Source organism: Polynucleobacter sp. 31A-FELB, assembly GCF_018882405.1.
GTDB lineage: Bacteria > Pseudomonadota > Gammaproteobacteria > Burkholderiales > Burkholderiaceae > Polynucleobacter.
Genome location: NZ_JACVOO010000001.1, coordinates 229,955 through 287,060, shown reverse-complemented (window position 1 = coordinate 287,060; position 57,106 = coordinate 229,955). Strand labels below are relative to the sequence as shown.

General features: G+C 47.2%; 58 protein-coding genes and 2 tRNA genes (2 of these 60 cut by a window edge). 47 read left to right on the top strand and 13 right to left on the bottom strand.

Annotated elements, in window-relative coordinates; all coding sequences use genetic code 11:
* Positions 1–246 carry the 5' portion of a ribonuclease PH gene (rph, locus tag ICN30_RS01425; protein ID WP_216229339.1) on the bottom strand. The gene continues 486 nt to the left of window position 1, outside the view, so 246 of the gene's 732 nt are visible here — the first part of the coding sequence; the start codon lies at positions 244–246; the stop codon falls past the left edge of the window.
* Between the two features lie 32 nt (positions 247–278).
* Here rph and ICN30_RS01420 point away from each other — a divergent pair, with 32 nt between their 5' ends.
* The 4 genes from ICN30_RS01420 to ICN30_RS01405 are packed head-to-tail and all read left to right on the top strand — an operon-like array spanning position 279 to position 4,499.
* The gene (locus ICN30_RS01420; RefSeq protein WP_216229340.1) at positions 279–1,217 is read left to right on the top strand and encodes a YicC/YloC family endoribonuclease; all 939 of its coding nucleotides are present in this window, start codon (positions 279–281) and stop codon (positions 1,215–1,217) included.
* Positions 1,218–1,238: 21 nt separating this feature from the next.
* Complete coding sequence (gene gmk / locus ICN30_RS01415) at positions 1,239–1,889, top strand: guanylate kinase (RefSeq protein WP_216224870.1); 651 nt, start codon at positions 1,239–1,241, stop codon at positions 1,887–1,889.
* Positions 1,890–1,934: 45 nt separating this feature from the next.
* Positions 1,935–2,138 (top strand): DNA-directed RNA polymerase subunit omega, encoded by a 204-nt coding sequence (gene rpoZ, locus ICN30_RS01410; RefSeq protein WP_011902918.1) that lies wholly within the window; start codon positions 1,935–1,937, stop codon positions 2,136–2,138.
* Between the two features lie 15 nt (positions 2,139–2,153).
* Entirely contained in the window at positions 2,154–4,499 is a 2,346-nt protein-coding gene (locus ICN30_RS01405) for a bifunctional (p)ppGpp synthetase/guanosine-3',5'-bis(diphosphate) 3'-pyrophosphohydrolase (RefSeq protein ID WP_370626570.1), read from the top strand.
* Between the two features lie 16 nt (positions 4,500–4,515).
* On the opposite strand, the gene greB is transcribed toward ICN30_RS01405, so the two are convergent.
* On the bottom strand, positions 4,516–5,016 hold the full coding sequence (gene greB, locus ICN30_RS01400; protein ID WP_216272732.1) for a transcription elongation factor GreB: 501 nt from the start codon (positions 5,014–5,016) through the stop codon (positions 4,516–4,518).
* 18 nt (positions 5,017–5,034) lie between these two features.
* Here greB and ICN30_RS01395 point away from each other — a divergent pair.
* From ICN30_RS01395 to ICN30_RS01365, 7 genes are all read left to right on the top strand, one after another.
* Positions 5,035–5,111 (top strand) — tRNA-Arg (locus tag ICN30_RS01395).
* An 89-nt stretch (positions 5,112–5,200) separates the two neighbouring features.
* The gene (locus tag ICN30_RS01390) at positions 5,201–6,373 is read left to right on the top strand and encodes an ABC transporter permease (RefSeq protein WP_216272730.1); all 1,173 of its coding nucleotides are present in this window, start codon (positions 5,201–5,203) and stop codon (positions 6,371–6,373) included.
* A complete protein-coding gene (locus ICN30_RS01385; protein ID WP_216229343.1) occupies positions 6,373–7,140 on the top strand; it encodes an ABC transporter ATP-binding protein in 768 nt (255 codons plus the stop codon). Before ICN30_RS01390 ends, ICN30_RS01385 begins: the two co-directional genes overlap by 1 nt.
* Positions 7,137–8,051 carry an MlaD family protein gene (locus ICN30_RS01380; protein WP_216229344.1) on the top strand — a complete coding sequence of 305 codons (915 nt, stop codon included), beginning with the start codon at positions 7,137–7,139 and terminating at the stop codon, positions 8,049–8,051. The genes ICN30_RS01385 and ICN30_RS01380 overlap by 4 nt, the downstream gene beginning before the upstream one ends.
* A complete protein-coding gene (locus tag ICN30_RS01375) occupies positions 8,048–8,713 on the top strand; it encodes a membrane integrity-associated transporter subunit PqiC (protein ID WP_255533027.1) in 666 nt (221 codons plus the stop codon). Before ICN30_RS01380 ends, ICN30_RS01375 begins: the two co-directional genes overlap by 4 nt.
* Before the next feature lie 51 nt (positions 8,714–8,764).
* Positions 8,765–9,550 (top strand): SDR family oxidoreductase, encoded by a 786-nt coding sequence (locus ICN30_RS01370; RefSeq protein WP_216272728.1) that lies wholly within the window; start codon positions 8,765–8,767, stop codon positions 9,548–9,550.
* Between the two features lie 5 nt (positions 9,551–9,555).
* Positions 9,556–12,033, top strand: coding sequence for an ABC transporter permease (locus ICN30_RS01365; RefSeq protein WP_370626569.1), 2,478 nt, complete (start codon positions 9,556–9,558; stop codon positions 12,031–12,033).
* Positions 12,034–12,052: 19 nt separating this feature from the next.
* On the opposite strand, the gene ICN30_RS01360 is transcribed toward ICN30_RS01365, so the two are convergent.
* From ICN30_RS01360 to ICN30_RS01345, 4 genes are read right to left on the bottom strand one after another with little or no spacing between them, the layout of a single operon-like run.
* Positions 12,053–12,592, bottom strand: coding sequence for an RDD family protein (locus ICN30_RS01360; RefSeq protein ID WP_370626568.1), 540 nt, complete (start codon positions 12,590–12,592; stop codon positions 12,053–12,055).
* A 13-nt stretch (positions 12,593–12,605) separates the two neighbouring features.
* Positions 12,606–13,238, bottom strand: coding sequence for a DUF3106 domain-containing protein (locus ICN30_RS01355; protein ID WP_216272726.1), 633 nt, complete (start codon positions 13,236–13,238; stop codon positions 12,606–12,608).
* 12 nt (positions 13,239–13,250) lie between these two features.
* Positions 13,251–13,715 (bottom strand): DUF3619 family protein, encoded by a 465-nt coding sequence (locus ICN30_RS01350; protein WP_216272724.1) that lies wholly within the window; start codon positions 13,713–13,715, stop codon positions 13,251–13,253.
* On the bottom strand, positions 13,712–14,281 hold the full coding sequence (locus ICN30_RS01345) for an RNA polymerase sigma factor (RefSeq protein ID WP_215326823.1): 570 nt from the start codon (positions 14,279–14,281) through the stop codon (positions 13,712–13,714). The genes ICN30_RS01350 and ICN30_RS01345 overlap by 4 nt, the downstream gene beginning before the upstream one ends.
* Before the next feature lie 194 nt (positions 14,282–14,475).
* Between ICN30_RS01345 and ICN30_RS01340 the strand changes: the two genes are divergently transcribed.
* The 6 genes from ICN30_RS01340 (at position 14,476) to ICN30_RS01315 (ending at position 21,195) form a co-directional block, all read left to right on the top strand.
* Entirely contained in the window at positions 14,476–16,263 is a 1,788-nt protein-coding gene (locus ICN30_RS01340; RefSeq protein ID WP_216272722.1) for an acetolactate synthase 3 catalytic subunit, read from the top strand.
* Complete coding sequence (ilvN, locus tag ICN30_RS01335) at positions 16,263–16,754, top strand: acetolactate synthase small subunit (RefSeq protein ID WP_015420909.1); 492 nt, start codon at positions 16,263–16,265, stop codon at positions 16,752–16,754. The genes ICN30_RS01340 and ilvN overlap by 1 nt, the downstream gene beginning before the upstream one ends.
* A 51-nt stretch (positions 16,755–16,805) precedes the next feature.
* Positions 16,806–17,822: a ketol-acid reductoisomerase gene (gene ilvC / locus ICN30_RS01330; RefSeq protein ID WP_216133084.1), complete on the top strand. Its 1,017-nt coding sequence runs from the start codon at positions 16,806–16,808 to the stop codon at positions 17,820–17,822.
* Positions 17,823–17,875: 53 nt separating this feature from the next.
* Positions 17,876–18,523, top strand: coding sequence for a phosphatidylserine decarboxylase (locus ICN30_RS01325; protein WP_215387640.1), 648 nt, complete (start codon positions 17,876–17,878; stop codon positions 18,521–18,523).
* A 28-nt stretch (positions 18,524–18,551) separates the two neighbouring features.
* Positions 18,552–19,415 (top strand): CDP-diacylglycerol--serine O-phosphatidyltransferase, encoded by an 864-nt coding sequence (pssA, locus tag ICN30_RS01320; protein ID WP_216272720.1) that lies wholly within the window; start codon positions 18,552–18,554, stop codon positions 19,413–19,415.
* Between the two features lie 232 nt (positions 19,416–19,647).
* Entirely contained in the window at positions 19,648–21,195 is a 1,548-nt protein-coding gene (locus tag ICN30_RS01315; protein WP_216272718.1) for a 2-isopropylmalate synthase, read from the top strand.
* A gap of 41 nt (positions 21,196–21,236) precedes the next feature.
* Here the strand turns inward: ICN30_RS01315 and ICN30_RS01310 are convergent, their stop codons facing one another.
* Complete coding sequence (locus tag ICN30_RS01310) at positions 21,237–21,839, bottom strand: YSC84-related protein (protein WP_216272716.1); 603 nt, start codon at positions 21,837–21,839, stop codon at positions 21,237–21,239.
* 210 nt (positions 21,840–22,049) lie between these two features.
* On the opposite strand from ICN30_RS01310, the gene rpsO reads away from it, so the two are divergent.
* The 26 genes from rpsO (at position 22,050) to ICN30_RS01180 (ending at position 45,986) form a co-directional block, all read left to right on the top strand.
* Positions 22,050–22,319, top strand: coding sequence for a 30S ribosomal protein S15 (gene rpsO, locus ICN30_RS01305; protein ID WP_015420915.1), 270 nt, complete (start codon positions 22,050–22,052; stop codon positions 22,317–22,319).
* Between the two features lie 271 nt (positions 22,320–22,590).
* On the top strand, positions 22,591–24,759 hold the full coding sequence (gene pnp / locus ICN30_RS01300) for a polyribonucleotide nucleotidyltransferase (RefSeq protein ID WP_216272714.1): 2,169 nt from the start codon (positions 22,591–22,593) through the stop codon (positions 24,757–24,759).
* A 25-nt stretch (positions 24,760–24,784) separates the two neighbouring features.
* Positions 24,785–25,783 carry an NAD(P)H-quinone oxidoreductase gene (locus ICN30_RS01295; RefSeq protein WP_216229353.1) on the top strand — a complete coding sequence of 333 codons (999 nt, stop codon included), beginning with the start codon at positions 24,785–24,787 and terminating at the stop codon, positions 25,781–25,783.
* 17 nt (positions 25,784–25,800) lie between these two features.
* The gene (tpiA, locus tag ICN30_RS01290) at positions 25,801–26,559 is read left to right on the top strand and encodes a triose-phosphate isomerase (protein ID WP_216272712.1); all 759 of its coding nucleotides are present in this window, start codon (positions 25,801–25,803) and stop codon (positions 26,557–26,559) included.
* 22 nt (positions 26,560–26,581) lie between these two features.
* A complete protein-coding gene (gene secG / locus ICN30_RS01285; protein ID WP_216229355.1) occupies positions 26,582–26,929 on the top strand; it encodes a preprotein translocase subunit SecG in 348 nt (115 codons plus the stop codon).
* Between the two features lie 85 nt (positions 26,930–27,014).
* Positions 27,015–27,099 (top strand) — tRNA-Leu (locus ICN30_RS01280).
* Between the two features lie 109 nt (positions 27,100–27,208).
* Positions 27,209–27,568, top strand: a complete 360-nt coding sequence (locus ICN30_RS01275; RefSeq protein ID WP_011902892.1) for an NADH-quinone oxidoreductase subunit A — start codon at positions 27,209–27,211, stop codon at positions 27,566–27,568.
* A gap of 5 nt (positions 27,569–27,573) precedes the next feature.
* Positions 27,574–28,056, top strand: a complete 483-nt coding sequence (locus tag ICN30_RS01270; RefSeq protein WP_011902891.1) for an NADH-quinone oxidoreductase subunit B family protein — start codon at positions 27,574–27,576, stop codon at positions 28,054–28,056.
* 3 nt (positions 28,057–28,059) lie between these two features.
* A complete protein-coding gene (locus ICN30_RS01265; RefSeq protein ID WP_216272710.1) occupies positions 28,060–28,659 on the top strand; it encodes an NADH-quinone oxidoreductase subunit C in 600 nt (199 codons plus the stop codon).
* Positions 28,660–28,662: 3 nt separating this feature from the next.
* Positions 28,663–29,916 carry an NADH-quinone oxidoreductase subunit D gene (locus ICN30_RS01260; RefSeq protein ID WP_216272709.1) on the top strand — a complete coding sequence of 418 codons (1,254 nt, stop codon included), beginning with the start codon at positions 28,663–28,665 and terminating at the stop codon, positions 29,914–29,916.
* Positions 29,917–29,939: 23 nt separating this feature from the next.
* On the top strand, positions 29,940–30,446 hold the full coding sequence (gene nuoE / locus ICN30_RS01255) for an NADH-quinone oxidoreductase subunit NuoE (protein WP_216272707.1): 507 nt from the start codon (positions 29,940–29,942) through the stop codon (positions 30,444–30,446).
* The gene (nuoF, locus tag ICN30_RS01250) at positions 30,443–31,741 is read left to right on the top strand and encodes an NADH-quinone oxidoreductase subunit NuoF (protein ID WP_216272705.1); all 1,299 of its coding nucleotides are present in this window, start codon (positions 30,443–30,445) and stop codon (positions 31,739–31,741) included. The genes nuoE and nuoF overlap by 4 nt, the downstream gene beginning before the upstream one ends.
* Before the next feature lie 31 nt (positions 31,742–31,772).
* Positions 31,773–34,097 carry an NADH-quinone oxidoreductase subunit NuoG gene (nuoG, locus tag ICN30_RS01245; RefSeq protein ID WP_216272703.1) on the top strand — a complete coding sequence of 775 codons (2,325 nt, stop codon included), beginning with the start codon at positions 31,773–31,775 and terminating at the stop codon, positions 34,095–34,097.
* 8 nt (positions 34,098–34,105) lie between these two features.
* Complete coding sequence (nuoH, locus tag ICN30_RS01240; RefSeq protein ID WP_216181911.1) at positions 34,106–35,179, top strand: NADH-quinone oxidoreductase subunit NuoH; 1,074 nt, start codon at positions 34,106–34,108, stop codon at positions 35,177–35,179.
* Between the two features lie 11 nt (positions 35,180–35,190).
* Positions 35,191–35,682 (top strand): NADH-quinone oxidoreductase subunit NuoI, encoded by a 492-nt coding sequence (gene nuoI / locus ICN30_RS01235; RefSeq protein ID WP_216229361.1) that lies wholly within the window; start codon positions 35,191–35,193, stop codon positions 35,680–35,682.
* A gap of 21 nt (positions 35,683–35,703) precedes the next feature.
* Positions 35,704–36,351 (top strand): NADH-quinone oxidoreductase subunit J, encoded by a 648-nt coding sequence (locus tag ICN30_RS01230; protein ID WP_216229362.1) that lies wholly within the window; start codon positions 35,704–35,706, stop codon positions 36,349–36,351.
* On the top strand, positions 36,348–36,656 hold the full coding sequence (gene nuoK, locus ICN30_RS01225; RefSeq protein WP_015420930.1) for an NADH-quinone oxidoreductase subunit NuoK: 309 nt from the start codon (positions 36,348–36,350) through the stop codon (positions 36,654–36,656). Before ICN30_RS01230 ends, nuoK begins: the two co-directional genes overlap by 4 nt.
* A 2-nt stretch (positions 36,657–36,658) precedes the next feature.
* Positions 36,659–38,719 carry an NADH-quinone oxidoreductase subunit L gene (gene nuoL / locus ICN30_RS01220; protein ID WP_216272701.1) on the top strand — a complete coding sequence of 687 codons (2,061 nt, stop codon included), beginning with the start codon at positions 36,659–36,661 and terminating at the stop codon, positions 38,717–38,719.
* Positions 38,720–38,743: 24 nt separating this feature from the next.
* Positions 38,744–40,210 (top strand): NADH-quinone oxidoreductase subunit M, encoded by a 1,467-nt coding sequence (locus ICN30_RS01215; protein WP_216272700.1) that lies wholly within the window; start codon positions 38,744–38,746, stop codon positions 40,208–40,210.
* A gap of 10 nt (positions 40,211–40,220) precedes the next feature.
* The gene (gene nuoN, locus ICN30_RS01210) at positions 40,221–41,726 is read left to right on the top strand and encodes an NADH-quinone oxidoreductase subunit NuoN (RefSeq protein WP_216272697.1); all 1,506 of its coding nucleotides are present in this window, start codon (positions 40,221–40,223) and stop codon (positions 41,724–41,726) included.
* Between the two features lie 104 nt (positions 41,727–41,830).
* Positions 41,831–42,433 (top strand): NUDIX domain-containing protein, encoded by a 603-nt coding sequence (locus ICN30_RS01205; protein ID WP_216272695.1) that lies wholly within the window; start codon positions 41,831–41,833, stop codon positions 42,431–42,433.
* A gap of 61 nt (positions 42,434–42,494) precedes the next feature.
* Entirely contained in the window at positions 42,495–43,022 is a 528-nt protein-coding gene (locus ICN30_RS01200; protein WP_216229367.1) for a DUF1178 family protein, read from the top strand.
* Positions 43,023–43,104: 82 nt separating this feature from the next.
* Entirely contained in the window at positions 43,105–43,857 is a 753-nt protein-coding gene (locus tag ICN30_RS01195; protein WP_216272693.1) for a transporter substrate-binding domain-containing protein, read from the top strand.
* A 44-nt stretch (positions 43,858–43,901) separates the two neighbouring features.
* Positions 43,902–44,555 (top strand): amino acid ABC transporter permease, encoded by a 654-nt coding sequence (locus tag ICN30_RS01190; protein WP_216272691.1) that lies wholly within the window; start codon positions 43,902–43,904, stop codon positions 44,553–44,555.
* Between the two features lie 34 nt (positions 44,556–44,589).
* A complete protein-coding gene (locus tag ICN30_RS01185; protein ID WP_216229370.1) occupies positions 44,590–45,321 on the top strand; it encodes an amino acid ABC transporter ATP-binding protein in 732 nt (243 codons plus the stop codon).
* A complete protein-coding gene (locus tag ICN30_RS01180) occupies positions 45,321–45,986 on the top strand; it encodes an amino acid ABC transporter permease (RefSeq protein WP_216272689.1) in 666 nt (221 codons plus the stop codon). The genes ICN30_RS01185 and ICN30_RS01180 overlap by 1 nt, the downstream gene beginning before the upstream one ends.
* A 75-nt stretch (positions 45,987–46,061) precedes the next feature.
* On the opposite strand, the gene ICN30_RS01175 is transcribed toward ICN30_RS01180, so the two are convergent.
* Positions 46,062–47,582 (bottom strand): CoA-acylating methylmalonate-semialdehyde dehydrogenase, encoded by a 1,521-nt coding sequence (locus ICN30_RS01175; RefSeq protein WP_216272687.1) that lies wholly within the window; start codon positions 47,580–47,582, stop codon positions 46,062–46,064.
* A 150-nt stretch (positions 47,583–47,732) separates the two neighbouring features.
* Here ICN30_RS01175 and ICN30_RS01170 point away from each other — a divergent pair, with 150 nt between their 5' ends.
* Together ICN30_RS01170 and ICN30_RS01165 are read left to right on the top strand one after the other, a co-directional pair.
* The gene (locus tag ICN30_RS01170) at positions 47,733–48,854 is read left to right on the top strand and encodes an NADH:flavin oxidoreductase/NADH oxidase (RefSeq protein WP_216272685.1); all 1,122 of its coding nucleotides are present in this window, start codon (positions 47,733–47,735) and stop codon (positions 48,852–48,854) included.
* A gap of 53 nt (positions 48,855–48,907) precedes the next feature.
* Complete coding sequence (locus ICN30_RS01165; RefSeq protein ID WP_216224800.1) at positions 48,908–49,567, top strand: SprT family zinc-dependent metalloprotease; 660 nt, start codon at positions 48,908–48,910, stop codon at positions 49,565–49,567.
* A 7-nt stretch (positions 49,568–49,574) separates the two neighbouring features.
* Here the strand turns inward: ICN30_RS01165 and dnaQ are convergent, their stop codons facing one another.
* The 5 genes from dnaQ to ICN30_RS01140 form a co-directional block, all read right to left on the bottom strand.
* Positions 49,575–50,285: a DNA polymerase III subunit epsilon gene (gene dnaQ, locus ICN30_RS01160; protein WP_216272683.1), complete on the bottom strand. Its 711-nt coding sequence runs from the start codon at positions 50,283–50,285 to the stop codon at positions 49,575–49,577.
* Positions 50,285–53,383, bottom strand: a complete 3,099-nt coding sequence (locus ICN30_RS01155; RefSeq protein WP_216272681.1) for an efflux RND transporter permease subunit — start codon at positions 53,381–53,383, stop codon at positions 50,285–50,287. The genes dnaQ and ICN30_RS01155 overlap by 1 nt, the downstream gene beginning before the upstream one ends.
* On the bottom strand, positions 53,380–54,690 hold the full coding sequence (locus ICN30_RS01150) for an efflux RND transporter periplasmic adaptor subunit (protein ID WP_216272679.1): 1,311 nt from the start codon (positions 54,688–54,690) through the stop codon (positions 53,380–53,382). Before ICN30_RS01150 ends, ICN30_RS01155 begins: the two co-directional genes overlap by 4 nt.
* 116 nt (positions 54,691–54,806) lie before the next feature.
* Positions 54,807–55,262: a ribonuclease HI gene (gene rnhA, locus ICN30_RS01145; RefSeq protein ID WP_216272677.1), complete on the bottom strand. Its 456-nt coding sequence runs from the start codon at positions 55,260–55,262 to the stop codon at positions 54,807–54,809.
* Between the two features lie 4 nt (positions 55,263–55,266).
* On the bottom strand, positions 55,267–56,052 hold the full coding sequence (locus ICN30_RS01140) for a class I SAM-dependent methyltransferase (RefSeq protein ID WP_255533026.1): 786 nt from the start codon (positions 56,050–56,052) through the stop codon (positions 55,267–55,269).
* Between the two features lie 36 nt (positions 56,053–56,088).
* On the opposite strand from ICN30_RS01140, the gene gloB reads away from it, so the two are divergent.
* Positions 56,089–56,895: a hydroxyacylglutathione hydrolase gene (gene gloB / locus ICN30_RS01135; protein ID WP_216272674.1), complete on the top strand. Its 807-nt coding sequence runs from the start codon at positions 56,089–56,091 to the stop codon at positions 56,893–56,895.
* A protein-coding gene (locus tag ICN30_RS01130; protein WP_216272673.1) for a transglycosylase SLT domain-containing protein crosses the window boundary here: on the top strand, positions 56,895–57,106 show its 5' portion. 1,198 nt of this gene lie beyond the right edge of the window; the window shows 212 of its 1,410 coding nt (coding positions 1–212); the start codon lies at positions 56,895–56,897; its stop codon lies off the right edge, out of view. The genes gloB and ICN30_RS01130 overlap by 1 nt, the downstream gene beginning before the upstream one ends.

The following is a 57,106-nucleotide window of genomic DNA, read 5'->3' as shown; positions in this document are numbered from 1 at the left end:
ACGATCGCTACGGGTATGGGTAGAGCGGGGGAGCATGCCGTATTCAGCGGTAACCCAACCTTCACCAGAGCCTTTTTTATGCGGAGGCACTTTTTCTAGAACGCTGGCTGTACAGAGCACCTTGGTGTCACCAAAGGCAATCAGGACTGAGCCTTCCGCATGCTTGGTAAAGGCACGGCTGATGCTCACAGGGCGTAATTGCGTAGGGGTGCGGCCACTAGGGCGGGTGATGTTGTGCTGAGTCATGGGGTGTGGTCCTAAAGATCTACAATGTCCATATGATATCGAGCATGACTGGTTATGGCAGCGCTTCTCGTCAAGTCTCCCTAGGAGCTGGCGTTGTAGCTGATCTGCAAGTGGAATGTCGGGCTGTTAATAGCCGCTTTCTGGATTTGGGCTTTCGTCTTCCGGACGAGTGTCGCGGGGCTGAGCCTGCCTTACGAGAGATGGCTACTCAAAGCCTTTCTCGGGGTAAGGTTGAGTTTCGGGCTGCCTGGCGTGTTAATTCGGGTGCCGCTGGGGCTGCAAAAGCTAACCCCCATGCCTTAGGTGCCTTGAACAAGGATCGCTTGGATGCCCTCTATACACTTCAAGAGCATGCTCAAGTAGCCTTTCCCAATGCTGAAGCATTGCGTATCGCTGATATTTTGCGCTGGCCCGGAATTGTTTCTGAGCCTAGAGGTGAAGAAGAGGGCTGGATTGCTGCGACCGTAGAAGCGGGCCGCGCTGCTTTGGCTGCGCTAATGGATAGTCGCCACACAGAAGGTAAAGCCTTGGTCACAGTACTCACCAATATCACTAGCAAGATGCGTGAGATTGTTAAGGTGATTGAGCCTAAGGTTCCTGTCTATGTAGCCCAGTATCAAGAGAAACTGACTGAGCGTCTGGCAGAAGCATTGGCTGCACAAGAACAAGGTAAAAGTAGTGGGTCTGGTACTGAGTTGATGGAGCGTATTCGTCAAGAAGTTGTTCTCTACGCAGTTCGCATCGATGTGGCGGAAGAGTTTGCTCGCCTCAAGACACATCTTCAGGTGGTAGATACTGCGCTTGCAGGCAAAGGGCCGGTAGGTAAGCGTTTAGATTTCTTGATGCAAGAGTTGAACCGTGAGGCCAATACCTTAAGCTCCAAATCCGTTTCAGAAGAATGCACGCAAGCTGCTTTAGAGCTCAAGCTCTTAATTGAGCAGATGCGTGAACAAGTGCAAAATTTAGAGTAACTGTTACTTACACAAATTATTATGGCCAGCCCCAAACCTAAAGCTAACTTATCTCCTGCCTACCAAGGCAGTATGTTGATGATCGTTGCCCCATCAGGCGCTGGCAAATCTTCTTTGGTGAACGCTTTACTGCAAGAAGATGCAGCACTCAAGCTCTCCCTTTCAACCACAACGCGTGCACCAAGGCCAGGTGAGGTAGATGGCAAAGACTATCGCTTTATCAAAAGAGAAGAATTTATAGTTGAACGCGATCAGGGTAATTTCTTGGAGCATGCAGAAGTGCACGGCAATTTTTACGGCACCTCCAAAGCCTGGATCGAAACCCAGATGAAAACCGGGCGCGATGTGATGCTCGAAATCGACTGGCAGGGTGCCCAGCAAATTCGTCAAATCATTCCGGAAGTGCAGTGGATCTTCATCTTCCCTCCTTCATTTGAGGCTCTAGAGGAGCGCTTGCGCAAACGAGGGCAGGATGATGAGGCAACCATTCAGAGAAGGTTAGCTGCAGCTCATTTAGAGCTCCAGCATGCCCATGAGGCAGATTTCATTGTCATCAACGACGATTTTGAGCAGGCCTTAATTGATTTACGCCATGTGGTGGCAGCCAGCCGCCTGCGCTCAGGGCCGATTATGGCTCGCAACCCTGCGCTTTTAAGGCGTCTTGGGGTCTAATCAGTTATCCTATAGGTATTGAAGCTAAATTTAAGTGAGTTCAGCATGGCCCGTATTACTGTAGAAGATTGTCTAAAAACTATCCCAAATCGTTTTGAGCTGGTATTGGCCGCGACTTATCGCGCACGTCAATTGGTTCAAGGTCACTCCCCACGTGTTGAGTCCAGAGATAAAGCAACTGTTGTTGCGTTGCGTGAAGTTGCTGCTGGTGTAACTGACCGTGACATGTTGACCAAAGTACCTTTGTAATACAGGGGTTCCGTTGTGGAGCTCCCCTTAGGCGACCCAAACACATCGGAATCCAAAGGCCAGGTCTCGCCTAAAGAGACTGTTAAGAGCGATAAGTCTTCCATCATCGCCACCTTGTTGGCTCAGTCGAGCCGACATTTATTTGGCCCTACCTCTGCGCCAACATTACCTTTAAAACATCAAGTTGTTTCTATTGATGGCCTCATTTCTAAATTGGGCTATCTCAAGCCTGATGAAGTGAATCTCATCAAGCAGGCTTTTCATTTTGCTGATGCTGCTCATCTCGGTCAGTATCGTCATAGTGGCGAGCCTTATATTACCCATCCCGTAGCGGTAGCTGAACTCTGTGCCACTTGGCGCTTAGATGCCTCCTCCATCATGGCAGCCTTACTGCACGATGTGATTGAAGACACAGGTTGCACTCAAGCTGACCTAGTCGGCAAGTTTGGCAGCAAAGTAGCTGAGCTGGTTGAGGGATTAACTAAGCTCGATAAGTTGGAATTCCAGAGCCATGCTGAGGCGCAGGCTGAAAGCTTCCGCAAGATGTTTATGGCGATGGCGCGAGATGTGCGCGTCATTTTGGTGAAGCTAGCTGATCGTACACACAACATGCGCACCCTCGATGCCGTCCCAATGGAAAAGCGTCGCAGAGTAGCCGCTGAAACGATTGAGATCTACGCACCGATTGCGCACCGTCTCGGCCTCAATATTATTTACCGCGACTTACAAGATCTCAGTTTCCGTTACTCCATGCCAATGCGCTTCAGAGTGATTGAAGGTGCAGTAAAGCGGGCGCGTGGTAATCGCAAAGAAATGGTCGAGAAGATTTTGCAAAATGCCCGGATGGCATTTGCAAAAGCCGATCTCGAGGTTGATCTGCAAGGTCGAGAAAAAACCCTCTTTAGTATTTACAACAAAATGCGTAGTAAGCACTTGAGTTTTTCTCAGGTACTTGATGTCTACGCCTTCAGGGTCACCGTGCATTCGATTGACGAGTGCTATCGTGCTCTCGGAATTTTGCATGCACTCTATAAACCAATGCCAGGCAAGTTTAAGGATTACATTGCAATTCCTAAGCTCAATGGTTATCAATCTCTACACACCACACTATTAGGCCCATCTGGTGTGCCGGTAGAGTTTCAGATACGTACGAGTGATATGCACGCAGTTGCTGAGGCAGGCGTTGCTGCCCACTGGGCTTATAAAGATGGCACGCCAGATATGAGCGAGGTACAAAACCGCGCGCATCAATGGTTGCAATCTTTAATTGATATTCAGGATAGCAGTGGAGATTCACAAGAATTCTTGGAGCACGTCAAAATTGATTTGTTCCCGGATGCGGTTTATGTCTTCACTCCAAAAGGGCAGATCAGGGCCTTGCCACGTGGCGCTACCGCTTTAGACTTTGCTTACTCAATTCATAGTGATGTAGGTAACACTTGTGTGGCTGTGAAGATTAATGGCATGCAGTTACCTTTGCGCAGTGAGCTTAAGAATAGCGATATTGTCGAAGTAGTGACATCAGCCAACTCTCAGCCTAATCCAGGTTGGTTGGCATTTGTTCGAACCGGTAAAGCGCGTGCCTCCATTCGTCATTCGCTCAAAACCAAACACTATGCTGAGTCTCTGCAATTGGGTGAACGTCTCTTGGCTAGTGCCTTGCGTCAGCAGGGCGTTGATGCAGGATTGCTGTCACCAGAGATCTGGGAAAAGTTACTGCATTGGACTGGCGATAAAACGCGCGAAGAAGCCTGTGTCAATATTGCCTTGGGTCGTAGATCCCCTCAAGAGCTAGCCATTCGCTTAAAGATTTTGATTGATGATGAAGGTGGCTCAGAGCAAATGCGCTTGGGCGCGGCCGATTGGGTTTCGCCTCAGCAAGAAATCACTTCACATCACCATCAGCGTCAGGCTATTTTGGTTGATGGACGCGAAGGTAACTCGATTAGTTTTCAAACTTGCTGTCATCCGATTCCAGGCGACAACATTATTGGTTACCTCGGTAAGGGTGAGGGCTTACAGGTTCATACGAATGACTGCCCAGTAGCCCTTCGAATGCTCTCCAAGGATAGTGATAAGTGGGTTGAGGTTGAGTGGGGCAAAGAGGTCAACCGAGAGTTTGAAGTGGATCTTGCAATCGATACGCGCCAAGGTAAGGGTGTATTAGCAAGAGTGGCAAGCAGTGTGACTGCTGCTGACTCCAACATCATGAACGTGTCGATGGATGATCGCTACAAAGAAGATGCCGTCACCATTCGGTTTACGATCCAAGTATCAGATCGCTTGCACCTTTCCAAGGTGATGCGTAGCTTACGTACCAATCACGATGTGATGCGCGTGACCCGGGTGCGGGTTAGCTAAATTCTTTTAAGTCCAATTACAGGTACTGGACGTCTAGGATTTCAATCTCGCTAGGCCCAGTAGGGGTTTGAATTTTGACGCAATCTCCTACACGTGCTTTGATTAAGGCCTTGGCAATCGGCGAGACCCAGCTGACATGACCCAAATCCAAGTCGACCTCATCAACCCCCACAATCGTGATGGTTGTCTCGTTACCCGCCTCTGGACCCTCTAGGCTGGCATAGGTGACGGTAGCCCCAAAAAAGACCTGCTCGGCATCGGCATCCCCCGATTTTCGGGCTTGGTTATCGACTACTACGGCAAATTCAAGGCGCTGATTTAGGAAGCGAATTCGGCGATCTATCTCCCGAAGCCGCTTTTTTCCATAGATATAGTCCCCATTTTCAGAGCGGTCGCCATTGGAGGCTGCCCAGTGAACAACCTTGACAACCTCAGGCCGATCAAGGTTCAGGAGCTGTAAAAGCTCACTTTTGATACGCTCGTGGCCAGCGGGTGTGATGTAGTTCTTCTCTTCCATGGCATAATTATGGCTGTTGCGGCTGTAGCTCAGCTGGATAGAGTACTTGGCTACGAACCAAGGGGTCGTGGGTTCAATTCCTGCCAGCCGCACCAACCCATACGGGGCCTAGTTGAAAAACTGGGCCCTTTTTTCTTTTTAGCCATTTCATAGTGCATTCATTCAAATCCCTTATAGTTTGCTTATGGCCCTTTCAGACGCTAATTCCGCGATTTCAACAGCCCCAGTAGCCATCTGGGCGCAAACTGACGCAACCCATGCTCAAGTTACCTTGAGTGGCGCTGTCAATGTGTATTCCTTGGCGGGCGTGTGGACTGATATTCGTCAAAAGCAAAGTCTTTGGCTGGGGCAGGGAAATGCTCAAGGCCGCTCACTGGTTTTTGATGCATCGAAAGTGAGTTCTCTAGATGGATCTGCTTTTGCATTCCTGATTGATGTTGAAGAAGCTCAGAAAAAGGCAGGGGGTCTATTTGATATTCAGGGCCTTGATCCAAAGTATCAGCCGCTCTTGCGTGAATTCGATCCGATTGATAATTTATTTCCAACACCTACAGCGAAGCCAAAAACCGGTTTTGTTGTTAGCGCAGGAATGGCTGCTCAAGATCTCATAGATGATGGCCGTGGACTCATTACTTTTGTTGGTCATCTATCTGCGGACTTAGTGTGGTCGATTCGAAATATCAAGCAAGTGCGTTGGGGTGATTTTGTGAATGCCGCAGTAGAGGCTGGTATCTCTGCTTTACCCATCGTTGGCCTGGTTGCTTTTTTAATTGGTGTGATTCTTTCTTTTCAAGCTGCTATTGGTATGCAGCAGTTTGGCGCCGTTTCATTTGTAGGACCGCTCGCCGCTCTGGGTATCGTGCGCGAGATGGGGCCGCTGATTACTGCAATCTTGCTCGCCGGCCGCTCATCCGCTGCGTTCGCAGCTGAGATCGGTACGATGACTGTGAATAGTGAAGTGGATGCGTTGGTTACTGGTGGCTTAAGCCCGATTCGTTTTTTAGTGGTGCCTAGAGTACTAGCAGGAATATTAGTGGCTCCGATCTTGACCTTGTTTGCCGACATTGTCAGCATTTTTTCTTCCATGTTGACGATGCAGATTTATGGCATCCCCTTTATTAATTTTTATAACGGCATGTTAGCTGCCGTGGATGTTGAAGATGTTTTATCTGGCCTAGTGAAAGCTACTTTATTTGGTGTGGTGGTTTCTGCGATGGGTTGTTTGCGTGGCATGCAGACAGGTACTGGGGCAGCTGCTGTAGGTATCTCCGCTACCCGCGCGGTAGTGAGCAGTATTGTCATGATCGTTTTAGTGGACGGCATCTTTGCATACATCTCTTACAGGACGGGATTCTGATGGATGCTCTTGATAACGCAATTGATGTTCAAAATCTTACTGTGGGCTATGGCTCAAAAGTACTGCTGCAAAATCTCAATTTCTCGGTCAAGAACGGCGAGATCTTTGTGATCTTGGGCGGTTCAGGTTGTGGTAAATCCAGTCTCCTAAAGAATTTATTCGGTCTATATGAGCCGCTCTCTGGAGATGTGTTGATCGAAGGTCAAAACATTACTACCTCCCAAGGCGCTGAGCGTCAAAAAATCATGACCAGCTTTGGGGTGATGTACCAACAGGGCGCCTTATTCGGCTCCATGAATTTGCTCGATAACGTGACACTCTTTATGGAGGAGTACACCCAGCTGACCAGGGATCAAATGAATCTATTGGCCCGTTGCAAGCTGGATTTAGTGGGCTTACTCCCATACGAAACGTATATGCCCAGCGAGATTAGTGGCGGCATGCAAAAGCGGGCTGCCATTGCACGCGCTATGGCGCTAGATCCAAAGATATTATTTTTAGACGAGCCATCAGCAGGTCTCGATCCCATTACATCGGCCGATCTGGATAGTACGATTTTGGATCTCTCAAAAAACTTGGGGTTTACCTTTGTGATCGTCTCTCACGAGTTGGCGAGCATTTATTCCATCGCCGATAAGGTCATCATGTTGGATAAGGACGCTAAGGGCATTATTGCTGAGGGCGATCCCAAAGTTCTTAGAGATACCAGTAAAGATCCCCGAGTGCATCAATTCTTTAATCGCATTATGAGCAAGGACGCAGCATGAGTAATAACTCCAATCCCAATTATTTCCGCCTAGGCATTTTTGTCTTGGCGGCAATCGGTGCACTGCTCACCATAATCTTGATCTTTGGCTCAGGCCAGCTCTTTAAAAAGTCATTCATGGTGGAAACCTACATTAAGCAATCGGTGACTGGTCTGGATGCTGGTGCTGCTGTTCGCTTTCGAGGGGTAAAGATTGGTCAGGTAACTTCGATAGACTTGTCGGGCGATGTCTATGAAAAAGAGGTGCCAATGCCAGAGCGTCGTGAATATGTTGTGGTGCGGATGCAAATTTTTGGAGATAAGATTGAGTTGAGCCATTTGCAAACTTATCTAAAGGATAACCTGCGGGCACGTATCCGATCCATGGGAATTACTGGTGTGAATTACGTAGAATTGGATTTCTATACAAGCGCATCTCAATACACCCCACTGCCGTATTCATGGGAGCCAGAATATCCAGTTGTTCCTTCCATGCCTAACCAGGCGGATGAGATTATTTCTGGAATTCAAAAACTCATCAGCGCATTAAATGGAATGGATGTCGATGGAACTCAGAAGAAATTTGATGCACTCTTAGGTAATCTGAATAAATTAATGGCGGGTGATGGAAAAGACAACTCTGGTCTCATTACTTCGGTTAAGGATCTAAACGTGCTTTTGGATCGTATTGCCAAGGTGACGGATAAAGATCAGCTTAATATTTTGATGCGCGAATTGGTTGCCACTATGGTTTCCTTGCGTCAAACGGTTACTAGCGTTCAAGGCGACACCACTGCCACCCTAGAGAATATCCGTCAGGCAAGTGAACAGTTAAATGAATTTACTCGGGTCGCGAGTCAATCACCTTCAAGCTTGATTTGGGGTGAGCCACCCGCAAGAATTACACCTCCAATGAATGGAGCTCAGAAATGATGCCAATGAAAACTCAGGTGATGAAAAACTCACGCCTCTCTAAGTTCACTGCTGTAGCATTCATTGTGCTTGCTTTAAGCGCCTGTTCTTTACCTAAAAGACCGGCACTAGAAACAACTAGTTGGATGGTAGCTCCAGAACGCACAGGCGCCCCTTATAAGCCGCGCACAGATGTTTGGCTGAAGATGGGTTCGGTCTCAACAGCACCTCCTTTTGATGGAAAGTCTTTGGTTTATCGCTTGGGTGACCAACGCTATGAAAAGGATTTCTACAATATTTATTCTGCACTGCCTAATGAAATGGTCAGTAATGCGACCCGTCAGTGGCTCAATAACGCCCAGATCTTTTCTATGACGGTGGGGCAGGGCAATAGCTTCTTTCCGTATTACATCTTGCAGACATCTGTAGAGGAGTTCTATGGTGACTATCGAGTTCGACCTGAGGCCGTAGTTACCGTCGAGTTTTTCCTGACTGCAACAGATCCTCAAAAACGCAATCCTGTCATTGGCAAAAATCGCTATAGCAAGAGAGTTGCCCTTAAAGACAATACGCCTCAGGCTTTAGCACTGGGTCAGCAAGAGGCCTTGGCACAAATTCTCAAAGAGTATGAGGTAGTGCTTTATAAGTACGCTGGTAATTTACCTCCGCCTTTAGGGCAGTAGCGAGCCTGGATGTGGTGATATCGATAAAAAAATAAAAAAGATGGAGAAGACATGGATTTAGGACTCAAAGGTAAAGTGGCCTTAGTAATGGCATCTAGTCGTGGTTTAGGTCAAGCAATGGCCGTTTCATTGGCTCGCGAAGGCGTCAAGGTGGCGGTGACTGGGCGTAATGCTGAGGGTCTAAAAAAATCCGTGGAGTTAATTGAGGCTGCTGGCGGTAAAGCATTGGCTTTAAGCTGGGACTTATCGGATAGCTCAGTGATTGATGCACTAGTTACCAAAGTGGAGCAAGAGCTCGGACCGATTGATATTCTGATTAATAACACTGGCGGACCGCCTCCAACCCTAGCTACTGGGCAAGACCCCGCACTATGGCAAAAGAGTTTTAACGATATGGTCTTGTCGCTTATCAGTATTACTGACCGAGTCCTTCCAGGAATGCGTCAACGTAAATGGGGTCGCATCATTACGAGCACCACTTCAGGCGCGATTGCCCCAATCAAAAACTTGGCAATTTCTAATACCTTACGCGCGGCATTGCTAGCTTGGTCTAAAACCTTGGCAGCAGAAGTGGCTGCCGAAGGAATTACTGTAAATGTCATCATGCCGGGTCGTGTAGCAACGGATCGCTTACGTCAATTGGATGAAGCACGTGCCCAACGTGAAAATGTTAGCTACGATTCTGTTGTGCAGGCTAGCTTAAAACAGATACCGATGGGTCGTTACGGTAATCCTCAAGAATACGGCGACACTGCCGCATTTTTGGCCAGCCAAAGTGCGTCCTTTATCACTGGGTCGGTGATCCGGGTTGATGGTGGTCAGATTCAGGCAATTTAATCTCCGTGTTGGCAAGCTTTCTTCGGACTGTTAAGCGAGACCTTCGATCTAGTGAGCTGGCAGCACTACTAGTTGCGCTGACGCTCTCTGTAGCGGCCCTGTCTAGTGTCAGCTTCTTAGCGGACCGAATGCAGCGGGCTTTTGAGTTTGATGCTCGCCAACTCCTGGCTGCAGATCTGTTGCTAGTAGCTGATCTGCCTTTACCTGAGCGTTTTATTCAAGAGGCCAAGGAGCGGGAGCTCAGTTCTGCCCAAACGGTTGTCTTTCCGAGTATGGCTACAGTTGGCTCTCAAAGTAAGCTGGCATCTTTGAAGGCGGTAAGTACTTCATATCCCTTACGTGGGTCCTTACAAGTGTCACCGCAACAAGTCAACTCAACACCACCAGGTGGTTCAGTTTGGGCGGATCCTGCAATGCTTAGTGCACTGCAAGCCAAAGTTGGCAATCAGATGTCCTTGGGAGATAAAACCTTCCTAATTAGTGGCATCTTGGAGCGTGAGCTCGATCGGGGTGCTGGTTTTATGAACTTTGCGCCACGCGTCATGATGTCGCTTGAAGATTTACCTGCAACGGGTCTTATTGGCTTGGGTAGCCGTGTGACCTATCGTCTGCTACTGGCGGGAAGCGATCAAGCTATTTCTGCTTATGAAAAGTGGGCTACGCAATGGATTGAGTCCGAAGGCCTAAGAGGAATGCGCATTGAGACCTTGGAAAATGCCCAGCCTGTCATGCGTAAAACTTTAGAGCGGGCAGAGCGCTTTTTATCTTTAGTTGCTTTACTGACTGCAATGGTGGCTGCAGTCGCGATTGCATTATCGGCGCGTCGTTATGTTTTGAAGCAAGCGGATGTTTGCGCTGTCATGAAATGCCTTGGCGCAAGCCAAAAGACGATTCTGCTAAATCAAATAAAAGTATTGGGTGCTTTGTGCTTATTGGCTACCATCATGGGATCTACCATTGCATACGGTGTACAAGAGGTCTTGATTCGTATTTTAGGTAACTTGGTATTTGCCAATTTACCTTCGCTGTCCCTCTGGCCCTTGGCCTGGAGTGTTTTATTTTCCTCTTGCTTGTTGATTGGTTTTGCTGGGCCACCTCTATTGAGTTTGGTCATGATTTCACCGGTGCGACTCATTCGGAAGGAGCTGGGCTCAGTAAACATCAAAGTACTCTGGGTAGCGCTTTTTGGGCTTATGACTTGTCTCGCCTTAATTGCGATTGCAGCGCAAGACTGGAAGCTGGCCTCTTGGGTTGCTGCTAGCTTTGGCGCTGCTGTTGCACTCTTTACTCTGGTCTCATGGGGTTCGTTGCGCATACTCAATATTTTGCTTGTTAAGTGGGGTGCTCAGAACTTTGCTCTGCGTTTTGCATTGACTGCACAAGCACGACGCTCAGGATTTGCAGTCATGCAAATTACCGCTCTAGGTATTGCCCTGATGGCCTTGCTGCTGATTCTCTTGCTTAGGCAGGACTTGTTATCTACGTGGCAAGGAAACATTCCGGTCGATGCTCCTAATCGCTTCATGATTAATGTTCAGGAAGATCAAAAGCCAAGCATTACTCAGTCACTACTCGATGCGGGTGTAGCAAAGCCGAGCTTTAGCCCGATGGTTCGCGCACGTTTAGTTGAAGTCAATGGAAAGACCATTGGCCCTAATGATTATGTGGATGAAAATGCCCGTCGCTTGGTAGATCGAGAATTCAATCTCTCTTATACCGAGCAATTACCTGAGGGCAATCGCATTACTTCTGGAAAATGGATTGACGGTAGTGCACCGCAAGTTTCTTTGGAGGCGGGGATTGCGAAAACCTTGAAGTTAAAACTGGGTGATCAGATGACCTTTGAACTCGCCGGTGAAAAAGTAACTGCACCAATTACTTCTTTGCGTAAGTTGGACTGGAGTTCGATGAAGGTGAATTTCTTCGTCATCATGCCGCCTGCCATGCTTGAGCAAATGCCGCAATCCTGGATTACTTCTTATTACCAAGACGCTGCAATTGAGGGCTTGGACTACCGGCTTGCACAGGCTTATCCTAATCTGACCATTGTTGATGTGGCGACCTCATTGCGGCAAATACAAGATGTATTGGATCGACTATCTTCCGTGCTGGGTCTATTGTTTGCTTTCACAATCGCAGCAGCAATTTTGGTGCTAGTTGCTGCAATTGCAGCAACGCAAGACGAGCGCTTTAGAAGTGCAGCCTTGCTCAAGGCGGTAGGTGCATCGCGCGCCTTGCTGAGAAAGATTGCTTTAGCCGAACTCTTAATCATTGGGGTGCTAGCAGGTGCATTGGCTGGACTAGCTGCTGGAATGGCCGCATGGGCGCTTGGTCGTTTTATATTGGAGATTGAGTTCAATGCATTCGCCCAGTCTTTGGCGATGGGAATTTCCTTTGGAGTAGTTGCTTGTCTCTTGGCGGGTTTTCGTTTTCAGAGAAAAATTCAAACCGCTACCGCAATGGAGTGCTTGCGCGAGATCTAGGGCTCACGCATTCTCGTGTTTACGAGAGTGTCACCAAGTTCTTTGGTAATTCCACTAAACGGGTTCTGGCAAAACGGTCTGGTAGGCTTTGGCGCAGAAGAGGGCTAACGCGATCTAAGTAAATGCTCAATGGCCACAGTAATAAAGCAACTGTGAAAAGCATTTCAATAATCTGCCACTTCTGGAGCCCAAAGAGCCATTGCAGCAGGACGCAAGGCACAAGCCACAGAGATCCATAGACATAGCGCCAGACTGCCTGCTTTCGAGTGAGGTTGTAACCTCCCGGACCAATCATGCGAACGCGCCATGTTTGCATTGCCAGCGTCTGACCAGACTTAGTCCAATACCAAACAAAGTAAATGCCTAGGATGGTATATAGATAGAGAAAGGTTAGCCAGCTTGGTAGGGCAAATCCAAACAGAATGCCTAGGCCCAAATTGGGAACTAGGAAAGTCAGCGCGATGACGCCTAATAGAACTAATTGCTCGTAGAGACCACAGGAGACTCTCCGCCAAAATTGTGGAGCAGGGAGCGCGTTTAATTCGGCGGGGGTAATCACAGCTTGGGGATTCTCAGGGATTGCTTGAAGTGCTATCCGGGCTTACGCTCGGAGCCGGAGCATCTGGAGTCGGGCTGCTACTTGCTGGCAGGGTTGGCGCCAGATTGGACTTCTGTGTAATAGGGTGTTGTTGCAATGTAGGTGCACTCGCAGCTGTCGGCTTTTTCTTATTCACCTCTGCTTGAGCTAATTTCTTTTTCTGCTCATCACTCAGTTTTTGATACGCACTCCAAGCCTCTGCTTTTTTCTCTGCAGGGAACTTGAGGCTGCTGAGGTAATTTTCTCGCGCGATACGACGATCTTTTTGAGAGAGGTTGGACCAGCTTGTCATGCGAGACTGAAGTCGCTGTTGATCGCCCTCACTCATCTTTGGATAGAGGTTGGCAACCTGTATCCATTTCTTGCGACTATCTGGGAGCATGTAATCCCAATCGCTTTCCAGTGGTGCCAAGATTTTTTGTTGTGCAGGCTTCAGACCTTCCCATGTGCCATCCGGCTTTTTCTCTGGAGTGCCAGTGGTTTTACCATGGGCAGCTGGAGCTGTTTGAGCAAACACATCTGAACTTTGCACTGATCCAAATGCGCCAATTGACAACATCATGCTGATGCTGAGTAAGGCGCTTAAAGATCGTGGGTTGTTCAGCATTCGCTATGAACTTTAAGATGGTGACTTGGCTGAATCAAGGCTATCTTGATCGGATTCGGCTAAGGGACCATTTTTGAGGAATCCCATGAAGCCGCTGTCGGCGTAAGCATCAGGTGGCACGTCATCCGTTAAGAGGGCCACATCCAATTCGGCTATATCGTTGATGCGGGAGTCTTGCTGCCATTGGGCGATACCAATCAGGCCAAAGACCAACACAATCAGTGGAGCAATCCAACCTACGTTATCCCAAAAAGAGCGTGAGCCTGAAGACCAGCTTCCAGTGGAACTGGTCAAAACATGCTGCTGAATGCGGATTTTTTCTGGTTTTTTAACAGAAATGGCCTTGAGGCGTGCTGCGTACAGACGATCTTTGATGCCTGCTGGTAAGGATTGGGATCCTTGGCGGAGCAGGGTGGCAGCAGCCAGGCCAAATTGGTCGGCTTCTGTTGGGTTTAGGATGTCTTCATTGCGGTTCACAGCGTAATTCCTTTTAATTTCAATGCTTTAGCTAGAGCCTGGGTGGCTCTTGAGCAGTGGGTTTTGACGCTTCCCTCGCTACAACTCATGGCAAGGGCAGTTTCAGTAATGCTCAGCTCATCCCAATAACGCATCAGGAAGGCTTCTCGTTGACGGGCAGGCAATTTTGATATTTCTGACTCCAGGGACTGCAATAGCTGACTACGTTCCAGCTTAAATGCACCATCTTGGTGAATTTCACTGTCATCTGGGGCTGAAAGTGACTCTAGGGGGTCAAAATCATCGTTTTCATCCGATTTCTTGCCCATATTGGAGAACAGGGTGACCCAGGTATTACGAACCTTTTGGCGTCTAAACCAGTCATGAATGCGGTTTTGCAGGATTCGGGTGAAAACGAGGGGTAGTTCTGCTGCGGGGCGGTCACCATACTTTTCAGCCAGCTTAATCATGGCATCCTGAACAATGTCTAAGGCGGCATCGTCATCTCGCACAGCGTAGACCGCTTGCTTAAAAGCGCGCTGCTCAACACTGCTCAGAAAGTCAGAAAGTTCTTGGGGTGAGGCCATTCAGTAGATTAGACCTGAATCAGATGGAATTCGTCTATTTTAGGGGATTGCTATAGAATATAGGGCTTACTACCTAGAATCTCATTCAAGAAGTGGTTTTTTCCGGTAGCAGCGCCGTTCGAACTCAGGCCACAAGCAGGAGACAGAACAGACCAAACAATTTTTTGCCGAAAATTGCAAAGGACGAAAGAAAAATGAATACAAGCAGCGCCGAATTTTTAGCTTCTAAAGCTAACCAAGACACAGCAAACCCAAATTCCACAGCGAATGCGCCTGAAATGATTGGTGCAGAAATGTTGGTACAGGCTTTGCACAAAGAGGGTGTTGAATTTGTTTGGGGTTACCCAGGCGGTTCTGTTCTCTTTATCTACGACGAAATTTTTAAGCAGGACAAGTTTGAACATATCCTTGTTCGCCATGAGCAAGCAGCAGTTCATGCGGCAGATGGCTATGCGCGTGCAACCGGTAAGGTTGGTGTCGCTCTAGTTACTTCAGGTCCTGGTGTAACCAATGCGGTTACCGGAATTGCTACTGCTTACACTGATTCGATCCCGATGGTGATCATCAGCGGTAACGTGCCAACGTACGCAATCGGTGAAGATGCTTTCCAAGAGGCGGATACTGTTGGCATTACTCGCCCAGTGGTGAAGCACAACTTCTTGGTAAAGGACGTCAGAGATCTTCCTTTGGTAATCAAGAAGGCTTTTCATATTGCACAAACAGGTCGCCCAGGCCCAGTGTTGATCGACATCCCTAAAGATGTATCCGCAGCCAAGGCACCATTTGTTTATCCAGAAACTTTGGAGATGCGTTCCTACAACCCTGTAATCAAAGGGCACAGTGGACAGATTCGTAAAGCGGTTTCTCTATTGCAAGAAGCAGAGCGCCCATACATCTATACCGGTGGCGGCATTATCTTGGCTGACGCTGCACCAGAGTTAAAAGAATTTGCTGATTTGCTAGGCTACCCAGTCACCAATACCTTGATGGGCCTCGGTGGCTTTCCTGGTACAAGCCCACAATTTTTGGGCATGCTAGGTATGCACGGTACTTACGAAGCCAATATGGCGATGCAACACAGCGATGTGTTGATTGCGATTGGTGCACGTTTTGATGACCGCGTGATTGGTAATACTGCTCACTTTGCAAGTCATCCACGCAAGATTATTCATATTGATATCGACCCATCCGTGATTTCTAAACGCGTGAAGGTAGATGTTCCTATCGTTGGCAATCTCAAAGAAGTATTGGTTGAGATGACTGCCCAGCTCAAAGCTGCTGGCCCGCGCAAGAATGATGCAAAGCTTGCGGCATGGTGGGAGCAGATTAATGAGTGGCGTAAAAAAGATTGTTTGAAGTACGACGAAGCTTCGCAAATCGTAAAACCTCAGTACGTAGTTCAGAAGTTGTGGGAGCTCACTGGTGGTGATGCCTTTATTTGTTCTGACGTTGGTCAGCATCAAATGTGGGCCGCTCAGTTCTACAAGTTCGATAAGCCACGTCGCTGGATTAACTCAGGCGGCCTGGGTACTATGGGCGTGGGTTTGCCTTACGCTATGGGTATCAAGAAGGCATTTCCTGAAAAAGATGTATTCACCATCACTGGTGAAGGCTCTATTCAGATGTGTATTCAAGAGCTGTCTACTTGCAAGCAGTACGACACGCCTGTGAAGATCGTGTCATTGAACAACCGTTACCTTGGTATGGTTCGTCAGTGGCAAGAGCTGACTTATAACAAGCGCTATTCCAGCTCTTATATGGATTCATTGCCAGACTTTGTGAAGTTGGCTGAGGCCTATGGACACGTTGGTATGCGTATCGAGAAGAAGTCTGATGTTGAGGGTGCGCTCAAAGAGGCGATTCGTTTAAAAGATCGCACTGTGTTTATGGATTTCCAGACAGACCCAGAAGAAAACGTTTGGCCTATGGTTCAAGCGGGTAAGGGTATTACTGAAATGCTTTTGGGTAGTGAGGATCTCTAATGCGACATATTATTTCTGTATTGATAGAGAACGAACCAGGTGCATTGTCCCGGGTTGTTGGCTTATTCTCTGCACGCGGTTACAACATTGAAACCTTAAGTGTTGCACCTACTGAAGATCCATCGCTTTCTCGCATGACGATTGTCACGATTGGTTCTGAGGATGTGATTGAGCAAATTACCAAACACTTAAATCGCTTGGTTGAAGTGGTTAAGGTTTTTGATTTGACTGAAGGCCCTCATATTGAGCGCGAGCTCATGATGATCAAAGTTCGCGCTGTTGGTAAAGAGCGTGAAGAGTTGAAACGTACAACGGATATCTTCCGTGGTCGCATCATCGATGTGACTGATAAGAGTTACACCATTGAATTAACTGGTGATGGTGCCAAATTAGATGCCTTTATTGATTCGATTGATCGTGCATCGATTCTGGAAACTGTCCGTTCGGGTGGTTCTGGTATTGGGCGCGGTGAACGTATCCTCAAGGTTTAATTTTTTTAACTGATTACTGAATTAACTACATTTTCAAAACAAGGAAAGAGCATGAAAGTTTTTTACGATAAAGACGCTGATTTGTCCCTCATTAAAGGCAAAAAAGTAACCATCATTGGTTATGGTTCACAAGGTCACGCACACGCATTGAATCTGAAAGATTCAGGCTGTAACGTTACTGTTGGTTTGCGTAAAGATGGTGCTTCTTGGAGCAAAGCTGCAAATGCTGGCTTGACAGTAAAAGAAGTTGGCGAAGCGGTTAAAGATGCTGATGTAGTCATGATGCTCTTGCCTGATGAGCAAATTGCTGACGTATACAACAAAGAAGTTCATCCTAATATTAAGCAGGGCGCTGCATTGGCATTCGCTCACGGCTTTAACGTTCACTACGGTCAAGTTCAGCCACGCGCTGACTTAGATGTGATCATGATTGCCCCTAAGGCACCGGGCCACACTGTTCGTGGTACTTACGCTCAAGGTGGCGGTGTTCCACATTTGATCGCTGTATACCAAGATAAATCTGGCTCTGCTCGTGATGTTGCTTTGTCATATGCAACAGCAAACGGCGGCGGTCGTGCCGGCATCATCGAAACTAACTTCCGTGAAGAAACTGAAACTGACTTGTTCGGTGAACAGGCTGTTCTTTGTGGTGGCGCAGTTGAATTGATCAAAGCCGGTTTCGAAACTTTGGTTGAAGCTGGTTACGCTCCTGAAATGGCTTACTTCGAGTGCTTGCATGAGCTCAAGTTGATTGTTGACTTGATCTACGAAGGTGGTATCGCCAACATGAACTACTCTATCTCTAACAATGCTGAGTACGGTGAGTATGTGACTGGCCCACGTGTTGTTACTGAAGATACCAAGAACGCAATGCGTCAGTGCTTGAAAGACATTCAGACTGGTGAGTACGCTAAGAGCTTCATCTTGGAAAACAAAGCAGGTGCGCCTACTTTGATTTCACGTCGTCGCTTGAATGCTGAGCATGACATCGAGGTAGTTGGTGCGAAGTTGCGCGCCATGATGCCTTGGATTGCGAAGAACAAGTTGGTTGACCAGACTAAGAACTAAGTAAGACATAAAGTCATAAATAAGCAGTTCATTAAATAAGGCTCAGAACAAAGATGATGTATCCGCACCCCATTATTGCGAAAGAAGGTTGGCCGTATTTGGCATTAGTGGGGGCTGTTACTTTGCTAGTCCACTATCTTGGTGGCATTGCATGGTCATGGCCTTTGTGGATCATCTTTATCTTTGTTCTGCAGTTCTTCCGCGATCCGCAGCGTATTGCTGCTATAGGTCGTGACTTAGTTTTATCTCCGGCTGACGGCCGTATCGTCGTGGTGGAAAAAGCCAATGATCCTTATGCGGGTCGTGAAGCTTTGAAGATTAGTGTTTTTATGAATGTATTTAACGTTCACTCCAACCGTAGCGCAGTGAACGGCCTGGTAAAAGAGATTCAATATTTCCCAGGCAAGTTTGTGAATGCCGATTTAGACAAAGCCTCCACTGAGAATGAGCGTAATGCCGTTGTGATTGATGCCAACGGTCAAATCGTGACATTGGTTCAGGTTGCAGGCCTGATTGCGCGACGCATTCTTTGCTATATCCATGTTGGCGATAGACTTAAAGCGGGTGAGCGTTATGGTTTTATTCGCTTTGGCTCTCGCGTAGATGTATATTTGCCATTAACAGCTGAACCTTTGGTCAGTGTTGGTGATAAAGTTTTTGCTACGAACACCGCATTAGCTCGCGTACCCGGCTTAGATTAATTAAGCCGCTTTAACTAGGGAATATTCTTTGAGTACATTTCGTCGTCGTGGCCGTATAGACCGTAGTCGCTTTGCTCCTAAACGGGCTGAGCGTTCCCAGGCTGAATGGGCTGAAGAGCTCAGCGATGGAATTGATTTCGAGGTAGAAGAGCTGCATGCGGATAAGCCGCGTCAACGCAGCAAAGGAATCTACCTACTACCTAACGCATTTACTACGGCGGCTTTATTCTGCGGCTTCTTTGCGATCGTTAATGCGATGAACCACCAGTTTGAGATGGCAGCTATTGCCATCTTTGCATCCCTAGTTTTGGATGGCATGGATGGTCGCGTTGCCCGTATGACCAACACCCAGAGCGCCTTCGGCGAGCAATATGACTCTTTGGCCGATATGGTGTCATTTGGAGTTGCCCCAGCCTTAGTTGCTTATGAGTGGGCTTTAAAAGATTTGGGTAAGTGGGGCTGGTTAGCCGCCTTTACTTATTGCGCAGGCGCTGCTTTGCGCTTGGCCCGATTTAACGTCAATACTGGCGTAGTTGATAAGAAGTTTTTTCAAGGTTTACCAAGCCCAGCGGCTGGTTCTTTGATGGCTGGTTTTATCTGGTTGGCCGATGACAATAAGATTCCTGTGCGTGACACGGCGATTCCTTGGATTACTTTCTTTATCGCTGTTTATGCTGGTTTAACCATGGTATCGAATGCCCGTTTTTACAGTGGCAAAGCCTTGGATGTTCGATACCGCGTACCTTTTGGTGTGATGGTCTTAATGATTCTGACCTTTGTCTTGATCTCCTCTAATCCACCCTTAACCTTGTTCGGCCTCTTTGTGGTGTATTCCATCTCCGGCTATGTAATTTGGGCTTGGGAGCATCTGAGTGGCCGTCGTTTTAGCTAATTTGGAATATTTAGGTTATATTTAATCCATGTTGATGAATTTCTCACTTATCTCGAACCTGCTTCTACTAGCACTAAGCCTACAGCTTGGGGCAGGTAAGGCCTGAGTTAATGAGATTAAAGTAATTCATTAGCCACGACATACCAGCCCCAGCAAATTGCTGGGGTTTTTGTTTCTAGATTCGCAATTGAGTAGTAAACATAATTAAGCAATACTGAACCGGAGAGTAGTGATGAGTGACAAAGTAATCATTTTTGATACCACCTTACGTGATGGCGAACAATCGCCTGGTGCCTCAATGACCAAGGATGAGAAGGTTCGTATTGCTCGCCAGTTGGAGCGCCTCAAGGTTGATGTGATCGAGGCTGGTTTTGCTGCGAGCTCTGAAGGTGACTTTCAGGCTATCTCGGCGGTAGCAGCAGCCGTGAAAGATTCCATCGTATGTTCACTTGCTCGTGCCAACGATAAAGACATAACTCGTGCAGCAGATGCCTTAAAAGCGGCTAACGCAAAACGCATTCATGCTTTCTTGGCAACCAGCCCATTGCATATGGCTGTGAAATTACGCATGTCTCCAGAAGAGGTTTTAGAGCAAGCTAAGCGTTCTATTCGCTTTGCCAGAAACTTGGCTGAGGATATCGAGTTTTCTGCAGAAGATGGCTATCGCTCAGAAATGGATTTCTTATGCAGAGTAGTGGAGGCAGTTATTAACGAAGGTGCGACCACCATCAATATTCCTGACACTGTAGGTTATGCCACGCCAGAGTTGTATGGTGAATTTATCAAGACCTTACGCACCCGTGTTCCGAATTCAGATAAAGCGATTTGGTCTGTGCATTGCCACAATGACTTGGGTATGGCTGTTGCCAACTCCTTAGCAGGCGTGAAGATTGGTGGCGCTCGACAAATTGAGTGCACCATTAACGGCTTAGGTGAGCGCGCTGGTAATACGGCCTTAGAAGAGATTGTGATGGCTTTGCGTACACGCAAGGATTACTTTGACATGGTATGCGGTATCGACGCCACTCAAATTGTTCCTGCTTCGAAGTTGGTCTCACAAATTACCGGTTTCGTAGTTCAGCCAAACAAGGCGGTCGTTGGTGCCAATGCATTTGCGCACACTTCTGGCATCCACCAAGATGGCATCTTAAAGAATCGCGATACCTATGAAATCATGCGCGCAGAAGATGTGGGTTGGGCAACCAATAAGATTGTGTTGGGCAAGTTGTCTGGCCGTAATGCCTTCAAGCAACGCTTACAGGAGTTGGGTATTGCGATTGAAGCTGAAGCTGATTTGAATGAAGCATTCGTACGATTCAAAGCATTAGCTGATCAAAAATCAGAAATCTTCGATGAAGATATTATTGCCATCATGTCCAATTCAGCCGCCGCTGAGGCGGGCGAGTTTTATAAGTTCATTTCTTTGAGTCAGCATTCTGAAACAGGCGAGCGTCCAAAGTCTAAGGTCACCTTCCGAGTGGGCGATAAAGAAGCGAGCTCTGAGGCTGAGGGTAATGGCCCAGTTGATGCTAGCTTGAATGCAATTGAAGAGATCGTGAAGAGTGGGGCGGAGCAGTTGCTCTATTCCGTGAATGCGATCACTTCAGGCACGCAATCTCAAGGTGAGGTTACTGTGCGACTCGCTAAAGGTGGACGCATCGTCAATGGTGTTGGCACTGATCCAGACATCATTGCTGCATCAGCGAAAGCTTACTTATCTGCATTGAATAAATTGCATGATCCTAGCCAAGCTAAGCTCAATGCGCAGATGACACCTTAATCATTCTTGGTGACATCCGCAGTATCTGAGCAATGCACCTCTTATTTATTGAGGTCTGTGTTCTTGTAGTACTTGGTGCCTTTGCCGGTGATTTCAGCGGCAAGGCCTGAGTCTGTAAGTTGATACATTAATACTCCAGGAGCGACTGTGGCTGCATCTTGGTAGGCATCCCCATTGCTTTCATACTTGGCAGCTGCAGTGACCTGACCGCCAAAGGTCCAGCCGGAATTCACGAAGTCATTTAAGGCTGCTTTTGTCTGAAATACAAAGATGTTCTGGAATGACTTAATTCCAAGGCCAAGGCCAGCCTGGACTTCGGCCATATTCATATAAATCGGCTTAACCCCATCCTTTTGAATAACAACGCCGCTACCCGTGCCTCCGCCTGCAACCAGAATCTTCATGCCAAAGTTGCTAAAGGTGGCGTACCCAACCGATTTTTCAATCACTTCTTTTGCCTTGGGCTGAACTTGGTATAGCGCCTTAAGGGTGTCATTGCTTGTTTTAAGAATGTCTTCCCGTTGCTGAGCAACTGTCTTTTGAGGGCCAAAAGGATTGGAAAATTGGGCAAAAGCAGAGTTGTTGAGGCAAAAAACACTCAAAACCAGGGTAAATATAGGGGTGGTGAGGCGATAAATTTTCATAACTTATTGATTTTATTAGTTAATTTTATTTTAAATGGGATTTGATTTGCTAGAGCATAGCAAGTTCTAGGTGAAGCAGCCCATTTTTTGACCTGTCTCTGCTACAATTCGAGGGCTTTGATTTTTAAAGCTTTTTTGTTTTATTTGATTAATTAATGCACGACACGGATTGGGTGAAAGCTCAAGTGTTCGCAAGTAAGGAGTATGAAAATGGCAGTTGCTGATATTAAAACGGCGGAAATCGTCAAAGAAAACGCGCGCAGCGCAAACGATACAGGTAGCCCTGAAGTTCAAGTTTCATTGCTAACAGCCCGTATCAATGAATTAACCCCCCATTTCAAAGCTAACGCTAAAGATCATCACAGCCGTCGTGGTTTGTTGAAGATGGTTTCACGCCGTCGCCGCCTCTTGGATTACCTCAAGGGCAAGGATTTGGGTCGCTATCGCGCATTGATCGAGAAATTAGGTCTCCGTAAGTAATTCTTATCGGTATTGCAATGCCATCTTTCTTAGGGTTGTTTCGTAACAGAATCAGTCTTAAGCAGATGGCATGTTTTTTGAGCGCTTCAAGATTATTTGTGTAGGGGATCGTGTCATTCCAATGAGTTTCTGGATTATTAAATCCAGTGTCTCCCTGGAATGGCATCCCTTGTGATCTTCAAACGCTCCAGTGTTGTCGTGACACTGCTTTATCCCACGGCAAGCGTGAAATCCATGTGGCTTTTACGTGAACAATTTGGAGAAGATCAGAATGACTATGTTTAAAAAAGTAGTAAAGACGTTTCAATGGGGCAACCATCAAGTAACAATGGAAACAGGCGAGATCGCTCGTCAATCTGGTGGTGCTGTCATCGTTAACGTGGATGACACCGTAGTAATGGGCACAGTAGTTGCCTCTAAATCAGCCAAGCCAGGCCAGTCATTTTTCCCATTGACTGTTGATTACCTCGAAAAAACTTACGCCGCAGGAAAAATTCCTGGTGGCTTCTTCCGCCGTGAAGGTCGTCCATCAGAAGGTGAGACATTGATCTCCCGTTTGATCGATCGTCCATTGCGTCCATTGTTTCCAGAAGGCTTCTTGAATGAAGTTCAGGTAGTAGTTCATGTGCTGTCTATCAACCCAGACGTTCCTGCTGATATTCCTGCATTGATCGCTGCTTCTGCAGCTTTGGCTGTTTCAGGTATTCCATTTGCTGGCCCAGTTGGCGCAGCACGTGTTGGTTACGCTAACGGTCAATACCTCTTGAACCCAACTCGTACAGAGCAAGCTACTAGCGAGATGGATTTGATTGTTGCTGGTACACAAGCTGCTGTATTGATGGTTGAGTCAGAAGCTAATCAGTTATCAGAAGAAATCATGTTGGGCGCTGTTGTATATGGTCATGACCAAATGCAAACTGCAATCAATGCAATTAACGAATTAGTGACTGAAGCTGGCAAGCCAGAGTGGGATTGGACTGCTACTCCTAAAGATGAGCCATTCATCGCTAAGGTAACTGCATTGGCTGAAGCGCCATTGCGTGAGGCTTATCAGATTCGTCAAAAAGGTGCTCGTTCAGACAAGCTCAAAGAAATCACTAAAACAGTGGTAGCTAAGTTACAAGAAGAGGGTGATGTTGACGCTGTTGCCGTTAACGACATCTTGTTTGAAATCGAAGCGAAGATTGTTCGTAGCCAAATTTTGAATGGCGAGCCACGTATTGATGGTCGTGATACACGTACCGTTCGTCCGATCGAAATTCGTAATGGCGTATTGCCACGCACACACGGTTCAGCATTGTTTACCCGTGGTGAGACACAGGCTCTCGTAGTAGCTACTCTAGGTACTGCACGTGATGAACAGATCATTGACGCGCTCGAAGGTGAGTACCGTGATCGCTTTATGTTCCACTACAACATGCCTCCGTTCGCTACTGGCGAAACAGGTCGTGTAGGTAGCCCTAAGCGTCGTGAAATTGGTCACGGTCGTTTGGCTAAACGTGCATTGATCCCAGTATTGCCAAGCGCAGAAGATTTCGCATACAGCATTCGTGTGGTTTCAGAAATCACTGAGTCCAATGGTTCTTCATCCATGGCTTCCGTTTGCGGCGGCTGTTTAGCAATGATGGACGCTGGTGTTCCAGTTAAAGCGCACGTTGCTGGTGTTGCAATGGGCTTGATTTTGGATGGCAATCGTTTTGCTGTCTTGACAGACATCTTGGGTGACGAAGATCACTTAGGTGATATGGACTTTAAAGTAGCTGGTACTGCTAACGGTATTACTGCTTTGCAAATGGACATTAAAGTTCAAGGCATCACTAAAGAAATTATGCAAGTTGCATTGGCCCAAGCTAAAGAGGGCCGTTTGCACATTTTGAGCAAGATGCAAGAAGCAATGGGTTCAGTTCGCACTGAATTGTCTGCACATGCTCCACGTATGGTTTCTTTCAAGATTCATCCAGACAAGATTCGTGAAGTCATCGGTAAGGGCGGCGCAACAATTCAAGCCTTGACTAAAGAAACTGGTTGCAGCATCGACATTAAAGATGACGGTACTGTAACAATCGCTTCTACTTCTGCTGAAGGCATGGCTGAAGCGAAAGCACGTATCGAAGGCATCACTGCTGAAGCTGAAGTAGGCAAGATCTACGAAGGTCCAGTTGTGAAATTGCTCGAGTTCGGTGCTTTGGTAAACATTCTTCCAGGTAAAGACGGTCTCTTGCACATCTCTGAAATTTCCAATGAGCGTGTAAAAGAAGTTAAAGACTACCTAGCAGAAGGCCAAGTGGTTCGCGTGAAGTTGTTGGCTGCTGATGAGCGTGGTCGTTTGCGTTTATCTCTCAAGGCTGCGATGGCTGATGAAGGTGGCACGATTGCTCCTTTGGCTGGCACTAGCGAAGCTACTGCTGAAGCAGCTCCTGCATCTGGCGAAACTGCTTAAGTAAAGTAAGCGAGCGGGGATTCATATGCGCGTAATGGAAATCAAAGAATTTGGCGCACCAGAAATGCTGGTGTCTGCCACTCGTCCAGATCCAGTGGCTCCGGCTGCTGGTACGGGTGAGATTTTGATTAAGGTGATTGCTGCTGGGATTAATCGCCCAGACGTTTTACAACGAAAAGGCCATTACCCAGTTCCTGCAGGCGCATCGGATATTCCCGGCCTCGAAGTGGCTGGCGAGATTGTTGGTGGTGACCTAGCTCATGCTGACAATCTGTTTGGCCTGAAAGTTGGCGATAAGGTTTGTGCGCTTGTGCAGGGTGGCGGTTACGCAGAACTGTGTACTGCTCCCATTGCGCAATGCTTGCCTTACCCAAAAGGATTTACCGATCAAGAAGCAGCCTCATTGCCTGAAACTTTTTACACCGTGTGGAGCAACGTCTTCATGCGTGGTGAGTTGTCTGAAGGTGAAACTTTGTTGGTACAGGGCGGTTCGAGTGGCATTGGTGTAACTGCCATTTTGATAGCCAAAGCTTTAGGTCATAAAGTATTTGTTACCGCCGGAACTGATGAGAAGTGCGCAGCTTGCGTAGCTTTAGGTGCTGACTTGGCGATCAATTACAAGACACAAGACTTTGTAGAAGAAGTAAAGAAAGCTACAGATGGCAAAGGTGTCAATGTAGTGCTCGACATGGTCACTGGTGCTTACGTACAAAAAGAAATTGATTGCTTAGCTGACGATGGTCGTATCGTGATCATTGCGATCATGGGTGGATCAAAAGCAGAAGTAAACACTGGTCAAATTTTGCGTCGCCGTTTAACCATCACTGGTTCAACATTGCGCCCACGTCCAGTGTCATTCAAGAAACAAATTACCCAGCAGTTGCATGCACGCATCTGGCCCTTGTTAGATGCAGGCAAGTTAAAGCCGGTGATTTATAAAACATTTACCTTGGACCAAGCTGCGGATGCCCATCGTTTGATGGAGTCTTCTGAGCACGTTGGCAAGATAGTGTTAACTGTTTAAGTATTGAGCTAGATTTAATGCGTCCACTCACTGTTATCGGCAACTGGAAAATGAATGGCAGTCTTGCGAGCAACGCAGACTGGGTCAAGACCGTTTGTCATGGGATGGAGCAGGGCATGCCAGCAGGCCGTAAGTATGCAGTCTGCGTGCCAGCGCCTTATTTATCGCAGTGTGGTGAATTGATTCAAGAATGCTCACTCGCTTTTTTAAGCTTGGGTGCTCAGGATGCATCGGCTTATGCTGCTGGAGCTTATACCGGCGAGGTTGCCGCATCCATGCTCAAAGAATTACATTGCGCTTACGTGATTGTTGGGCACTCTGAGCGTCGTCAGCACCACCATGAGGCTGATGAGCAGGTTGCTGAGAAAGCCCTTCAGGTGCTTGATAGCGGCATGACTCCGGTGATTTGTGTTGGTGAGTCTGCGGATGAGCGTAACTCGGGTCGTGAGGTTGAGGTGGTTAGAGGTCAAATTTCAAGGCAAGTTGCTGTCTTGCAAGACCGTTTGGCTGACTGCCTCATTGCTTATGAGCCTATTTGGGCGATTGGTACGGGGAAGGTGGCAAGCGCTCAGATGGCTCAGGATATGCACCGAGCAATTCGCTTGCAGCTAGCGGAATTTGATGAAGATGTAGCGTCCCATGTGGGAATTTTGTATGGCGGCAGTGTTAAACCGGACAATGCCGTTGAATTGTTTGCAATGCCAGATATTGATGGCGGATTGATTGGGGGTGCTTCATTGAACCCGCAGGATTTTCTCGCTATTTGTCAGGCCTAGATTTTTTATTTGGAGATAAGCCATGGAATGGTTTAAGACTTTATTGATCGTTTTGCAGGTTATTTCAGCTTTGGCTGTGATCTTGCTTGTGTTGCTTCAGCAGGGTAAAGGTGCCGATATGGGCGCTGCATTTGGCTCAGGATCTTCTGGTAGCCTGTTTGGCGCCAGTGGCTCAGCCAATTTCCTCTCCCACACAACCGCCATTTTTGCTGCAGTCTTCTTTGTCTGCACTTTGGGGATTACCTGGATTGGTAATAAGAAGGAAGTTAGCCCTGGTATTTTGTCTGGAACCGTTGCTCCTGTCGTAGCTCCCGCTGCTGCACCAGCTGCCCCAGTTCAGGACCCCACTAAGCCAGCAGTTCCAAAGTAAAAAAGTAGGAATTCAGCACTTTCTACCCCTGTTTTCGGGGTAGTTCAGTGGTGCAATGCAGTAGAATTGACAGGTTTTACAAGATGCCGACGTGGTGAAATTGGTAGACACGCTATCTTGAGGGGGTAGTGGCTTAGGCTGTGCGAGTTCGAGTCTCGCCGTCGGCACCAAATTGTAAAATTTGTAGGGGTTTATGCTGTAAATCAACGTTTTATGTAGTGGATTAATTGATAATTTGCTGTATCTAAAGATTTGTCAGACGAACGACTCAGGACCATTTTGAATCTCGCTAATTACTTTCCTGTTCTTCTTTTTATCCTCGTAGGTATTGGGGTGGGTTTAGTCCCCATGTTCCTCGGAAAAATTTTGGCTCCTTCGAAGCCAGATGCTGAAAAACTGTCGCCATACGAGTGCGGTTTTGAGGCCTTCGAAGATGCGCGTATGAAGTTCGACGTGCGCTACTACCTTATTGCCATCCTATTTATCTTGTTTGACTTAGAAACTGCATTCCTTTTCCCATGGGGTGTGGCTCTTCGTGATATCGGCTGGTTCGGCTACGCCTCTATGGTGATTTTCTTACTGGAATTCATCGTTGGCTTTGTATATATCTGGAAAAAGGGCGCTCTCGACTGGGAGTGATAGATATGGCATTAGAAGGCGTTCTCAAAGAAGGATTTGTTACCACTACTGCAGACCAGTTAATCAACTGGACGCGTAATGGCTCTTTATGGCCAATGACATTTGGTCTTGCTTGTTGCGCTGTAGAAATGATGCACGCAGGCGCATCCCGTTACGACTTGGATCGATTTGGTGTGGTTTTCCGCCCATCCCCGCGTCAGTCTGACCTCATGATTGTTGCTGGTACCTTGTGTAACAAGATGGCTCCAGCGCTCCGTAAGGTTTATGACCAAATGCCTGAGCCACGTTGGGTTATCTCGATGGGTTCTTGTGCCAATGGTGGTGGTTACTACCATAACTCGTATTCAGTAGTTCGCGGTTGCGACCGCATCGTGCCAGTTGATATTTATGTTCCTGGCTGTCCTCCAACTGCAGAAGCGCTGATCTATGGAATCATTCAGTTGCAATCCAAGATCGCTCGCACCAGCACGATTGCGCGGAAGGCTTAAACCATGTCAGATCGTTTAGTTCAACTCGCTGCCAATCTAGAAAAAGTTTTAGGTAAGCGTGCGCAATCTATTGAGATTGCTTTGGGTGAAGTGACTGTTGTTGTAAATGCAGATACCTATTTTGAATCCGCTATGTTGTTGCGTGATGAGCCATCACTGGCTTTTGAGCAGCTAATTGATTTGTGCGGCGTGGATTATCAAGATTTCCGCGAAGGGCAGTGGGGTGGTCAGCGCTTTGGTGTTGTATCTCATCTCTTGTCTATCGAACATAACTGGCGCTTGCGTGTACGCGTGTTCGCACCAGAAGATGCGTATCCAGTGGTTGCTTCGCTAACTCCAGTTTGGGCAGCTGCTAACTGGTTTGAACGTGAAGCGTTTGATCTCTATGGCATCTTGTTTGATGGTCATGAAGACTTGCGTCGCATCTTGACTGACTACGGTTTCATTGGTCACCCATTTAGAAAAGATTTCCCAATTTCTGGCAACGTAGAAATGCGTTATGACCCAGAGTTAAAGCGTGTTGTGTATCAGCCTGTCACGATTGAAGCGCGTGAAATCACGCCACGTATCGTGCGCGAAGAGCAGTACGGAGGTCCGGTTTAAGTCATGGCACAAATTAAGAACTACACCCTCAATTTCGGTCCTCAGCATCCTGCGGCACACGGCGTATTGCGTCTGGTGTTAGAGCTCGACGGTGAGGTCATTCAGCGCGCTGATCCGCACATTGGTTTATTGCATCGCGCTACAGAAAAATTAGCTGAGACACGTACTTGGATTCAGAACGTTCCTTATATGGATCGTTTGGACTATGTATCGATGATGTCAAACGAGCACGCTTATGTAATGGCGATTGAAAAATTGCTACAAGTAGACGTGCCAGAACGCGCTCAATATATTCGCGTGATGTTTGACGAGTTAACTCGTTTACTCAATCACCTCTTGTGGATTGGTTGTCACGGTTTAGACGTTGGCGCCATGGCCGTATTCTTGTACGCATTCCGTGATCGTGAAGATATTTTTGATATGTACGAAGCCGTTTCTGGTGCTCGTATGCATGCTGCTTACTATCGTCCAGGCGGCGTCTATCGCGACCTGCCAACACAGATGGCGCAGTACTCCAAGTCGAAGATTCGTAGTGCTTCTGCAATCAAGCGTTTGAATGAAAACCGCAGCGGCACATTGCTTGATTTCATTGAACAGTTCTCAAATGGTTTTGATGCCAACGTAGATGAGTATTGCAATCTCTTAACGGATAACCGTATTTGGAAACAACGTTTAGTAGGCATTGGCGTTGTTTCACCTGAGCGTGCTTTGCAGCTCGGTTTCACTGGCCCAATGCTTCGTGGTTCTGGTATTGAGTGGGACTTACGCAAAAAGCAACCCTACGAGACCTATGACAAACTCGACTTTGACATTCCAGTTGGTGTGAATGGTGATTCTTATGATCGCTATTTAGTGCGCATGGAAGAAATGCGTCAATCCAATCGCATCATTAAACAGTGCTTGGCTTGGCTCAAAGCAAATGATGGTCCTGTCATGAGCGACAACCATAAAGTGTCTCCACCAAAGCGTGTAGACATGAAGACCAATATGGAAGAGTTGATTCACCATTTCAAACTCTTTACTGAAGGTATGCACGTTCCTGATGGTGAGGCTTACTCTGCTGTTGAGCATCCAAAAGGTGAGTTTGGTATCTACTTGATTTCTGATGGTGCAAATAAGCCATACCGCATGAAGATTCGTGCGCCAGGTTTTGTGCATCTATCCGCGATGGATGAGATGTCACGCGGCCACATGTTGGCTGATGCTGTAACCATTATTGGTACCCAAGATATTGTGTTCGGGGAGATTGACCGCTAATACAGCGCGCCAAGGATTAATTCATGACAACAACTCTTCAACTTTCAGACAAAACGCTCGCAGATATTGCGCGCAATGTCGCGAAATACCCGCCAGAACAAAAGCAATCTGCCGTGATGGCCTCTTTGATTGCTGCCCAAACTGAAGTAGGTTGGGTTTCACCAGAGGTGATTGAAACTGTCGCCCAGATTTTAGAAATGCCAACCATTGCGGTTGATGAAGTAGCTACTTTCTACAACATGTACGACACCAAAAAAATTGGTAAATACAAGTTGGTGATTTGCACAAACTTGCCTTGCCAGTTGACTCATGGTGAGACTGCTGCAACGTATTTAAAAGAAACGCTTGGCATTGGTTACAACGAGACAACTCCTTGTGGCACTTTCACCCTTAAAGAGGGTGAGTGCATGGGTGCTTGCGGCGATTCACCGGTGATGTTGGTGAATAACAAGCGTATGTGCAGCTTCATGAGTAAAGAAAAGATTGACGCTCTCTTAAATGAGCTCCGTGCAGAAGGGAAAGCAGCATGACCAGCTTGCACGATAGACACATTAAGCCTTTAATTCTTGCTGGATTGAATGGTGAGAACTGGCGTTTAAAAGATTACGAAAGCCGTGGCGGATATCAGCAGCTGCGTCGCATCATCAATGATAAAGTTGCGCCAGACGCCATCATTGCTGAATTAAAAGCTTCATCATTACGTGGTCGTGGAGGCGCAGGCTTCCCAACTGGATTGAAGTGGAGCTTTATGCCCCGTCAATTCCCTGGCCAAAAGTATTTGGTTTGTAATAGTGACGAAGGTGAGCCTGGTACATTTAAAGACCGCGACATCATGCGTTACAACCCACATGCCTTGATTGAGGGCATGATTATTGGTGCCTACACCATGGGCATTACTGTGGGTTATAACTATATCCACGGCGAAATCTGGGAAGTCTATTCTCGTTTCGAAGAAGCACTTGAAGAAGCCCGTGCCGCCGGATATCTTGGCGACAAAATCATGGGAAGTGATTTCAACTTCCAATTGCATGCTGCTCCAGGTTGGGGTGCATACATCTGTGGTGAAGAAACTGCTTTGCTGGAGTCTCTTGAGGGTAAGAAGGGTCAGCCACGCTTCAAGCCACCATTCCCAGCAAGCTTTGGTTTGTATGGCAAGCCAACTACGATCAATAACACGGAAACATTTGCTGCTGTGCCATTCATTATGGCAATTGGTGGTCCAGCGTATTTAGAGTTGGGCAAGCCAAATAACGGCGGTACGAAGATTTTCTCTATTTCTGGTGATGTTACTTATCCAGGTAACTACGAGATTCCATTAGGCACTCCATTTGCTGAGCTGTTGAAGCTTGCCGGTGGTATGCGTGATGGCATCCCATTGAAAGCGGTAATTCCTGGTGGATCTTCTTCACCAGTTATTCCTGGCGCAGAGATGATGACTCTCACAATGGATTACGACAGCATTGCGAAAGCAGGTTCGATGCTGGGATCTGGTGCTGTGATTGTGATGAATGAAACACGTTGTATGGTTCGCGCCTTAGAGCGTCTGTCTTACTTCTATCACGAAGAATCTTGCGGTCAGTGCACCCCATGTCGTGAAGGTACTGGCTGGTTGTGGCGCATTGTTCACCGTATTGAGCATGGTGAAGGGCGTCCAGAAGATTTGGATTTATTGAACGATGTAGCGGCAAACATTCAAGGTCGCACGATTTGCGCCTTAGGTGATGCAGCTGCAATGCCGGTTCGTGGCATGTTGAAGCATTACATGGATGAATTTGCGTATCACGTAGAACATAAGCGCTGCTTAGATTCTGCAAAACCTTTATAAGACATTGAGCACGGGACATCTTAAAGTGAGCATGGTTGAAATCGAATTAGATGGTAAGGCAGTAGAAGTTCCGCAAGGTTCGATGGTGATGCACGCCGCGAACAAGCTCGGCACTTATATCCCTCACTTCTGCTATCACAAGAAATTATCTATCGCTGCTAACTGCCGTATGTGTTTGGTGGAAGTAGAGAAGGCGCCAAAACCTTTGCCAGCTTGCGCAACTCCAGTGACGCAAGGCATGAAGGTGTTTACGCATTCCGCTAAAGCAGTTGAAGCTCAGCGCTCTGTCATGGAGTTCCTGCTGATTAACCATCCCTTGGATTGCCCAATTTGCGATCAAGGTGGTGAGTGTCAGTTACAAGATTTAGCAGTTGGTTACGGTAAATCGAATTCACGCTACGAAGAAGAGAAACGTGTTGTATTTCATAAGAATGTAGGTCCACTCATCTCCATGCAAGAGATGACCCGTTGTATTCACTGCACCCGTTGCGTTCGCTTTGGTCAAGAAGTGGCCGGCGTTATGGAGTTGGGTATGGTCAACCGTGGCGAGCATTCTGAGATCACGACTTTTGCGGGTCAAACCATTGATTCAGAGTTGTCTGGAAACATGATTGATTTGTGCCCAGTTGGCGCATTGACTAGTAAGCCATTCCGCTATGCAGCTCGTACTTGGGAATTGGGTCGTAAGCGCTCAGTAAGTCCGCACGATAGTCTTGGTGCAAACACTACGATTCAAACTAAAGCAAACAAAGTGATGCGTGTTGTTGCTTTGGAAAATGATGCAGTAAATGAGTGCTGGATTAGTGACCGTGATCGCTTCGCCTATGAAGGCTTGAATAGCGCAGATCGCGTAACGACACCAATGGTGAAGCAGGGTGGTCAGTGGCTTGAGACTGATTGGCAATCCGCAATGGATTATGTTGCTCATTCACTTAAAACTATTTCCTCTGAGAGTGGCCCTGAAGCAGTTGCTGCTTTAGCGCATCCAATCTCTAGTACTGAAGAGTTGTATCTTCTCCAGAAGATGATTCGTGGCTTAGGCTCCAAGCAAGTTGAGACGCGTTTACGTCAAACTGACGTAAAAGGCGCAGCTTCCGCCCCTTGGTTAGGCATGCCGATTTCTAAAGTCAGCGAGCTTGATCGTGTTTTGGTGATTGGTAGCTTCTTGCGTAAAGAGCAACCATTGATTGCTGCACGTTTACGTACTGCAGCCAAGCGTGGCTTACAGGTTTCACGTATTGATGCTGGTGGCGATGATTGGTTAATTCCTAATACCGGTATTGCCGCTACTCCAAGCGCTTGGCTCAATACATTAAGTGAAGTGGCATTGGCTGTGGCTAAGGTGAAGTCTGCTACTGCTCCGGCCGGCACACCAAACTTACCAATATCCGCTACTGCGCAAAAGATTGCAGATAGCTTGCTTTCTGGTACATCTACTTCTGTATTGTTGGGCTCTGCCGCAATCGCGCATCCACAAGCATCTGACTTACATGTCTTGGCACAATTTGTTGCCGAGCAAACTGGCGCAACTTTAGGTTTCTTGCCGGTTGGCGGTAATGCGGTTGGTGCTAGCTTGGTGAATGCTAACGGTGCTGGTGTTGAATCCGTGTTATCCGGTGAGCGCCGTGCTGTGATCTTGATGAATATCGAGCCAGATGCGGATTTGCCAAATCCTGCACAAGCGCGAGCTGCTTTGGCTAAAGCCAATACAGTGATTGCCTTAAGTGCTTATAAGAGTGCTGATCTGCTTGAGGTCGCAGATGTGATTCTGCCGATCTCTACATTCACAGAAACAGTGTCTACTTTTGTTAATTCAGAAGGCCGTGCGCAAACGATTCAGCCAGCTGTAAAACCTTTGGGTGATTCTCGTCCAGCATGGAAAGTTCTGCGTGTTCTAGGTGGTTTATTGAATTTAGATGGCTTCCTCTACAACATGCCTGAAGAGGTATTGGGTGAAGCGCTCGGTGAAAATTACTGCACTAAGTTGTCAAACCAATCTACAGCTACTGACTTAACTAATTTAACTAGTGGCAATGCAGGCTCGTCAGCAGGTTTAGAGCGCATATCTGATGTTGGCATTTACGCCGGTGATCAAATCGTCCGTCGTTCATCAGCATTGCAGTTAACGCGTGATGCTAAGCGTGGCAATCAAGTTGGATTAGGTCAAGCGCTCTTTAATGAGTTGGGCTTGAAAGAGGGCGATGCTGTGCGAGTGATCCAAGGTGGTCAGTCCGTAGATTTGCCTGTCACATTGGAAGCGAACTTGGCCAAGGGTGCCGTCAGAATTTCTGCGGGCACTATGGCTAGCGCTAAATTGGGATCGATGTTTGGTCCTGTAACTGTTAGCAAGGCATAAGGGACGAGATGGATAATTTCTTGAACCTCATTACCACCCAAGGTGAGGCCATCTTTGGTTCACTATGGCCACTTGTTTGGGCTTTGGTGCGTATCGTGATCATCGTGTTGCCGATGTTTGGCGCCGTTGCTTACATGACTCTTTGGGAGCGTAAGCTCATTGGCTGGATGCATATCCGTCTTGGACCAAACCGCGTTGGTCCTCTGGGCTTGCTACAGCCTATTGCTGACGCCTTGAAGCTCTTGATGAAGGAGATCATTTCTCCGACACAAGCTAGCAAAGTACTGTATTTCATTGCACCAGTGATGGTGATCATGCCGGCTTTTGCTGCTTGGGCTGTGATTCCCTTCCAAGCCAAAATGGTCTTGGCTGACGTGAATGCTGGATTGCTATATGTCATGGCAATCTCATCTATTGGTGTTTATGGCGTGATCTTGGCGGGTTGGTCATCTAACTCCAAGTACCCATTCCTTGGCGCAATGCGCGCTTCAGCTCAAATGATTTCTTATGAAATTGCCATGGGCTTTGCTTTGGTTACTGTGTTGTTGACTTCTGGCTCATTGAACTTGAGCACGATTGTGGCTTCTCAAGAGCAGGGCTACTTCGCCAACATGGGCTTGAATTTCTTATCTTGGAATTGGTTGCCATTGCTACCAATGTTCGTGATTTACTTCATCTCTGGCGTTGCTGAAACGAACCGTCATCCATTTGACGTGGTTGAGGGTGAGTCAGAGATTGTTGCGGGCCACATGGTTGAGTACTCCGGCATGGCTTTTGCAATGTTCTTCTTGGCTGAATACGCCAATATGATTCTGATTGCTGCCTTAGCATCCACCATGTTCTTAGGTGGTTGGTTGCCTATCGTTGATTTGCCTATCCTCCGTGATATCCCAGGTTTCTTCTGGCTATTTGCTAAAACCTTCTTCCTCTTGTCTTGCGTTATCTGGTTGCGTGCGACATTGCCACGCTATCGCTATGACCAAATTATGCGTTTGGGTTGGAAGATCTTTATTCCTATCTCTGTATTCTGGGTAGTTGTCGTTGGCGCATGGGTTGTATCCCCATTGAATATTTGGAAATAAGTTGATCAATCATGTTTAAGAAAATTTCCCAATTCCTCGATAGCTTGATGTTGAGAGACATTTTGGTCGGCATGGCAATTACCGGTCGTTACCTCTTCAAGCCAAAAATTACTGTTCAATACCCTGAAGAGAAGACGCCTCAGTCTGTTCGCTTCCGTGGCTTACATGCTTTGCGCCGTTATGAAAATGGGGAAGAGCGCTGCATTGGTTGCAAATTGTGCGAGGCGGTTTGTCCTGCTTACGCCATCACGATTGAAACTGCTGAGCGCGATGACGGTACACGTCGCACCAGCCGTTACGACATTGACTTAACTAAGTGCATTTTCTGCGGCTTCTGTGAAGAGGCTTGTCCAGTTGACGCCATTGTTGAAACCAATATTTTTGAGTATTTCGGTGATAAGCGCGGTGATTTGTATTTCACTAAAGAAATGCTTTTGGCAGTAGGCGATAAGTATGAAAAAGATATTGCCGCTAACCGCGCAGCTGATGCGCCTTATCGTTAATCGAATAAAGCACAACGACATATGACATTCGATACTTCTACACTTTTTGCAGCGTTCTTTTATGCCTTTGCTGGCCTTTTAGTGCTCTCAGCATTGCGCGTGATAACAGCTCGCAATCCTGTGCATGCTGCCTTGTTCTTGGTTTTGGCTTTCTTTTGCGCTTCTGGCTTGTGGATGCTTCTCAAGGCGGAGTTCTTAAGCTTGGCCTTAATCCTCGTTTATGTTGGCGCAGTAATGGTGCTTTTCTTGTTTGTGGTCATGATGCTGGACCTCGATCTTGAGCATTTGCGTCGTGATTTTAAGAAATTCTTACCAGTAGCCTTCTTGATGGGTGCGGTCATCGTATTGGAGTTGTCTATCGTCTTGATTCGTAGTTTTATTGGCACTAGCGCACCAGTACAGCCGATGCTTGAGGAAATGGCTACTAGCAATACACAAGCCTTAGGTATGTTGATCTTCGTTGACTATGTTTATGCCTTCGAGGTTGCTGGCGTCATTCTCTTGGTGGCCATCATCGCTGCCGTGGCATTGACACTGCGTAATCGCAAAGATTCCAAGTCTCAGAATATTCACGAGCAAGTGAACGTGAATTCTGCAGATCGTATGCGTATCGTGAAGATGGGTTCAGATATGGCCGCAAAGCAAGACACACGCGGGGAGAAGAAATGACTATTACCCTGGCTCACTACTTAGTGCTTGGCGCAATTTTATTTGCGACTAGCGTGATCGGTATCTTCTTAAACCGTAAGAACATCATCGTGCTCTTAATGGCAATTGAATTGATGCTTCTCTCGGTGAACATGAACTTTGTAGCCTTCTCCCATTATTTGGGTGATATGGCTGGTCAAGTATTCGTATTCTTTATTTTGACTGTGGCTGCTGCTGAGGCAGCAATCGGTCTAGCAATTTTGGTTGTTCTCTTCCGTAAGGTAGACACCATCAATGCTGAAGACCTTGACCACCTAAAAGGCTAGTCATGCAATTGACCTTAACTCTCCCTGTTCTCTGCGCGATTCCGCTGGCGCCATTATTTGGTTCGGCGATTGCGGGATTCTTCGGCACCAAATTAGGTGGTAACCGCATCGGTAACGGCGCTTGCCAGTTCGTAACCATTTTAGGTGTGATGATCGCTTTCGTCCTGTCTTGTTTTGTGCTGGTGCAAGTGATGGATGGTTTCTATTTCAATGGCACCGTGTATCGCTGGATGCAATTGGGTGAACTCAATCTCGATATTGGTTTCTTAATTGATCCGCTGACAGCCACCATGATGTGTGTGGTGACCTTTGTATCTTTGATGGTGCATATCTACACCATCGGTTATATGCAGGGCGAAGAGGGCTACAACCGTTTCTTCTCATACATTTCACTCTTTACCTTCGCAATGTTGATGTTGGTAATGAGTAACAACCTCTTGCAACTCTTCTTCGGATGGGAAGCGGTGGGTGTGGTTTCCTATTTATTGATTGGCTTCTACTTTGAGCGTCAATCCGCTGTTTTCGCCAATATGAAAGCCTTCTTGGTGAACCGTGTTGGTGACTTTGGCTTCATTCTCGGTATTGGCTTGCTATTGGCCAGCACTGGCTCCATGAACTACGACGTGATTTTTGCTCAGAACACAGCACTTGCTGCGCAAACATTGCCTGGTACTAGTTGGAATTTAGTCACCGTAGCTTGCATCTGTTTATTCATCGGTGCGATGGGCAAATCAGCCCAGTTCCCATTACACGTTTGGTTGCCTGACTCGATGGAAGGCCCAACCCCAATTTCCGCATTGATTCATGCTGCAACGATGGTGACTGCCGGTATTTTCATGGTGTCACGTATGTCACCGTTGTTTGAGTTGTCTGATGCAGCATTAAGCTTCATCTTGGTGATTGGTTCGATCACTGCGCTCTTTATGGGTTTCTTGGGCATCGTCCAGACCGATATCAAGCGGGTAGTTGCCTACTCAACACTGTCTCAGTTGGGTTACATGACTGTCGCATTAGGCGTATCTGCTTATCCAGTTGCCATCTTCCATTTAATGACACACGCATTCTTCAAGGCGCTTCTGTTCCTTGCTGCGGGTAGCGTGATTTTGGGTATGCACCACGAGCAAGATATGCGCAAGATGGGTGGCCTCTGGAAATATATGCCAATTACTTGCCTGATGATGTTGTTGGGTAACTTGGCCTTGATCGGAACACCATTCTTCTCAGGCTTCTATTCAAAAGACTCCATCATCGAAGCGGTAGCTGCTAGCCACATTCCTGGTTCAGGCTTTGCTTACTTTGCAGTGATGGCCAGTGTCTTTGTGACGGCTTTGTATTCTTTCCGTCTGTACTTCTATGTATTCCACGGTAAAGCCCGCTGGGGTCATGACGATGCTCATGCGCACGATCACCACCATGATCATGCAGAGCAGGGCGATGATCATGCACATCATGGTTTGGCTCCTGGTCAAAAACCACATGAGTCACCATTTGTTGTGACCTTGCCATTAATCCTATTGGCAATTCCTTCGGTCATCATTGGTTACTACACGATTACACCTTTGCTATTTGGCACCTATTTTGGTGATTCGATCTTTGTTGATATTGGTAAGCATCCAGCGATGAAGGAACTTGCTGAAGAGTTCCATGGCCCGATTGCCATGGCAATGCATTCATTGACCTCCCCAGTATTGCTATTAGTTGTGCTGGGCGTGTTGACTGCTGCGATTGGTTACCTCTGGGCGCCGAAGTTGCCTGGTGTAGTTGCACAGGCATTTGCACCGATTAAGAAGTTGATGGATAACAAATACTATCTCGACGATTTAAACCAAGCAGTTTTCGCCAAGGGCTTGCTGTGGATCGGTGGTGTCTTGTGGCACCGCGGTGATCAACAGGCTATTGACGGCTTCTTGGTTAATGGTAGTGCGCATGCAGTAGGGCGCTTTTCCGGTGTTATTCGCCATTTGCAATCCGGCTATCTCTATCACTATGCCTTCGCAATGATTGCGGGCTTGGCGGTATTGCTGGCTTGGGTTTTGTACGCTTACCTGCCTTTTGTTCGCTAGGCCTTTGTTACTTAAGTAGCCATCATGATTCTTTCTTACGCCATCTGGATCCCGATTTTCTTCGGCATCATTATTTTGTTCTACGGTTCAGAGAAGCCGACTGCCGGTGTTCGCTGGTTGGCTCTCGTTGGCTCCGTTCTTGGCTTCATTGCAACTCTGCCGCTAGTAATCAGTTTTGATATTGCTAATCCAGGCATGCAGTTTGTTGAAAAACTCAGCTGGATTCCGCGCTACGACATCAACTATCACTTAGGTATCGATGGTATCTCTGTGTGGTTCATCGTCTTGACCGCATTCATCAACATTATTGTGGTGATTGCTGCCTGGGAAGTAATTGATAAGAAGGTTTCGCAATACATGGCCTCTTTCTTAATCCTTTCTGGATTAATGATTGGCGTATTCGCTGCTCTAGATGCATTGCTTTTCTATGTCTTCTTTGAAGCAACCTTAATTCCGATGTACATCATCATCGGTGTGTGGGGCGGTCATAACCGTATCTACGCAGCATTCAAGTTCTTCTTGTACACATTGCTTGGCTCATTACTTACTTTGATTGCCATGCTGTACCTGTACAACGTAACGAATACCTTCGATATTTTGGCTTGGCACAATGCTCGCCTCGATATCGTTGAGCAAATTCTCCTGTTCTTCGCTTTCTTCATGGCGTTTGCTGTGAAGGTGCCAATGTGGCCATTACATACTTGGTTGCCAGACGTTCACGTGGAAGCGCCGACTGGTGGCTCTGTAGTGTTGGCTGCAATTATGTTGAAGCTTGGTGCTTATGGTTTCTTGCGCTTCTCATTACCAATCGCCCCAGATGCAAGTCAGTATCTCGGTCCATTTGTTATCTTCCTATCTTTAGTGGCTGTGATTTACGTAGGCGCAGTGGCTTTGGTTCAGAAAGACATGAAGAAGTTGGTTGCTTACTCTTCAGTGGCGCACATGGGCTTTGTAACCCTCGGTTTCTTCCTCTTTAGCCCGCTGGGTATTGAGGGCGGTATTGTGCAGATGATTTCTCACGGCTTTGTAGCCGGAGCAATGTTCCTTTCTATTGGCGTTCTGTATGACCGCATGCATACCCGTCAAATTGCTGATTACGGTGGCGTTGTCCATCGTATGCCGGCGTTCACAGCATTTGCAGTATTGATGGCAATGGCTAACTGCGGTTTACCTGCTACCTCTGGTTTCGTGGGTGAGTTCATGGTGATCTTGGCTGCAGTTGATTACGACTTTGTGATCGGTATCTTGGCAGCGACTGCATTAATCCTCGGCGCCGCTTACTCCCTATGGATGGTGAAGCGCGTGTTCTTTGGTGCGGTTACCAATAAGCATGTTGAGGAGTTAAAAGACCTTAATGCGCGTGAGTATTTCATGATGGCAGTGTTGTCCATCTGTGTAATCGGTATGGGTGTTTATCCAAAACCTTTTACCGACATCATTCATCCAGCCGTGATTAATCTGCTGCAGCATGTTGCTGTTAGCAAACTCTGAGTAAAAGCTAATGCAAGCATTTGACCTATACGCCGTCCTGCCGGAACTTGTTTTACTCGTAGCCGCCTGTCTCTTATTAGTGGCAAGCGTTTATGTTCCCGAGCGTCAACCAGCAACCCCAGGTGTAGAACAAGATATTTTCCATACGCCTCGTGGTGTTGGTTTTGTTTACTTTTTCTCCATCATTTTGTTGGTCTATTTGATCTTTGCCTATGTAGGCCGTATTGGAGATGTTTCCGTTGTTGCCATGAATGGCTTATTTCAGTCTGATCCTATTTCAAACCTATTAAAGGCGTGTTCATGCGGTGCTGTATTGGTGAGCTTGGTGTATTCAAAGCAATACCTCACAGATCGTGCATTGTTCCGCCCAGACTTTATTGTCTTAGCTTTGTTGGCCTTGCTAGGGCAGTGCGTATTAATCTCCGGCGCTAATCTTCTGACTCTGTATTTGGGTCTTGAATTGATGGCCTTGCCTACCTATGCTTTGGTAGCTATGCGTCATAACAATGAGAAGAGTGTTGAAGCAGGTATTAAGTACTTCATTCTGGGCGCATTAGCTTCCGGTTTCTTGCTTTACGGTATGTCCATGCTGTACGGCGTAACCGGCTCTCTGGATCTAATTGAAATTTTCAGAACAGTTGCCGATCCTCGTGTAAATCATTTGGTGATGGCTTTTGGTTTGGTATTTATTGTTTCTGGCTTGGCCTTCAAATTAGGCGTTGTGCCATTCCACATGTGGGTGCCTGATGTCTATCAAGGTGCACCAACTGCAGTAACTCTGATGATTGCTGCGGCTCCAAAGATTGCAGCCTTTGCTTTGTTATTCCGTTTGCTTGTGAATACCTTATTGCCACTCTTGGGTGACTGGCAACCAATGTTAGTCTTGTTGGCAGTCTTGTCATTGGTTGTGGGTAACGTCACTGCGATTGCGCAAACCAATATGAAGCGTATGCTGGCTTACTCTGCGATTGCGCAGATGGGCTTTGTGTTGCTAGGTATGCTGTCTGTATTCGATGACCATGCTTTTAGCGCTTCGATGTTCTATGCCATCACTTATGTGTTGACTACTTTGGGGAGCTTCGGCCTCTTGATGATGTTGTCACGCAAAGGTCATGATTGCGAAACCATTGATGATCTCAAGGGTTTAAATAAGCGCCATCCATGGTTTGCCTTTATTGGCTTAGTAATGATGTTCTCTTTGGCAGGTATTCCGCCAACAGTAGGCTTTGCAGCTAAGTTGGGAGTGCTTGAGGCCTTAGTTGATGGCGAGCATACATTCTTGGCCATCATTGCTGTGATCGCTTCATTGATTGGCGCTTTCTATTACCTCAGAGTGGTTAAGGTCATGTACTTTGATGAGCCAAAAGAAGAGCATGCTTCTGAAGTTACTGGGTCAGGATTTGCTCGTGGCCTTTTGAGTCTGAATGCGGTATTTGTTTTGGCTTTGGGGATTTTCCCGGCTGGGCTCATGGCTGTGTGCCTTGATGCAATGCGCCGCACTTTATTAGGTTCATAAGCAAGCAGTTCTACTGACTTTTGATGAAGGCTCCGAATAGGAGCCTTTCTCTTTTCTGTCATCTGAGTTTTGTATGATGAACATTCAATTAATGAAAGCGTGCCATGACTGAAAAATCATTCAAAGACCTACCCATTGGCGATGCCCATTTGCGGGAGGAGCGTTTGTCTGGCGAGGATATCTACGGCGGCATCTTTCTAAACATGAAGCGTGATCAGGTGAGCTTGCCCGATGGCAATCAAGCGGTACGTGAATACCTGACACATCCTGGCGCAGTTGCTATTTTGGCGATCTTGGATGATGGCAGGGTATTGATGGAGCGTCAGTATCGATATCCCGTTGCAAAGGCTTGCCTGGAGATTCCAGCAGGGAAGCTAGACCCCAAAGAGAATCATCTGGTTTGTGCTCAGCGAGAGCTGGAAGAGGAGACGGGTTATTCCGCAAGTAAGTGGAGTTTCATTCGCCGCATCCATCCAGTGATTTCGTATTCGACGGAGTTTATTGATATCTATCTTGCCGAAGGCTTGGTCTCCGGCAAAAGCCATCTTGATGATGAAGAATTTTTAGATGTATTTGCTGCCCCTTTGGAGCAGTTACTGGAGTGGGTAGAGCAGGGCGAAATTACCGACGTGAAAACAACCATTGCAACTTACTGGTTGGACCGCTATCGCCGCGGTTTAGTGAGTCCTACGCCCATTCCAGGGTAATTCCATAATCCTATTAAAATAGGGGTATTGAATTTAGTATTTTTGCCCCTATATAGGTCTTATGAAAGTTTATAACCTCGCTTGCCCATTGGATCATCGCTTTGAGGGATGGTTCGCCTCTGAAGAGGATTGCCTTGCTCAGCAAGACAAGGGGATGTTGGCGTGTCCTATTTGTGACAGTGCTGAGATTACGCGGATGCCATCGGCTCCACATATTGCTAAATCAAGTTCTAGCAAAGATGTTTCAACTTCAACCGAGCTGACTGTAGCTAGCCCTGCGACAACAGATAATTCTGGTGTCAGTGGCGGCCTAACTGGCGATGTTGTTGCCTTGACTGGAAGCGATCATTCTCAGTTGGAAGCGCAGGTACAGGCAGCCTTTTTAAAGGGCATGCGTGAGTTGATGGGTCGCTCTGAGGATGTTGGAAGCTCTTTTGCTGAAGAGGCTCGCAAAATCCACTATAAGGAATCTCCTGAGCGGAGTATTCGTGGCCAAACCACATTGGATGAGGCCGAAGCTTTGCGTGAAGAGGGTATTGAAGTCATGGCAATGCCAATGATGCCCGCCTTTAAAAACACCCTGCAGTAGCCAGTTTCCCTCCAATTCCCCTATACTTGGTGTGCACCCAGAGACTGGGTATGACCACGTTATTCGGATAGGAGAAATACCCATGAAACGCTTTTTTCTGGCATTGTTTGCCGCTGTTCTGGCGCTCACCATTGTGGCTTGCTCCAAGTCCTCAGATACCAAAGAAATTAAGGTTGCCGTATCACCCGCATCTCCCCCAATGCTGTTTGATGACAAGGGGCGGATCGTAGGCGTTGATATGGATATCTTTCAGGGATACTGCCAGTCTCGTGGCTGCACTTTTAAAGTAACGCCATACGACTGGGCTGGAATGTTGGGTGCCGTATCCAGTGGTCAGGCTGACGTTGCCTTCTCTGGAATCTCTATTACCGATAAACGTAAAGAGGTGATGGATTTTTCACAGCCGTACTATGACAACGCTTGGCATCTCGTGAGCATGAAGAATAAAAATATTCAGATCACCGATTTGAATCAACTCAAGAAATACTCCATTGGCTATCCACGTGGCATGGCTTATGACGATCTCATTAAGAATGAGTTGGAGCCAAAAGGTTACTACTCATTAAGCAAAGTCAAACTCTATCCCTCTTACGCTGAAGTGATTACCGATCTTCAGAATGGCAATTTAGATTTGGCTTTTATTGAAGAGCCTGTATTTCTGAATTATGAAAACAAACTGAAGTTACCGATTCAGAGTAGTTACGTTTTCAAGGGCTTTGATAAGCTTGGCTTTGCCTTTGCTAAGGGCTCCAAATTGCGTGATGACTTTGATAAGTATCTCAATGAGCTCGGCCCTGAAAAGATCAAAGCCATTCTTGATAAGTGGATGAAATAGGCGCCCCTCATCAAGATCTTAATAAGTAGTCGAGAGCCTGCCCTGTGACTTTTCTGGATATTCTTGCCCAGTTAGCTCAGGGCATTTCTTATACGGTAGTGGTAACGCTGGTTTGTTCGCTGACGGGTTTGGTTGTCGGCTTATTGCTATCAAGCTTACGTCGTCTTGATATCCCATGGCTTATCCCGTTAATTGATTGCTATACCTATGTTTTTAGGGGTGTGCCAGTTTTAGTTTTATTGTTCATGGTCTATTTTGGTTTGCCTGGTATCGGCTTTAAGGTTCCTCCTTTGATGGCGATGGCACTCAGTTTGGGTCTGGTGGCATCCGCCTATTTAGCGGAGGTATTCCGAGGCGCATTTAACTCTGTTGATCCAGCTGAAGTGATTGCTGCCAAGGCCATGGGTATGACACGTGTCCAGGTTCTCCTGTTTATTGAGTTGCCACAGATGTTGCGTTTTTCGATTCCAGGCATGGTCAATGAGTTCACCTCGGTTTTAAAGTACTCGCCATTTGCCTATACGGTAGGTATTCCAGAGATTACTAAGCAGGCCATGACTTTGACCTCAACAACGCTTCGCGGCATAGAGGTATACCTAGCAGTGGGTATTTTGTATTTCGTGATTTACCGAATCTGTTTACTTGGCATTCAATTGCTGACTAAGCGTTTTCAAATTCCGGGAATGGCTCCCGCATGAGTATCAATATGACATTATCTAAAGAGGCAAGTTCGTGGCATTAATTCAAGTACGGGATTTGGTCAAAGAGTTTGATGGGCAAACTGTCTTGTCGAATATTAATCTCGATTTAAAAGAGGGTGATGTTCGGGTATTGATGGGTGCGTCTGGCTCTGGTAAATCCACCTTATTACGTTGCCTCAATCGACTGGTCGAGCCCACCTCTGGATCAATTATTTTCAGGGGGCAAGAAGTATTGGGTCCCGGTGTTGATGTGCGTGAGTTGCGTAAGCAAATTGGTTTTGTATTTCAGCAATTCGCTCTTTATAGCCACCTCACGGTATTAGATAACGTGTCCTTGGGGCTACGTAAGTTGCACAAGATGGGTAAAGCAGAGGCTAAAGAAAAAGCCTTGCACGAGCTATCCCATTTTGAAATGACTCCCCATCAAGATAAGTACCCCTCACAGCTTTCAGGAGGGCAGAAGCAGCGTGTTGCCATAGCTAGGGCGTTGGCGATGGATCCTGCTGTCCTGGTTCTCGATGAGCCAACCTCTGCATTGGATCCTGTTATGTCTAGGGATGTTGCTGATCTCATCAATCGCTTGCATAGCGAAGGCATCACCATGATCTGCGTTACCCACGATCTCAACTTGGCTCGCAATATTGCGGATACCGTCATGTTTTTAGATCGCGGCGTGATTCGGGCTGATGATCGTATCGATGTGTTGAGCAAGCATTCTGATCCAGAAATTAAAGCCTTTTTTGCCTCTGAGGAAAAGTTCTAATGGGGGGTTGGCCATCTTTTATTCGTGATCTCACGGAGCAGATGCCCTTGATTTTGACTGGGCTGGTGAAGACCTTGCAATTGGCGGGCTTGATCAGCGTGTCTGGATTACTGCTGGGGATTGTGGTGTTCTATCTCACGCTGAGTAAAAACAAGTATGTACGCAGCGCCATCAATTCCTATATCTCCTTCTTCATAGGAATGCCTTTAATTGTCTTATTGTTCTTGATGTATTACGGCTTGCCGCAGTGGGGCGTTCGACTCTCACCATTTACGGCTGCCTTTATTGGCTTTACATTTAACGTTGCAGCTTATAACGCCGCCTATCTAAAGACTGCCTTCAATGGTTTGGACAAGACTCAATTAGAAGCGGCTAGCGCTCAAGGATTCAGTCCCCTCCAGATTTTTAAGTTGATTACCTTGCCGCAAGTGATTCGACTTTCTATTCCGGCGTTGACCAATCAAGTAATTGCTAATCTCAAAGATAGTTCGGTTGCCTTCTTAATTCAGTACACCGAGTTCTTTGCACGTGTACAGGAGTTGGCTGCAACCAATTTCCAATTCTTCAAGGCTTATCTATTGGCTGCTTTGGTTTACTTAGCGCTGGTATCGGTAATTGTGCTATTCGCCCGCGCCATTGAGAGGCGTTACTTTATTCCTGCTTGAGTATTGCAAGTTAAAGCACAAAAAAATAGCGACCCGAAGGCCGCTATTTTTATTTGTAAAGCTCAGTGCTAGGAATTACTTAGACGTAGGCATTACAAACTCAGCACCTTTAGCTATGCTCTCAGGCCAGCGCTGCATCACACTCTTTTGCTTGGTATAGAAGCGAACGCCTTCTTTGCCGTAGGCATGCATATCGCCAAAGAGGGATTTCTTCCAACCGCCAAAACCGTGCCAAGCCATTGGAACCGGAATAGGTACGTTAATACCAACCATGCCCACCTGAACTCGGCGTGCAAATTCACGGGCAATATTGCCGTCACTTGTGAAGCAGGCAACACCGTTGCCATACTCGCAAGCATTTACCAAGTTCAATGCCTCAGTAAAGTTCGCCACGCGCAAGCAAGATAAGACTGGTCCGAAGATTTCTTCTAGATAGATCTTCATGTCTGGAGTGACGTTATCAAAGAGGGTGCCGCCGATAAAGAAGCCATTGTCATGGCCAGGCACTTTCAAGCCACGGCCATCTACTAATAACTTCGCACCAGAAGCTACGCCACTCTCAATATAGCCAGTGATGCGCTCTAAAGCAGCTTTGGTAACGATTGGACCCATTTCTGCATCCAGCTCCATACCATTCTTAACCTTGAGAGTTTTAGTGCGCTCAATTAGTTTAGGCATGATTTTTTCAGCAACATCGCCAACGAGAACGGCTACTGAGATTGCCATGCAACGCTCACCAGCGGAACCATAAGCAGCGCCAATCAAGGCATCAATCGTTTTATCGATATCTGCATCTGGCATCACGACCATGTGATTCTTGGCGCCACCTAAAGCTTGGGAGCGCTTACCGAAGTGTGCGCAACGCTCGTAAATGTAGTTGGCAATTGGAGTTGAACCCACAAAGCTGACTGCTTTGACATCTGGGTTCTCAATCAAGGCATCTACAGCCTCTTTGTCACCTTGAACGACGTTAAATACACCATCAGGCAAGCCAGCTTCTTTTAAAAGCTTGGCCATCAACAAAGAAGCTGATGGATCGGTTGGGCTTGGCTTCAAAATGAATGTGTTGCCGCAGGCAATAGCCACTGGGAACATCCACATTGGAACCATGACTGGGAAGTTAAATGGCGTGACACCGGCTACAACACCTAAAGGCTGGCGCATTACCCAATTGTCGATATCGGTAGATACTTGCTCGGTGTAATCTCCTTTAAGAAGTTCAGGGATGCCAGTAGCAAATTCCACAATATCAATACCGCGAGTCACTTCACCTTGGGCATCGGTAAATACCTTGCCGTGTTCGGCGGTAATGATGGCTGCTAATTCATCGCGATGGGCATTGAGTAATTCAAGATACTTGAACATGATCCGTGCGCGGCGAAGGGGGGAGGTTTGACTCCAGCTCTCGAAGGCTTTTTGGGCAACCGCCACGGCAGCATCCACCTCTTTACGGCTTGCTAGGGCAACTCGTCTTGCGACTGCGCCTGTAGAGGGGTTGAATACATCGGCAAATCGACCGTCTTTTGGGTTGACAACATTGCCGCCAACAAAGTGGCCAATATCTTCTTTTGATTCAAAGGCTTGTGGTGCGCTCATAGTATTTTGCTTAAATAGTTATTTACTAGTTTTAGGTTCAATAAACTTGTATTGCGACGGAATCGCACAAGTGTATGGTCTCGTTTATCCTACTCATTCTATTTTATCGCTTTCATCACTTTTACGCATTTCAGGATCCCAGGGCCCTCCATGAGTCTTCTATTTTCCAGCTATACGCTTAGCTCTCCCAAGGGTGATTTGACGCTCCCTAATCGCATCGTAGTGGCACCCATGTGCCAGTATTCGGCAGTTAATGGCGAGGCTCAGGACTGGCATTTAATGCACTGGGCTAATCTCCTTAATAGCGGGGCGGGTCTATTCATTATTGAGGCTACTGGCGTGACGCCAGAGGGCCGTATTACCCCCGCCTGTCTGGGGCTGTGGGATGACCGAACTGAGGCCGCACTAAAGGACAAACTTAGCAGGGCTCGTAAGCTGGCACCAGAAACCCCGGTTTTCATCCAATTGGCTCACGCCGGTCGAAAAGCCTCCAGCGCAACCCCTTGGGATGGTGGTCAATTGCTGCCTAAAGATCAAGGTGGCTGGGAGACAGTAGCTCCTTCAGCTATTCCACAGCTAAAAGATGAGCGCTTGCCACACGAACTCTCCAAAGCAGAGTTGCAAGAGCTGATTGACGCATTTGTTGTTGCAGCGCAGCGTTCTGAGAGGGTTGGTGTGGACGGTATTGAGTTGCATGGAGCGCATGGCTATCTCTTGCATCAATTCTTGTCCCCAATCGCCAATCAACGTACTGATGAATACGGTGGCTCATATGAAAATCGCATCCGCTTCCCTTTGGAATTATTTGCTGCAGTACGCAAGGCATATCAAGGTGTGTTGGGTATCCGGATTTCCGCAAGCGATTGGATTGAGGGTGGCTGGACTCCTGAAGAGACTGCTGACTTTGCATCTCGCCTAAAACCCTTGGGATGTAATTTTGTCCACATCTCATCAGGTGGTATTTCACCGCTGCAGAAGATTGCGATAGGGCCAAACTATCAAGTGCCATTTGCCAAGATCGTAAAAGATCAATCCGGTTTGCCTACGATGACAGTTGGCTTGATCACCGAGCCACAGCAAGCGGAAGATATCTTGCAAAAAGGGGATGCGGATCTAATTGCCTTAGCCCGTGCATTTTTGTATAAACCAAGATGGGCCTGGGAGGCTGCTGCAGCCTTAGGCGGTACCGTACCGTCAAATGAGCGTTACTGGCGCTGCTTACCGCGTGAGGCTCAAGCCATATTTGGTGAGGTCAAAGTAGGGCAGCGATAATAGGGGGCTTGCCCAGAACCAAGCCTTTGAACTAAAACATAAATGAGTAATTGATGAAGCAACATTCTGTACGAGAATCCTGGCTGGAAGACGCCGTAAGACATTTAGAGCCTGTGTTCTCAAAAGCCGGTTATGCCATTCCGCCAGTGAGGGTGTCTTGTGGCTTTCCAGCCTCAAGCAGTCCGAGAACAACGCTAGGTCAGTGCTGGCCTCGTGAGCGCTCTGGGGGAGGAGTTAATGAGATCTTCATTTCTCCCAAGTTGGATGACCCTGTTCAGTTGTTGGATACCCTAGTGCATGAGTTATGTCACGCAGTAGATGATTGCTTTAGCGGTCATGGCGAAGACTTTAAAGGCATTGCTCAGACTGTTGGTCTAGAGGGTCCAGCCAGAATGGCGCACGCTACCGAAGAGTTGATGGTGCGTTTGATGATGATTAGCCAAGAGCTTGGCCCATACCCACATCAGGCGATTGTTTTCCCGCCACCAAGACCAAGTAATGCGAGTCGCAACAAAGCCAAATGTGGTCAGTGTGGATACGAAGTTACGCTATTAAAGAAGTGGGCTACCTATGGAGCTCCAATTTGCCCTAAAGACAATATTCGGATGCAAGAGGCGGTTATTGAAACAATTGAAAATACGACCGAGCACGATACTGAATCTGTTACCGGCTCTAAACCCAAGGCAGATGAAATCCGCCGTGCCATTAGCTAGCTAAAGCTTAACTGGTAACAGCAGAAGGACTCCAAACGGGGTCCTTTTTGCTTGCCTTGGCAATTTCACCTAAGATCTTTTCATGAAGCTCACAGTCTTCTGGACTAGCTGTCATGAGTTTGAGGTTGGTAGGCAAAGCTTTCATTTGGCCAGACGCATCAGTGCCGACGGTGTAATCAATGAGATCAATCGAGAGATCTTCTTGACCACGCGTCATGGCTACATAGACTTCGGCCAATAACTGCGCATCAAGTAAAGCGCCGTGTAAGGTGCGGTGTTGATTGCTAATGGCAAAGCGCTCACAGAGTGCATCTAGCGAGTTGCGCTTGCCTGGAAACATTTGACGAGCATCTAACAGCGTATCCGTAACTTTAGATGCAAGACCCCTAAAAGGAGGGCGCTTCAGCAAAGCAAATTCGTTATCCAGGAATCCCAAGTCAAACGCCGCGTTATGAATGACTACTTCAGCGCCATCAACAAACTCAATCAACTCTTCCACAATATTGGCAAATACCGGCTTATCGGATAAGAATTCGCGTGAGAGGCCGTGAACTGCAAAGGCGCCCGCATCAATGTCACGCTCAGGATTAATGTAGTAATGGAAAGTGCGATCAGTTAATCGACGACCCACCATTTCAACGCAACCGATTTCAATAATGCGGTCGCCTGTGGCAGGGTTAAGTCCAGTAGTTTCAGTATCGAGAATAACTTGACGCATTAGGTACCTTCTAAAACAGATGGAGGGATTTCCATTGGGCCGTTACCTGCATATTTATCTAAATAGAGATAGATCACAGGCGTGATGATGAGTGTTACAAACTGCGAGAAGATCAATCCGCCTGCCACGCTAATGCCCAGTGGTTGACGCAATTCTGCACCAGCACCCAAGCCCAAAGCAATCGGTAGGGCACCCATCAGTGCGGCGATCGTTGTCATCATGATGGGGCGGAAACGCAAGATACAAGCTTCACGAATCGCCTTCTCTGGTGACATGCCTTGATTGCGCTGTGCATCCAAGGCGAAGTCAATCATCAAGATGGCATTCTTTTTCACGATACCAATGAGCAGCAAAATACCAATCGAAGCAACAATGGTTAATTCAAATCCAAAGATGCGCAAAGATAAAATGGCGCCAATCGCAGCGGAGGGCAGTCCGGCCAGAATCGTGAGGGGGTGAATGTAACTCTCATAGAGCACGCCTAGCAAAATATAAATCACACCCAGCGCTGCCAAGATCAATATGATTTGACCGGATTGATTGTCTTTAAACACGGCGGCATCACCACCGTAGCTCGTAATGATCGAAGGTGGTAATCCAACCTCTTTAACGAAGCCATCAATCGCTTTAGTGGCATCCCCCAGGAAGACATCTGGAGCCAAGTTAAAGGAGATCGTTACCGCTGGAATTTGACCTTGATGGTTCACGGCTGTTGGTCCAATAGTACGAACAAAGCTAGCCAAGCTTGATAGCGGAATTAATTTATCAGTAGCGCGACCTCTGACATAGACCTTATTCAGATCAGTTTCAAATTGACGATCATTCTCAGCGGTTTCTAGAATGACGTAATAGGTATTCACTGGCGTGTAGATCGTGGAAACCTGGCGCTCACCAAAAGAGTTGTAGAGCGCACTACGAATATCGGCAATGGTGACGCCAGCACTAGCCGCTTGCTCACGATTGATTTCAATCTTGACGTTAAGACCTTTTAGCTGAGAGTCGCTAGTCACATCGCGGAAGATGGGGTCAGCACGCATTTTTTGAGTGAGCTTATCCGCCCATTCATTTACGCCTTCGAAGCCAACGCTCTGCAAAGTAAATTGGTAGCGACTCTTACTGCTGCGTCCACCCAGTTGTAAATTTTGAACTGGGCGCATGTATACCTGCAAGCCTGGGATCTCTTTGAACTTATTACGCAGGCCTTCGATAACCTTACTCATCTTCTCGCGATCTCCCTTAGGCTTCAGGATGATGAAGAAGCGACCTGTATTTCTTCCTGCGCTCAGGCCACCACCAAGGATGGAGATAGAGTTAGCCACATTAGGATCGCTATTAACGATCTCCGCCGCACGATCCTGAAGTTCCAGCATGGTTTTAAAGGAGGTGTCCTCAGAGGCTTCAGTGGTTGCCGTAATTTGACCGATATCTTCTTCTGGAAAAAAACCTTTTGGGCTATACGCGAATAGGGCAATTGTGATGAAGAAGGAAGCAATCGCCCCCCACAATACTTTTTTACGATTAGCTAATGCGAGATCAAGATAGTGAATATAGGTTTTGAGTGAGTAATCAAAAATACGATCAAACTTTTTAGTGATGGCATATTCTTTTGGGTGATCGCCAGGCTTAGGCAAAAAACGACTGCAGAGCAAGGGGACGATCGTGAGTGAGACAACTGCCGATACCAAAATGGATAGCGATACCACCACCGCAAACTCTCTAAAGAGCAGGCCGATTGGACCAGCCATAAAGAAGAGTGGAATAAAGACGGCTACCAAAGAGATGGAGATGGAGATGATGGTGAAGCCTACCTCTTTACTGCCCTTGAGTGAAGCCTTTAGGGGATCCATGCCTTGCTCAATGTAGCGCATGATATTTTCAAGAACAACGATGGCATCGTCGACCACCAATCCGACAGCAAGAGTGATGCCCAATAAAGAAATATTGTCTAAGCTGTAGCCTAAAAAGTAGAGCAAGAAGAAGGCGCCAATCAGCGAGATGGGCAAGCTGACGGAAGGGATCAGAGTTGCGGAAAGACGCTTTAGGAATAAGAAGATTACCAAGACCACCAAAAGAATGGTGAGTGCCAGCGTCAAATTAACGTCATGAATCGCTTCAATAATTGATAGAGAGCGGTCATTAATTAATGTCAGCTGAATCGATGCTGGCATCTGCTCTTTAAATGTCGGCAGTAATTTCTTGACTGCCGCAACTACATCAACCGTATTGGCATTTGGCTGCCGCATGATGCCAATCGCAATCGAACGCTCACCAGCTGCTGTGGCAAAAGTCTTGACGTCCTCAAAGCTTTCTTGGACATCAGCTACATCCCTGAGGTAGACAGGTAGACCATTGCGTTGAGCGATGACGAGGTTAGCGAATTCATCTGCTTTAACAAGTTGCGGATTGGCGTAAATCGTGATGAGCTGACGCGGGCCATCTAAGGTGCCCACTGGACTATTGGTATTGGCCTTATTGATTGCAAGTGCCAATTCTTCCATGGTGATATTGCGGTTGCCCAAAGCATCTGGTCGCGCGCTGACACGAACGGCATAGCGTTTGGCACCGTAAACCAAAACTTGTGAGACGCCAGTAATCGTGGAGAGAGATGGCGCTAGTAGGTTTTCTGCGTAGGCGTTGATCTCGGACAAACTCATCGATGGCGAGCTCATTCGAATCACGAGCACTGCTGTATCCGCAGGATTGATTTTGCGGTAGGACGGTGGCACCGTCATTTCAATAGGAAGCCTTCTTTGTGCTCGTAGGAGGGCTGCTTGTACATCGACTGCCGCTTTATCAATATCACGGTCGTTCGTGAACTCAAGTGTGATGCTAGTCGAGCCAAGCGTATTGGTTGAGCTAATGACTTTGATGCCATCAATCGTTGAAAATTCTTTTTCTAATGGCAGCGCTACAGAAGACGCCATATTTTCTGGGGCAGCTCCAGGCAAACTGGCGCTGACAGAAATAATGGGAGTATTAAAGCTAGGTAGAGCTGCAACCGGGATCTTGAAGTAGGCAACGGTACCAGCGATCACTGTTGCAATCGACAACAGCACCGTCATTACGGGCCGTCTAATGCATAACTCAGAAAGCGTCATTTTGTCTCAGGAGCAGGAGCTGCTGCCTTAGCTGGAGTGGATACGGCAGTTTGTTTTTTTGCTTCACGAATCTTGCTACCGGGACGCAAGTTTTGCTTGCCCTCAACAACTACGCGTGAGCCAGATTCAATACCGCTGATGACAGAGGTGCCTTGATATTCGTAGATCACTTTGATTGGTTTGGACTGAACCTTGCCATCCTTATCAACCACATAAACAAGTCGACCTTTCGGGCTGATCACAATAGCTTCAGATGGCACTGCAATGGCATCCTTGAGGGTATTGGCGTTTAATGAAACGCGAGCAAATTGCCCTGGCAATAAAGTCATCTTCTCATTTGGAATTTGAGCTCGCACACGCACTGCTGCAATGCTAGGGTCTACCTGGTTATCAATCACCAGTACTTCGCCTTCATAAACCGCCTTAGCATCATTGCCAACACTGACTTTTACTTTGAGTGGTGTATCTGCTTGTTTGCCCTCCATTAATAAGGGGATATCTTTCTCAGGGACAACAAATTGAACGTTAATCGGATTGAGTTGGGTGATGGTCACCATGGATCCAACGCTAGAGGTTGCTGTAGAGCTGGTTGCAGTGGTTACTACATTACTTGCCTGCACTAGCGACCCTGGGAATACGTTGATGATGCCCGCGCGTCCGGCAATTGGAGAGCGGATAGAGTCATAGGAGAGCTGCACCTCAGCAGAGCGAGCTGCAGCTTGCGCTGACTTGGCATTCGCCAGTGAAGTTTCTAAGCCTGCCTTAGAGATAAAGTTTTTGGCTACCAGCTCCTTAGCGCGAAGATATTGCTTTTGAGAGTCATCTGCCAGCGCTTTGAGTTTTTCATAGTTGGCGCGATCGTTGCGATCATCCAGGGTAAAGAGGAGTTCGCCTTCTTTTACCTCTTGCCCATCCTTAATGTGGATTGTTTTGACTGTATTGGTAGTCATTGGACGAATATCCACAATGCTGCTGGAAATAATCGTTCCTGTAGCCTCAATAATTAATGGGATATCTTTTTTCTCGACAACCACACTCGTAATTGTTTGTGGTCCACCTGTTTTACCGGTAGCGGGGAAGAAGTAATCAAATGCCTTAGAGCCGGCATACAAAACAACCAACACCGCCAAAATGCGCCACTTGTATTTAATGGTGAATTCCTTGACTGTTGCGTAGTCTAATTTTTTGACTTTATCAAAGTAGGGCGAGAGTTTTTGCCAAAGTTTGCACAAGCGCACCTTTACCGAATTTTTTAGCGCAGGTAGCTTGGCAACGGCTTTATCTAAGGCTGATTCAATTTTTGACACGGTCTCGGCGTTTTTCTTGGTTCTATATGGGGTTAGCGGTAGATTCTGTACCCGCTCTGAATCCGTTCATTCTCTCATAAGACCGTCAAAAACGGGCTTGCCGACACCCATCCAACTTATGGTAGAAATTCCTCAACGCCTTTGTTTGCCAGGAGGTCAGCAAGCTCATTTCCGGGGTGACCGTTGTGGCCACGTACCCAATGCCAAGAGATCTTGTGGTCAGGGATAAGGGTATCTAATTCTTGCCATAAATCGGCATTTTTGACTGGATCCTTGCTTGCAGTCTTCCAGCCTCTCTTTTTCCAGCCTTCTAGCCATTCTGTAACGCCTTTTTGGACGTATTGGGAGTCAGTCCACAGCTCAACCGAGCTGGTTTGCTTAAGGGCTCGTAATGCATGAATAACCGCACTAATCTCCATGCGGTTATTGGTAGTGTGCTCAGCACCCCCGTGCAAATGCTTTTCATGCCCCCCGGAGCGTAGAACTGCACCCCAGCCCCCAGGACCAGGATTGCCTTTGCAGGCACCATCGGTATAAATGACGATGTGAGGGAGCGATTTGGTATGCGGCATATCGTTAATTTACTTGGTCTTGCTTGTTTGTTAAATTTTGCCGGCTTTCAGCAGCAGGACTTAATTGGGTAATGGCTGGAATACGCAAACCTTGGACCTGCCCAATAAGGCGGATACCTTGTTGGCGTTTGATGGCTGAAACCAAGAAAACAGCCCCAAAGATAGGCCACCAGCGATTCCCAGCTGGTTCCATAAAGTCCATTCTGGCCATGCCGGACTCACCACTCAAGGGGAGTTTGTAGCAGCCAAAATGACCTCTATCTAATGAGAAGTTCAGTAGTTGTAACCAGTCTTTAATTCTGAGGAGACTGATAAATTGCCCATCTCTTGGCAAGTAGGGGCTGCCAATTAGCCTGCTCAGATATTGGCGCATTCCCCAAAGACTGGCTGGGTTGAAGCCCGAAATAATCAAGCGACCTTCAGGGCGAAGCACACGCTCAGCCTCTCGCAGGATTTGATGTGGATCAGCAGCGAATTCCAAGACATGTGGAAGTACTAATAAGTCGATAGTTTCAGATGCAAAGGGCAGCTCGCTGGCATTGCCTTCGACTTGATGCCAGTTAAATTGACTAGCGTGTTTTTGACGATCATTTGAATGAATCAACAAGGCTTGCAAAGGCATGCGATTTTCTGCCAGAGTATTCATTTGCGGCAAACCGATCTGTACGGCATAAAAACCAAAGACATCAGCCACGATTTGATTGAAGCATTTCTGCTCCCAGGCAAGCACATAGCGTCCAGGGGGCGATTGCAGCCACTTTTCCCATGAACTCCATGGTGGTGCAGGCATCTGAGATGGGGAGGGAGGGGTTGGTATCATCGGTATATGGTGAAGAATACTTTATTGCAGGTTTGGCCGATACCGGCCTTTGATGACAACTACATCTGGTGCATCCATGATGGGCAATCCGCCTTGATTGTGGATCCAGGTGATGCTGCCCCTGTACTGCAATACCTCGAGGAGAAAAATTTTACTCTGACCGGTATTTTAATTACCCATCACCATGCTGACCATACGGGCGGCATCCTAAATCTATTGCAGGCACTGGGATCAGTCCCGGTTTACGGTCCCGCCAATATTGAGATTCCTGGCCGCACGAATGTCATGATGGAGGGCGACAAGATTGAGGTGGCTGCACCACGTATTAGCCTTGAGGTTTACGAAGTGCCAGGGCATACCTTGACCCACATTGCTTACTTTGCAAACATGCAGGCCAATGTGGTTGAGCCCATGCTGTTCTGTGGCGACACTTTATTCGCATCAGGCTGCGGTCGTTTGTTTGAGGGAACTCCAACGCAGATGAGTCAGTCCCTCGCTAAGTTCATTGCCTTGCCAAAAAATACCCTGGTGTATTGCACCCATGAATACACCTTATCGAATATTCGCTTCGCATTAGCAGTTGAGCCCAACAATGCGAACCTCATTACTTGGGCAGAAACTGCCAAGGCGCTGCGTGATCAACATTTGCCAACATTGCCGACGACTATCGGGCAAGAGTTGCAGGTCAATCCATTCATGCGCTGTGATCAGCAAGCTGTAATTGATGCTGCGCTTGAAGTCTCCGGTGAGAAATCATTGCCTACATCTGCGCATGTCTTGGCAGTAATAAGAGCCTGGAAGGATCGGTTCTGATGTTGTGGCGCTATGCGGCGATCTTATTGATTGCCGTACTCTCAGGTTGTGCCAGCACTGGAGATTGGTCTTCTGATACGCCGACGCGTCAGGATCCGCGCGCTTCGAAAGCAAAGCGCGTCAATCTGAAGAATCAATCTGTCAGCGACTTATATGCTCCATCAAGCAATCTTTGGATTCGTATTCGGGATGGCTTTGAGATGGAGCCGAT

Bases quoted from the DNA above. Each gene is read 5' to 3' on its own strand.
- ICN30_RS01420 (WP_216229340.1), top strand. From the start codon at position 279: ATGATATCGAGCATGACTGGTTATGGCAGCGCTTCTCGTCAAGTCTCC.
- gmk (WP_216224870.1), top strand. From the start codon at position 1,239: ATGGCCAGCCCCAAACCTAAAGCTAACTTATCTCCTGCCTACCAAGGC.
- rpoZ (WP_011902918.1), top strand. From the start codon at position 1,935: ATGGCCCGTATTACTGTAGAAGATTGTCTAAAAACTATCCCAAATCGT.
- greB (WP_216272732.1), bottom strand. From the start codon at position 5,016: ATGGAAGAGAAGAACTACATCACACCCGCTGGCCACGAGCGTATCAAA.
- ICN30_RS01390 (WP_216272730.1), top strand. From the start codon at position 5,201: ATGGCCCTTTCAGACGCTAATTCCGCGATTTCAACAGCCCCAGTAGCC.
- ICN30_RS01385 (WP_216229343.1), top strand. From the start codon at position 6,373: ATGGATGCTCTTGATAACGCAATTGATGTTCAAAATCTTACTGTGGGC.
- ICN30_RS01380 (WP_216229344.1), top strand. From the start codon at position 7,137: ATGAGTAATAACTCCAATCCCAATTATTTCCGCCTAGGCATTTTTGTC.
- ICN30_RS01375 (WP_255533027.1), top strand. From the start codon at position 8,048: ATGATGCCAATGAAAACTCAGGTGATGAAAAACTCACGCCTCTCTAAG.
- ICN30_RS01370 (WP_216272728.1), top strand. From the start codon at position 8,765: ATGGATTTAGGACTCAAAGGTAAAGTGGCCTTAGTAATGGCATCTAGT.
- ICN30_RS01355 (WP_216272726.1), bottom strand. From the start codon at position 13,238: ATGCTGAACAACCCACGATCTTTAAGCGCCTTACTCAGCATCAGCATG.
- ICN30_RS01345 (WP_215326823.1), bottom strand. From the start codon at position 14,281: ATGGCCTCACCCCAAGAACTTTCTGACTTTCTGAGCAGTGTTGAGCAG.
- ICN30_RS01340 (WP_216272722.1), top strand. From the start codon at position 14,476: ATGAATACAAGCAGCGCCGAATTTTTAGCTTCTAAAGCTAACCAAGAC.
- ilvN (WP_015420909.1), top strand. From the start codon at position 16,263: ATGCGACATATTATTTCTGTATTGATAGAGAACGAACCAGGTGCATTG.
- ilvC (WP_216133084.1), top strand. From the start codon at position 16,806: ATGAAAGTTTTTTACGATAAAGACGCTGATTTGTCCCTCATTAAAGGC.
- ICN30_RS01325 (WP_215387640.1), top strand. From the start codon at position 17,876: ATGATGTATCCGCACCCCATTATTGCGAAAGAAGGTTGGCCGTATTTG.
- ICN30_RS01315 (WP_216272718.1), top strand. From the start codon at position 19,648: ATGAGTGACAAAGTAATCATTTTTGATACCACCTTACGTGATGGCGAA.
- ICN30_RS01310 (WP_216272716.1), bottom strand. From the start codon at position 21,839: ATGAAAATTTATCGCCTCACCACCCCTATATTTACCCTGGTTTTGAGT.
- rpsO (WP_015420915.1), top strand. From the start codon at position 22,050: ATGGCAGTTGCTGATATTAAAACGGCGGAAATCGTCAAAGAAAACGCG.
- pnp (WP_216272714.1), top strand. From the start codon at position 22,591: ATGACTATGTTTAAAAAAGTAGTAAAGACGTTTCAATGGGGCAACCAT.
- ICN30_RS01295 (WP_216229353.1), top strand. From the start codon at position 24,785: ATGCGCGTAATGGAAATCAAAGAATTTGGCGCACCAGAAATGCTGGTG.
- tpiA (WP_216272712.1), top strand. From the start codon at position 25,801: ATGCGTCCACTCACTGTTATCGGCAACTGGAAAATGAATGGCAGTCTT.
- secG (WP_216229355.1), top strand. From the start codon at position 26,582: ATGGAATGGTTTAAGACTTTATTGATCGTTTTGCAGGTTATTTCAGCT.
- ICN30_RS01270 (WP_011902891.1), top strand. From the start codon at position 27,574: ATGGCATTAGAAGGCGTTCTCAAAGAAGGATTTGTTACCACTACTGCA.
- ICN30_RS01265 (WP_216272710.1), top strand. From the start codon at position 28,060: ATGTCAGATCGTTTAGTTCAACTCGCTGCCAATCTAGAAAAAGTTTTA.
- ICN30_RS01260 (WP_216272709.1), top strand. From the start codon at position 28,663: ATGGCACAAATTAAGAACTACACCCTCAATTTCGGTCCTCAGCATCCT.
- nuoE (WP_216272707.1), top strand. From the start codon at position 29,940: ATGACAACAACTCTTCAACTTTCAGACAAAACGCTCGCAGATATTGCG.
- nuoF (WP_216272705.1), top strand. From the start codon at position 30,443: ATGACCAGCTTGCACGATAGACACATTAAGCCTTTAATTCTTGCTGGA.
- nuoG (WP_216272703.1), top strand. From the start codon at position 31,773: ATGGTTGAAATCGAATTAGATGGTAAGGCAGTAGAAGTTCCGCAAGGT.
- nuoH (WP_216181911.1), top strand. From the start codon at position 34,106: ATGGATAATTTCTTGAACCTCATTACCACCCAAGGTGAGGCCATCTTT.
- nuoI (WP_216229361.1), top strand. From the start codon at position 35,191: ATGTTTAAGAAAATTTCCCAATTCCTCGATAGCTTGATGTTGAGAGAC.
- ICN30_RS01230 (WP_216229362.1), top strand. From the start codon at position 35,704: ATGACATTCGATACTTCTACACTTTTTGCAGCGTTCTTTTATGCCTTT.
- nuoK (WP_015420930.1), top strand. From the start codon at position 36,348: ATGACTATTACCCTGGCTCACTACTTAGTGCTTGGCGCAATTTTATTT.
- nuoL (WP_216272701.1), top strand. From the start codon at position 36,659: ATGCAATTGACCTTAACTCTCCCTGTTCTCTGCGCGATTCCGCTGGCG.
- ICN30_RS01215 (WP_216272700.1), top strand. From the start codon at position 38,744: ATGATTCTTTCTTACGCCATCTGGATCCCGATTTTCTTCGGCATCATT.
- nuoN (WP_216272697.1), top strand. From the start codon at position 40,221: ATGCAAGCATTTGACCTATACGCCGTCCTGCCGGAACTTGTTTTACTC.
- ICN30_RS01205 (WP_216272695.1), top strand. From the start codon at position 41,831: ATGACTGAAAAATCATTCAAAGACCTACCCATTGGCGATGCCCATTTG.
- ICN30_RS01200 (WP_216229367.1), top strand. From the start codon at position 42,495: ATGAAAGTTTATAACCTCGCTTGCCCATTGGATCATCGCTTTGAGGGA.
- ICN30_RS01195 (WP_216272693.1), top strand. From the start codon at position 43,105: ATGAAACGCTTTTTTCTGGCATTGTTTGCCGCTGTTCTGGCGCTCACC.
- ICN30_RS01180 (WP_216272689.1), top strand. From the start codon at position 45,321: ATGGGGGGTTGGCCATCTTTTATTCGTGATCTCACGGAGCAGATGCCC.
- ICN30_RS01175 (WP_216272687.1), bottom strand. From the start codon at position 47,582: ATGAGCGCACCACAAGCCTTTGAATCAAAAGAAGATATTGGCCACTTT.
- ICN30_RS01170 (WP_216272685.1), top strand. From the start codon at position 47,733: ATGAGTCTTCTATTTTCCAGCTATACGCTTAGCTCTCCCAAGGGTGAT.
- ICN30_RS01165 (WP_216224800.1), top strand. From the start codon at position 48,908: ATGAAGCAACATTCTGTACGAGAATCCTGGCTGGAAGACGCCGTAAGA.
- dnaQ (WP_216272683.1), bottom strand. From the start codon at position 50,285: ATGCGTCAAGTTATTCTCGATACTGAAACTACTGGACTTAACCCTGCC.
- ICN30_RS01155 (WP_216272681.1), bottom strand. From the start codon at position 53,383: ATGACGCTTTCTGAGTTATGCATTAGACGGCCCGTAATGACGGTGCTG.
- rnhA (WP_216272677.1), bottom strand. From the start codon at position 55,262: ATGCCGCATACCAAATCGCTCCCTCACATCGTCATTTATACCGATGGT.
- ICN30_RS01140 (WP_255533026.1), bottom strand. From the start codon at position 56,052: ATGCCTGCACCACCATGGAGTTCATGGGAAAAGTGGCTGCAATCGCCC.
- gloB (WP_216272674.1), top strand. From the start codon at position 56,089: ATGGTGAAGAATACTTTATTGCAGGTTTGGCCGATACCGGCCTTTGAT.